The organism is Azospirillum agricola (genome assembly GCF_017876095.1).
Classification (GTDB): Bacteria; Pseudomonadota; Alphaproteobacteria; order Azospirillales; family Azospirillaceae; genus Azospirillum; species Azospirillum agricola.
In genome coordinates this window covers 1-55,228 of record NZ_JAGINM010000032.1, presented here as the reverse complement: position 1 = coordinate 55,228, position 55,228 = coordinate 1, and the positions used below count along the sequence as shown (strand labels likewise).

The 55,228-nt window shown below is 70.7% G+C and carries 55 protein-coding genes (1 of these 55 cut by a window edge); 28 read left to right on the top strand and 27 right to left on the bottom strand.

Annotation, left to right across the window (positions count from 1 at the left end):
- Positions 1–226, top strand: partial view of a CocE/NonD family hydrolase gene (locus tag J2847_RS30680; protein WP_209782519.1) — the final stretch only. 872 nt of this gene lie to the left of the window's left edge; only the last 226 of its 1,098 coding nucleotides appear in the window; its start codon lies off the left edge, out of view; it ends in the stop codon at positions 224–226.
- Between the two features lie 86 nt (positions 227–312).
- On the opposite strand, the gene thrS is transcribed toward J2847_RS30680, so the two are convergent.
- The 4 genes from thrS to J2847_RS30660 form a co-directional block, all read right to left on the bottom strand.
- The gene (gene thrS, locus J2847_RS30675; RefSeq protein ID WP_209782518.1) at positions 313–2,265 is read right to left on the bottom strand and encodes a threonine--tRNA ligase; all 1,953 of its coding nucleotides are present in this window, start codon (positions 2,263–2,265) and stop codon (positions 313–315) included.
- Positions 2,266–2,420: 155 nt separating this feature from the next.
- On the bottom strand, positions 2,421–3,650 hold the full coding sequence (locus J2847_RS30670) for an EAL domain-containing protein (RefSeq protein ID WP_209782517.1): 1,230 nt from the start codon (positions 3,648–3,650) through the stop codon (positions 2,421–2,423).
- A 145-nt stretch (positions 3,651–3,795) separates the two neighbouring features.
- A complete protein-coding gene (locus J2847_RS30665; protein ID WP_209782516.1) occupies positions 3,796–4,869 on the bottom strand; it encodes a quinone-dependent dihydroorotate dehydrogenase in 1,074 nt (357 codons plus the stop codon).
- Positions 4,866–5,240, bottom strand: a complete 375-nt coding sequence (locus tag J2847_RS30660; RefSeq protein WP_209782515.1) for a DUF952 domain-containing protein — start codon at positions 5,238–5,240, stop codon at positions 4,866–4,868. The genes J2847_RS30665 and J2847_RS30660 overlap by 4 nt, the downstream gene beginning before the upstream one ends.
- Before the next feature lie 275 nt (positions 5,241–5,515).
- Here J2847_RS30660 and J2847_RS30655 point away from each other — a divergent pair, with 275 nt between their 5' ends.
- Entirely contained in the window at positions 5,516–5,734 is a 219-nt protein-coding gene (locus tag J2847_RS30655) for a hypothetical protein (RefSeq protein WP_085555877.1), read from the top strand.
- A 20-nt stretch (positions 5,735–5,754) separates the two neighbouring features.
- Here J2847_RS30655 and J2847_RS30650 read toward each other — a convergent pair whose 3' ends face one another.
- The 11 genes from J2847_RS30650 to J2847_RS30600 form a co-directional block, all read right to left on the bottom strand.
- Positions 5,755–6,063, bottom strand: coding sequence for a hypothetical protein (locus J2847_RS30650; protein ID WP_085555876.1), 309 nt, complete (start codon positions 6,061–6,063; stop codon positions 5,755–5,757).
- A 59-nt stretch (positions 6,064–6,122) separates the two neighbouring features.
- Positions 6,123–7,655, bottom strand: coding sequence for a phage terminase large subunit (gene terL / locus J2847_RS30645; RefSeq protein WP_209782514.1), 1,533 nt, complete (start codon positions 7,653–7,655; stop codon positions 6,123–6,125).
- Entirely contained in the window at positions 7,655–9,685 is a 2,031-nt protein-coding gene (locus J2847_RS30640) for a glycosyl hydrolase family 28-related protein (RefSeq protein WP_209782513.1), read from the bottom strand. Before J2847_RS30640 ends, terL begins: the two co-directional genes overlap by 1 nt.
- Positions 9,686–9,753: 68 nt before the next feature.
- Positions 9,754–10,647, bottom strand: coding sequence for a hypothetical protein (locus tag J2847_RS30635; RefSeq protein WP_209782512.1), 894 nt, complete (start codon positions 10,645–10,647; stop codon positions 9,754–9,756).
- Positions 10,647–12,542 carry a phage tail protein gene (locus tag J2847_RS30630; RefSeq protein WP_209782511.1) on the bottom strand — a complete coding sequence of 632 codons (1,896 nt, stop codon included), beginning with the start codon at positions 12,540–12,542 and terminating at the stop codon, positions 10,647–10,649. Before J2847_RS30630 ends, J2847_RS30635 begins: the two co-directional genes overlap by 1 nt.
- Complete coding sequence (locus tag J2847_RS30625; RefSeq protein ID WP_085555871.1) at positions 12,542–13,111, bottom strand: hypothetical protein; 570 nt, start codon at positions 13,109–13,111, stop codon at positions 12,542–12,544. The genes J2847_RS30630 and J2847_RS30625 overlap by 1 nt, the downstream gene beginning before the upstream one ends.
- A 48-nt stretch (positions 13,112–13,159) precedes the next feature.
- Positions 13,160–14,266: a hypothetical protein gene (locus J2847_RS30620; RefSeq protein WP_209782510.1), complete on the bottom strand. Its 1,107-nt coding sequence runs from the start codon at positions 14,264–14,266 to the stop codon at positions 13,160–13,162.
- 11 nt (positions 14,267–14,277) lie between these two features.
- On the bottom strand, positions 14,278–14,547 hold the full coding sequence (locus J2847_RS30615; RefSeq protein WP_085555869.1) for a hypothetical protein: 270 nt from the start codon (positions 14,545–14,547) through the stop codon (positions 14,278–14,280).
- Between the two features lie 157 nt (positions 14,548–14,704).
- Entirely contained in the window at positions 14,705–15,523 is an 819-nt protein-coding gene (locus tag J2847_RS30610; RefSeq protein WP_209782509.1) for a phage capsid protein, read from the bottom strand.
- A 317-nt stretch (positions 15,524–15,840) separates the two neighbouring features.
- The gene (locus tag J2847_RS30605) at positions 15,841–16,065 is read right to left on the bottom strand and encodes a hypothetical protein (protein WP_209782508.1); all 225 of its coding nucleotides are present in this window, start codon (positions 16,063–16,065) and stop codon (positions 15,841–15,843) included.
- Positions 16,062–16,487: a Fur family transcriptional regulator gene (locus J2847_RS30600; RefSeq protein ID WP_085555866.1), complete on the bottom strand. Its 426-nt coding sequence runs from the start codon at positions 16,485–16,487 to the stop codon at positions 16,062–16,064. Before J2847_RS30600 ends, J2847_RS30605 begins: the two co-directional genes overlap by 4 nt.
- A gap of 147 nt (positions 16,488–16,634) precedes the next feature.
- Between J2847_RS30600 and J2847_RS30595 the strand changes: the two genes are divergently transcribed.
- Both J2847_RS30595 and J2847_RS30590 read left to right on the top strand, forming a co-directional pair.
- A complete protein-coding gene (locus J2847_RS30595) occupies positions 16,635–17,210 on the top strand; it encodes a superoxide dismutase family protein (protein ID WP_209782507.1) in 576 nt (191 codons plus the stop codon).
- Between the two features lie 269 nt (positions 17,211–17,479).
- On the top strand, positions 17,480–18,949 hold the full coding sequence (locus J2847_RS30590; RefSeq protein ID WP_209782506.1) for a DEAD/DEAH box helicase: 1,470 nt from the start codon (positions 17,480–17,482) through the stop codon (positions 18,947–18,949).
- An 86-nt stretch (positions 18,950–19,035) separates the two neighbouring features.
- On the opposite strand, the gene tsaD is transcribed toward J2847_RS30590, so the two are convergent.
- Entirely contained in the window at positions 19,036–20,109 is a 1,074-nt protein-coding gene (tsaD, locus tag J2847_RS30585; protein ID WP_209782505.1) for a tRNA (adenosine(37)-N6)-threonylcarbamoyltransferase complex transferase subunit TsaD, read from the bottom strand.
- A gap of 211 nt (positions 20,110–20,320) precedes the next feature.
- Between tsaD and J2847_RS30580 the strand changes: the two genes are divergently transcribed.
- The 10 genes from J2847_RS30580 (at position 20,321) to J2847_RS30535 (ending at position 31,109) form a co-directional block, all read left to right on the top strand.
- Positions 20,321–21,223 carry a class I SAM-dependent methyltransferase gene (locus J2847_RS30580; RefSeq protein ID WP_209782504.1) on the top strand — a complete coding sequence of 301 codons (903 nt, stop codon included), beginning with the start codon at positions 20,321–20,323 and terminating at the stop codon, positions 21,221–21,223.
- Positions 21,220–22,149, top strand: a complete 930-nt coding sequence (gene hemC, locus J2847_RS30575; RefSeq protein ID WP_209782503.1) for a hydroxymethylbilane synthase — start codon at positions 21,220–21,222, stop codon at positions 22,147–22,149. Before J2847_RS30580 ends, hemC begins: the two co-directional genes overlap by 4 nt.
- Positions 22,146–22,904, top strand: coding sequence for a uroporphyrinogen-III synthase (locus J2847_RS30570; protein ID WP_325169520.1), 759 nt, complete (start codon positions 22,146–22,148; stop codon positions 22,902–22,904). Before hemC ends, J2847_RS30570 begins: the two co-directional genes overlap by 4 nt.
- Positions 22,905–22,974: 70 nt before the next feature.
- On the top strand, positions 22,975–24,876 hold the full coding sequence (locus tag J2847_RS30565) for a mitofilin family membrane protein (RefSeq protein ID WP_209782502.1): 1,902 nt from the start codon (positions 22,975–22,977) through the stop codon (positions 24,874–24,876).
- Entirely contained in the window at positions 24,873–26,222 is a 1,350-nt protein-coding gene (locus tag J2847_RS30560; RefSeq protein ID WP_209782501.1) for a heme biosynthesis protein HemY, read from the top strand. Before J2847_RS30565 ends, J2847_RS30560 begins: the two co-directional genes overlap by 4 nt.
- 199 nt (positions 26,223–26,421) lie before the next feature.
- The gene (locus J2847_RS30555; RefSeq protein ID WP_209782500.1) at positions 26,422–27,174 is read left to right on the top strand and encodes an aspartate/glutamate racemase family protein; all 753 of its coding nucleotides are present in this window, start codon (positions 26,422–26,424) and stop codon (positions 27,172–27,174) included.
- Between the two features lie 126 nt (positions 27,175–27,300).
- Complete coding sequence (locus J2847_RS30550) at positions 27,301–28,722, top strand: DHA2 family efflux MFS transporter permease subunit (RefSeq protein ID WP_209782499.1); 1,422 nt, start codon at positions 27,301–27,303, stop codon at positions 28,720–28,722.
- A 252-nt stretch (positions 28,723–28,974) separates the two neighbouring features.
- Positions 28,975–29,865: a LysR family transcriptional regulator gene (locus J2847_RS30545; RefSeq protein ID WP_209782528.1), complete on the top strand. Its 891-nt coding sequence runs from the start codon at positions 28,975–28,977 to the stop codon at positions 29,863–29,865.
- A 529-nt stretch (positions 29,866–30,394) separates the two neighbouring features.
- Entirely contained in the window at positions 30,395–30,607 is a 213-nt protein-coding gene (locus tag J2847_RS30540; RefSeq protein WP_209782498.1) for a hypothetical protein, read from the top strand.
- Between the two features lie 61 nt (positions 30,608–30,668).
- Positions 30,669–31,109: a hypothetical protein gene (locus J2847_RS30535; protein ID WP_325169519.1), complete on the top strand. Its 441-nt coding sequence runs from the start codon at positions 30,669–30,671 to the stop codon at positions 31,107–31,109.
- 80 nt (positions 31,110–31,189) lie between these two features.
- On the opposite strand, the gene J2847_RS30530 is transcribed toward J2847_RS30535, so the two are convergent.
- Positions 31,190–32,416, bottom strand: a complete 1,227-nt coding sequence (locus tag J2847_RS30530) for an MFS transporter (protein ID WP_209782497.1) — start codon at positions 32,414–32,416, stop codon at positions 31,190–31,192.
- Between the two features lie 98 nt (positions 32,417–32,514).
- Between J2847_RS30530 and J2847_RS30525 the strand changes: the two genes are divergently transcribed.
- The 4 genes from J2847_RS30525 (at position 32,515) to J2847_RS30510 (ending at position 34,934) form a co-directional block, all read left to right on the top strand.
- A complete protein-coding gene (locus tag J2847_RS30525) occupies positions 32,515–33,450 on the top strand; it encodes a LysR family transcriptional regulator (RefSeq protein WP_209782496.1) in 936 nt (311 codons plus the stop codon).
- A gap of 129 nt (positions 33,451–33,579) precedes the next feature.
- A complete protein-coding gene (locus J2847_RS30520) occupies positions 33,580–33,798 on the top strand; it encodes a hypothetical protein (RefSeq protein ID WP_085555854.1) in 219 nt (72 codons plus the stop codon).
- A 204-nt stretch (positions 33,799–34,002) separates the two neighbouring features.
- Complete coding sequence (locus J2847_RS30515; RefSeq protein WP_085555853.1) at positions 34,003–34,572, top strand: hypothetical protein; 570 nt, start codon at positions 34,003–34,005, stop codon at positions 34,570–34,572.
- Between the two features lie 137 nt (positions 34,573–34,709).
- On the top strand, positions 34,710–34,934 hold the full coding sequence (locus J2847_RS30510) for a hypothetical protein (protein WP_209782495.1): 225 nt from the start codon (positions 34,710–34,712) through the stop codon (positions 34,932–34,934).
- 46 nt (positions 34,935–34,980) lie between these two features.
- Here the strand turns inward: J2847_RS30510 and J2847_RS30505 are convergent, their stop codons facing one another.
- Complete coding sequence (locus J2847_RS30505) at positions 34,981–36,633, bottom strand: NAD+ synthase (RefSeq protein ID WP_209782494.1); 1,653 nt, start codon at positions 36,631–36,633, stop codon at positions 34,981–34,983.
- A 244-nt stretch (positions 36,634–36,877) separates the two neighbouring features.
- Between J2847_RS30505 and J2847_RS30500 the strand changes: the two genes are divergently transcribed.
- Both J2847_RS30500 and J2847_RS30495 read left to right on the top strand, forming a co-directional pair.
- Positions 36,878–37,831, top strand: coding sequence for a hypothetical protein (locus J2847_RS30500; protein ID WP_233474893.1), 954 nt, complete (start codon positions 36,878–36,880; stop codon positions 37,829–37,831).
- A 127-nt stretch (positions 37,832–37,958) separates the two neighbouring features.
- The gene (locus J2847_RS30495; RefSeq protein WP_209782493.1) at positions 37,959–38,369 is read left to right on the top strand and encodes a nuclear transport factor 2 family protein; all 411 of its coding nucleotides are present in this window, start codon (positions 37,959–37,961) and stop codon (positions 38,367–38,369) included.
- A 3-nt stretch (positions 38,370–38,372) separates the two neighbouring features.
- Here the strand turns inward: J2847_RS30495 and J2847_RS30490 are convergent, their stop codons facing one another.
- The 3 genes from J2847_RS30490 to J2847_RS30480 form a co-directional block, all read right to left on the bottom strand.
- Entirely contained in the window at positions 38,373–39,572 is a 1,200-nt protein-coding gene (locus J2847_RS30490) for a serine hydrolase domain-containing protein (RefSeq protein ID WP_209782492.1), read from the bottom strand.
- 143 nt (positions 39,573–39,715) lie between these two features.
- The gene (locus tag J2847_RS30485; protein ID WP_209782491.1) at positions 39,716–41,404 is read right to left on the bottom strand and encodes a glycosyltransferase family 39 protein; all 1,689 of its coding nucleotides are present in this window, start codon (positions 41,402–41,404) and stop codon (positions 39,716–39,718) included.
- On the bottom strand, positions 41,401–42,474 hold the full coding sequence (locus J2847_RS30480; RefSeq protein ID WP_209782490.1) for a glycosyltransferase family 2 protein: 1,074 nt from the start codon (positions 42,472–42,474) through the stop codon (positions 41,401–41,403). The genes J2847_RS30485 and J2847_RS30480 overlap by 4 nt, the downstream gene beginning before the upstream one ends.
- Before the next feature lie 356 nt (positions 42,475–42,830).
- On the opposite strand from J2847_RS30480, the gene J2847_RS30475 reads away from it, so the two are divergent.
- From J2847_RS30475 to J2847_RS30465, 3 genes are all read left to right on the top strand, one after another.
- Positions 42,831–43,538 carry an elongation factor P hydroxylase gene (locus J2847_RS30475; RefSeq protein WP_233474892.1) on the top strand — a complete coding sequence of 236 codons (708 nt, stop codon included), beginning with the start codon at positions 42,831–42,833 and terminating at the stop codon, positions 43,536–43,538.
- Positions 43,539–43,628: 90 nt separating this feature from the next.
- The gene (locus tag J2847_RS30470) at positions 43,629–44,795 is read left to right on the top strand and encodes an ABC transporter substrate-binding protein (RefSeq protein WP_209782489.1); all 1,167 of its coding nucleotides are present in this window, start codon (positions 43,629–43,631) and stop codon (positions 44,793–44,795) included.
- A 25-nt stretch (positions 44,796–44,820) separates the two neighbouring features.
- Positions 44,821–45,735, top strand: coding sequence for a branched-chain amino acid ABC transporter permease (locus J2847_RS30465; protein ID WP_209782526.1), 915 nt, complete (start codon positions 44,821–44,823; stop codon positions 45,733–45,735).
- Here the strand turns inward: J2847_RS30465 and queC are convergent.
- Positions 45,675–46,415, bottom strand: coding sequence for a 7-cyano-7-deazaguanine synthase QueC (gene queC, locus J2847_RS30460; RefSeq protein ID WP_209782488.1), 741 nt, complete (start codon positions 46,413–46,415; stop codon positions 45,675–45,677). The genes J2847_RS30465 and queC overlap by 61 nt on opposite strands.
- A 113-nt stretch (positions 46,416–46,528) precedes the next feature.
- Here queC and J2847_RS30455 point away from each other — a divergent pair, with 113 nt between their 5' ends.
- The 4 genes from J2847_RS30455 (at position 46,529) to J2847_RS30440 (ending at position 49,477) form a co-directional block, all read left to right on the top strand.
- On the top strand, positions 46,529–46,915 hold the full coding sequence (locus J2847_RS30455; protein WP_209782487.1) for a GxxExxY protein: 387 nt from the start codon (positions 46,529–46,531) through the stop codon (positions 46,913–46,915).
- 92 nt (positions 46,916–47,007) lie between these two features.
- Positions 47,008–48,009 carry a branched-chain amino acid ABC transporter permease gene (locus J2847_RS30450; RefSeq protein ID WP_209782486.1) on the top strand — a complete coding sequence of 334 codons (1,002 nt, stop codon included), beginning with the start codon at positions 47,008–47,010 and terminating at the stop codon, positions 48,007–48,009.
- Positions 48,006–48,767 (top strand): ABC transporter ATP-binding protein, encoded by a 762-nt coding sequence (locus J2847_RS30445; protein ID WP_209782485.1) that lies wholly within the window; start codon positions 48,006–48,008, stop codon positions 48,765–48,767. Before J2847_RS30450 ends, J2847_RS30445 begins: the two co-directional genes overlap by 4 nt.
- On the top strand, positions 48,767–49,477 hold the full coding sequence (locus J2847_RS30440) for an ABC transporter ATP-binding protein (protein WP_411800659.1): 711 nt from the start codon (positions 48,767–48,769) through the stop codon (positions 49,475–49,477). Before J2847_RS30445 ends, J2847_RS30440 begins: the two co-directional genes overlap by 1 nt.
- Before the next feature lie 6 nt (positions 49,478–49,483).
- Here the strand turns inward: J2847_RS30440 and J2847_RS30435 are convergent, their stop codons facing one another.
- The 5 genes from J2847_RS30435 to J2847_RS30415 all read right to left on the bottom strand — a co-directional run bounded on the left by J2847_RS30435 (position 49,484) and on the right by J2847_RS30415 (position 54,460).
- The gene (locus J2847_RS30435; protein ID WP_209782484.1) at positions 49,484–50,161 is read right to left on the bottom strand and encodes a hypothetical protein; all 678 of its coding nucleotides are present in this window, start codon (positions 50,159–50,161) and stop codon (positions 49,484–49,486) included.
- Between the two features lie 162 nt (positions 50,162–50,323).
- Positions 50,324–51,265, bottom strand: coding sequence for an Hsp33 family molecular chaperone (locus tag J2847_RS30430; RefSeq protein WP_209782483.1), 942 nt, complete (start codon positions 51,263–51,265; stop codon positions 50,324–50,326).
- A gap of 166 nt (positions 51,266–51,431) precedes the next feature.
- Complete coding sequence (gene argF, locus J2847_RS30425) at positions 51,432–52,361, bottom strand: ornithine carbamoyltransferase (protein WP_209782482.1); 930 nt, start codon at positions 52,359–52,361, stop codon at positions 51,432–51,434.
- Positions 52,358–53,530, bottom strand: coding sequence for an aspartate aminotransferase family protein (locus J2847_RS30420; protein ID WP_325169518.1), 1,173 nt, complete (start codon positions 53,528–53,530; stop codon positions 52,358–52,360). Before J2847_RS30420 ends, argF begins: the two co-directional genes overlap by 4 nt.
- Positions 53,531–53,656: 126 nt before the next feature.
- Positions 53,657–54,460, bottom strand: coding sequence for an ABC transporter permease (locus tag J2847_RS30415; protein ID WP_209782481.1), 804 nt, complete (start codon positions 54,458–54,460; stop codon positions 53,657–53,659).
- Between the two features lie 86 nt (positions 54,461–54,546).
- On the opposite strand from J2847_RS30415, the gene J2847_RS30410 reads away from it, so the two are divergent.
- Positions 54,547–55,134, top strand: coding sequence for a regulatory protein RecX (locus tag J2847_RS30410; protein WP_209782480.1), 588 nt, complete (start codon positions 54,547–54,549; stop codon positions 55,132–55,134).
- Positions 55,135–55,228: the final 94 nt, after the last annotated feature.

The window sequence follows — 55,228 nt, the reverse complement described above, 5'->3', positions numbered from 1 at the left end:
CCTGGCGCCGCCGGCGGAGCTTTCGGAACGCAACCGCGCCGGCTTCCGCGACTACCTCGCCGCCGCCGGCAACAAGGCGTTCGCCGTGTCGCCCGACGGCGGCTATGGCTGGAAATCGGGACAGCGCGGCGAAGCCGACGCCCGCCAGGGCGCCCTGGAGAATTGCCAGAAGCACACGCGCAAGACCTGCCGGATCGCCGCCGTCAACGACACGCCCGTCCGTTAGGCCCTTCCGCGACCGACACGGAGGCCCGACAAAAAAGGCCCGCCGTTTCCGGCGGGCCTTTTCGTCGTCACGCGGTGTCCGGGCGATCAGAACGGCGAATCGTTGACCGCCTCGCCGGCCGGCGACCGGCTTTCGGCCACCAGCTTGCCGATGGCGGCGTCGAGGGAAAGAACCTCCTGGTCCTTGCCGCCCAGAACGCGGAGCGCCACCGTGCGTTCCTCCGCCTCGCGCTTGCCGACCACCAGCATCAGCGGCACCTTCTTCAGGCTGTGCTCGCGGACCTTCAGGTTGATCTTCTCGTTGCGGGTGTCCAGCTCGACCCGGACGCCCTGGCGCTTCAGCAGGGTCGCGACCTCCTGGGCGTAGCCGTCGGCCTCGCTGGTGATGGTGGTCACCACCGCCTGGACCGGGGCCAGCCACAGCGGGAACTTGCCGGCGTAATGCTCGATCAGCATGCCGATGAAGCGTTCCAGCGAGCCGAGGATCGCCCGGTGCAGCATGACCGGTCGGTGGCGGGCGCCATCCTCGCCGATGTAGCTGGCGTCGAGACGCTCCGGCAGGTTGGGGTCGTACTGCAAGGTGCCGCACTGCCAGGTGCGGCCGATGGCGTCGGTCAGGTGGAACTCGACCTTGGGGCCGTAGAAGGCGCCCTCGCCCGGCAGCTCCTCATACTCCAGGCCGGCCTCGCGCAGCGCCTGGGCCAAGGCACCCTCGGCGCGGTCCCACAGCTCGTCCGAGCCGGTGCGCACGTCGGGACGCAGCGCCAGCTTGACCGAGATCTTGTCGAAGCCGAGATCCCTGTAGACGCCGAGCTGGAGCTTGAAATACTCCGCCGACTCGCTCGCCACCTGGTCCTCGCGGCAGAAGATGTGCGCGTCGTCCTGGGTGAAGGCGCGCACCCGCATGATGCCGTGCAGCGCGCCCGACGGCTCGTTGCGGTGGCAGGCGCCGAACTCGGCCATGCGGATCGGCAGGTCGCGGTAGGAGCGCAGGCCGTGCCGGAAGATCTGGACGTGGCCGGGGCAGTTCATCGGCTTGACGCCGAGGATCTTCTCGCCGCCGTCGGCCTCGACCTTGAACATGTTGTCGCCGTACATGTCCCAGTGGCCCGACGCCTTGAACAGCGAGCTGTCGATGAGCTGCGGCGTCTTCACCTCGACGTAGCCGGCGGCCTGGAGCTTGGTGCGGATGTAGGTCTCCAGCGTCCGGTAGAGCGTCCAGCCCTTCGGGTGCCAGAAGACCGAGCCGACCGCCTCCTCCTGCACGTGGAACAGGTCGAGTTCCTTGCCGAGCTTGCGGTGGTCGCGCTTCTCGGCCTCCTCGATCTGGTGCAGGTAGGCCTTCAGCTCCTTCTCGTCGCGCCACGCCGTGCCGTAGATGCGCTGGAGCATCGGGTTGCGGCTGTCGCCGCGCCAGTAGGCGCCGGCCACCTTCATCAGCTTGAAGCCCTGGCCGACCTTGCCGGTGGTGGGCGCGTGCGGCCCGCGGCACAGATCCAGCCAGTCGCCCTGGCGGTAGATCGACACCGGCTCGCCCTGCGGGATCGCCTCGATCAGCTCGGCCTTGTAGTGCTCGCCGAGAGTCTTGAAGTAGGCGACCGCGTCGTCGCGGCTCCACACCTCGCGCACCAGCGGCACGTCGGCGGCGACGATCTCGCGCATCTTCGCCTCGATCTTCTCCAGATCGTCGGGCGTGAAGGGCTCGTCGCGCGCGAAGTCGTAATAGAAGCCGGTGGCGATCGACGGGCCGATGGTGACCTGCGTGCCGGGATACAGCTTCTGCACGGCGTCGGCCAGCACATGGGCGGCGTCGTGGCGGATGACCTCAAGCGCGTCCGGGTGGCTGCGCGTGACGATCTCGATCTTGGTGTTGGTGGTGACGGTGGTGGTGAGGTCCTTCACCTCGCCGTCGATCTTGACGGCAAGAGCATCTTTTGCAAGGCGCGGCCCGATGGAGGCGGCGATTTCCGCCCCCGTCACCGGCCGGTCGAACTCCCGCACGCTGCCATCGGGAAGCGTGATGGCGATGTTGGACGTCACCGAAGTCACCGTATCTTAAGTGTTGCGTTGCACCCGGCGGGAACCGGGAACGCGAAACTTCCAATGGGACACGGGCGGCTGTCAAGCATGGCGGCGGAATGCAAGCCTTTCGCAACCGTCGCGCAAGGGGATGCCGCCGCCCCGTCGGCCCGGCTTCACCCCGGCTTGCGGCTGGGGCGCGGCTCGCCGAACAGGTAGCCCTGGCCGAAGTCGAAGCCGGTGTCGAGAATCTCGACGAGCTGGCCTTCCGTCTCGATCTTCTCGACGATCAGGTCGATGCCCTCGTCGGCGAAGCGGCGGCGCAGTTCCGCCACCCGCGCCGCCCGCGCCGGGTCGAGCACCAGCGCGCGGTCCAGCTTGACGTAGCGGAACTCGTGGCGCAGCAGCGTCTCGACGTCGAAATCCAGGTTGCTCACCTGATCCATCGAGAAGCGGAAACCGAGGCGCGAGAGCTGCGACAGGATGCCGAGCGTCACCGCCCCGCCGGCCCGCAGGTCGGCCTGGCTCAGCTCGAACACCAGCTTGGGCACCAGCGCCTGGTTCCGCGTCATCAGCTCCAGGAAGCGGCGCATGAAATCGGTGTCGCTCAGCGTCGCCGCCGAGATGTTGGAGAAGAAGCCGATCGAGTGCTGGCGCCGCTCGGTCTCGCGGATGAGTTGGATGCAGCGGACCAGCAGCAGATTGTCGATGGTGGCGATCAGCCCCTCGCGCTCGGCGATCTCCAGATAGCGGTCGGGCATGATCTGCTGCCCGTCGCCCGCGCGCACGCGCGAGAAGACCTCGTAGAAGCGGTGCTTGCGCTGCGGCAGGCTGACGATGGGCTGGAGGTAGATGTCGATGCGGTCGGCCTCCAGCGCCTCGCGCACCGCCTCCAGCACCGAGGCGTCGTCCATCGGGCCGGCGGGAATGGGGGCGGGAGTGGAGGCGGGAGCCTGCACCGGGACGCCCGGCGGCGTCCCGGCGGCCGACCCGCGTCGCTCGACCGCCGGAGCGGCGGAGGCCGGCGGGCGGGGCGCCCGGCGTTCGGCCAGACGGGTGACCAGCGACTGGAGGAGCTTCACCTCCTGCATCACCGCGTCGTAGCCGGCCGGACCGGCGTGGGGACGGGCGCTCTCCTCGGCGACCGCGGCGCGCAGCCGGGCGACCTCCTCGGCCAACGCCTCGACGGTATCGTGCAGACGGTGGATGCGGCGCGACGCGATCCGCTCGCGCTCCAGCCGGGTGACGACGTCGTGGACCAGCGCGCCGGCCAGCACCACCGCCCCGCCCGCCAGCCAGCCGAGCAGCGGGTCGGCGTCCGGCCGCATCTCCGGCAGCACGGCGGCGACGGCGCCGCCGGCCACCAGATAGGCCAGCGCGTAGACGATGTGCGTCAGGGCGGACATGCGAGAACCGACATGGGCGTTCCGGGCTTTCCACGACCTTGCGGGCAAGGGGGCGCGCGACCGAGGATCGGCGGCCCCGCTTGACGATCCGTTAATTTTACGCGGGAGCAATGGCCCACCCTGCGGACCACCGCTCGTGCGCCCGTCAGCGGTGGTCCGCCCCGACCGCGTCGGCCACGGTGGCGAAACCGTCGCGGCGCAGCAGAGCCGCCAGCTCATCGCGGATGCGGTGGACCAGCGCCGGCCCGCCATAGACCATCGCCGAGTAGAACTGCACCAGCGAGGCTCCGGCCCGGATCTTGGCGTAGGCATCGGCGCCGGACGCGATGCCGCCGGCCCCGACCAGCGGAAGCTTGCCGCCGGTCAGCCCGTACATCTCCTTCAGCACCGCCGTCGACGGCCCGAACAGCGGGCGCCCCGACAGGCCGCCGGCCTCGGCGCGCAGCGGCTGCGGGATGTCGTCCGGCCGCGCGATGGTGGTGTTCGACACGATCAGCCCGTCGATGCCGCTCTCCAGCGCGACGGCGGCGATGTCGCTCTTGTCCTCGGCCGTCAGGTCAGGGGCGATCTTCAGCAGCAGCGGCGGGTCGCGGGTGAGCTTGCAGGCCGCCCGCGCGTCGAGCGCCCGGCCGAGCAGTTCCCGCAGCGGCTCGCGCCCCTGCAACGCCCGCAGGCCCGGCGTGTTGGGCGAGGAGACGTTGACCACGAGATAGTCGGCCAGCGGCGCCAGCCGGCGCACGCCGATCACGTAATCGTCGGCGGCGTCCGCCGTGTCCTTGTTCTTGCCGAGGTTGGCGCCGACCGGACCGGACGCCCGGCGCGGGTCGTCGCGGCGGCGCTCCAGCCGCGCGGCGAAGGCCTCCAGCCCCTCGTTGTTGAAACCCATGCGGTTGATGACGGCGCCCTGTCCGGCCAAGCGGAACAGGCGCGGGCGCGGGTTGCCCGGCTGCGGGCGCGGCGTGACGCTGCCCGCCTCGGCGAAGCCGAAGCCGAGCCGCAGCATGGCGTCCACCACCTCGGCGTTCTTGTCGAAACCGGCGGCGAGCCCGACCGGGTTGGCGAACTCCAGCCCCCAGACGCGGGTGCGCAGAACCGGCTCGTCGCGGCCGCGCACCGCCGGCACGAGGCCCGACTTCAGCGCCTTGATGGTCAGCCCATGCGCGGTCTCCGGGTCGAAGCGGTGCAGCAGCGGGCCGGCGATGGGGAACAGGTCGATCACGGCGCGAGATCCTCGATGGCGAAGGGGAAACCCGGCGGGAAGACATGGAGCCCGCCGGGGCCGAGCGGCAGCGGGTCGGCGCGCAGCACGGCCGTCACCGGCAGGGCGGCGTGGAGATGGGGGAAGAGCTGGCCGCCGCGCGACGGCTCCCATTTCAGGGCGTCCCCCAGCCGGCCGGCGTCCACCGTCAGCAGCACCAGACCGTCCTGGCCGGCGCGGTGCCTGGCGGCGCTTTCCCGGATCTGGGCGGCCGTCGAGAAATGGATGAAGCCGTCCTTCGCATCCTGCGACGAACCGGGATGGGAGCCGGCCGCGCGGGCGGCGTCCCACTCGTCCGCGCGGCACATGTGATGGATGATTCGGTCGTTCATGGTGCGCGGACACTAGCCGAAGCGCGCGCCACCGGCCAGCGCTTCGCCGAATGCGACTCCCCGATTGCAACGAAACGGGGCGCGTGCTTTGCATTTTGCAAAGGTGAAACGAAATTAGCTGGCATTTTGCGGTTATTTTCGTTTTTCCCCGCCGCGAAAAAGGGGCGAAAGGCCACCCATCCCACCCGCAATCGCGGGAAATCGCGGAATCGCCGCCCCTCCGCCCGTTGGCATTGCTTTTGCTGTGATGGGTTCAACGCAACGGAGGACCCGCCATGAACGCGATTTCCATGAGCACGCTGAAGAACGACCAGCCGCTGGATGGCGCGCTCAACGCGTCCGTCACCGCGATGGGCGCGCTGTGCGAGCCCGGCCACACCGTCGTGCCGCTGAAGCCGAGCGCCACCATGCTGGCGTCGGGCGCGCGGGCCGGCGGCGTGTCGGTCGAGGTCGCCTGGAAGATCTACCAGGCGATGATCCATCACGCCGATTGAGCGGCGGCGCGGCCGAAAGGTCAGCGGCGCCCTCCCTCCATGAAGGGGGAGGCGGATTCCAGCTTGTTCTCGATGCGCAGCAGATGGTCGGTCAGACGCTGCTCGACATCCTTCAGGGTCGCGAAGGACACGTAGGTCTTGGCGACCTCCAGCTTGTAGGCGGCGAGGCTCTCGCGCACCTGCGCCTGCGCCGATTCGGCGCGGGCCCGCAGAGTCTCCAGGGCGGATTCGGCGTCCCGGCGCAGCCGGGCGATCAGCCAGAACAGCCCGCCCATCACCGGCAGTTCCACCGCGGTGATCCACCAGGCGAGATCCAGGTTTTCGTGCATCGGGGTCTCCAGGGTTGAGGCAGCGGACGCGCGTCGGCGTCCGGGAAAAACACCGGCTTTCAGAACTCCCAATCGGACGGCGCCACCACGGCACCGCCGCCGCCCCGCCAGTCGGCGCGGCGTTCGGGCGCCGCCGTGGCGCGGTCGAAGCGGTGCGGCTCGGCCGACAGGCAGCCGGCGACCGCGTCCAGCCCGTCGTCGGGGCCGGTGTAGCGGCCGTCCGGGCGCCACTCGCGCATCTCGCGGATCAGCGGCGTGTCCCAGACCAGCCGGTGGGCCGACAGCCGCCGGTCGGCCAGCAGCGCGTCGAAGGCCTCGCGGATCCGCGTCGCCTTGGCGGTGCGGCTCGACTGTTCGATCACCGTGGCGGCCAGCCTCTCCTTGCGCAGCCGCTCGCGCAGAAGGCCGGGCAGGAAACGGCCGATGCCGTTGATCTCGACATGGATCGCCGGCAGATGGTGGTCGGCGAGGAAGCGCGCGACCTGCCCGCACTGCTGGTCGGCCTCGGTCCCGCCGGCACCGGGGTCGACGCGCAGATAGAGCACCCGGTGCAGGTAGAAGCGCCCGTCCTCGCCGCCGAACAGCGCGGCGACCACGCTGCCGTCGCCGGGCGGCGCGCCCTCCGCCCTGGGCCGGGCGAAGGCCGGATCCCACCAGCAGCTCGCCGACGCCATCCGCACCCCGTCCAGGGTCAGGACGGCGCGGCCCAGCGCCTCGCGGTACTCCAGCTCGGCGTCGTAGCGGCCGAGCCGTTCGACGTCGAGGAAGCCGTCGGCGGTGTTGACCGGGCGCAGCAGCATCTGGCTGGTGAACTTGTTCGGGCCGGTGGTCTTGCGGATGCGGTTGACGTGGGCCTCGCCGAACCGCTCCTTCCAGGCGTAGCGCCGCCGGCCGCCGGGCTCCTCCGTGTAGACCGGCAGCAGCAGCCGGGCGAAGCCGTCGAGGAAGGGCTGGGTCTCCCCGGCCTCCGGCCGCGCCTCGTCGGCGTAGATGGTGTAGTAGCTGTGCGGCGTGCCGACATAGAGCTGCGCGCCGCCCGGCACCAGCACATACTCCAGCTCCGACAGGCGGTTGCGCAGGTCGGCCCGCTTGTTGGCGCTGTCGGAGTTGCGCGGCACCTCGACGTCGTCGCAGATCACCACGTCGGCGCGGCTGCCGGTGATGTTGCCGCCGATGCCGGCGGCGGCCATCGACGGGTCGCGCAGCTCCATCGGGCGCACCACCGTGAACTGGTCGGCGGCCCATTGGTCGCGGTCCTTGGCCGGCGGCTTCAGGTGGCGGGTGGCGGGGTGGCGCTCCAGCACCCGCTTGACGTTGCGCACCATCTTCTTGGCCAGCTTCAGGTCGGCGGCGAGCACCAGCAGCCGCCGGTTGGGATCGCGGTGGAGCAGCCACGCGGCGAACAGCCCGACCAGCGTCGACTTGCCCGAGCCGCGGAAGGCCATCAGCAGCATGCGGCGGTTGCCGCCGCCGCTCTCGCGTTCGAGCCAGCCGGCCATCTCGCGGTGATGGGCGGGGGTCTTCAGGTCGGACAGGCTGTTCCAGTCATGGACGAACTCGGCGAAGGCTTTGTCGGCGACCGGCTCCTCCATCACGGGTTCCGCCCCAGGATGTGCCAGCCGGCGCCGTTCGACATCGCGGTCACCGCATGGCCCTGGCCGGTCAGCGCGATCGCCTCGCTGTCGGGACCGCCGACGCCCTGCGCGGTGACGGTGACGCGGTGGCCGCCGGTGTCCGACTTCTTGACGGTCACCGTGCGGCCGACCGCGTGCGGCGCGCCGGGGGCCGGCAGGCGGACCTCGACGGCGCCGCTCCAGGCGCTGACCAGATAGAGCGACTGGTTGAGGTCCGGCTCGAACAGGGGGGTGCCCTCGTGGAAGCCGACATTCTCGCGATGGCGGTTGCCGGCGACGATCCACCAGTTCGCCCCGTTCGACACCAGCGTCACGAAGTCGTAGCGGTTGCCGAGCGCCAAGCTCCGCCCGTCCGGCCCCGGCCCGCCGCTCTCGGTGATGGTGAGGATGTTGGCGGAGGCGTCGGTCTTCTTGATCGTCACCGAATGCCCGTTGGCCGCGCCGGCGTGGGGAAGCCGTGCCTCCACCGGCCCGCCATAGGCGCTGACCAGACAGACCGAGCTGGTCAGGTCCAGCTCGACCAGCCCGCCCCGCTCCGGCTCGATGTAGTCGGTGTCGTAGCGCAGCGCCTCGACGGTCAGCTGCGTCACCCGGCTGTGCTGCAGGCGGTTCTTCTCCGGATAGCCGGCGTTCAGCGCGGTGTAGCGCCCGCCCGAGCGGTCGAGGATCGCCGGCCCGGCCGAGGCGGAGAACAGGTTGAGGATCGCCGTCTCCACCGACCCGGCGTCGAGCTGGATGTTGGGCACGCCGCCCAGCGATTCGCCGTAGAAGTTCAGGATCAGCGTCTTGTCGGTGACCGGGCCGACGCGGAAGCAGGCCTCGGCCATCGTCGACAGGTTGGCCTCGCAATCGACGAAGGCGTTGTTGTAGCGCCCCTCCTCGACGAAGAAGCCGCAGCCGGTGATCGGCGCCGACAGCGAATAGACCCGGACGTTCTGGAAGCGGTTGGCGTTGGGCGTGTCGCCCGCCCCCGTCCGCGTCAGCCAGACGCCGTGCAGCGACGGCCGCGCCACCAGCACGCGCGACACGCTGTTCCAGTAGCAGGGAAGGTTCGGGTCGTTGTAGCCGTCGAGGACCAGCCCGACCTGCGGATCCCACAGGGTCAGGTCGGCCAGCGTGTTCTGCACGCAGGCGCCGTCGCGCCCGAACAGCCGCACCCCGGCCTTGCCCTTCTCCAGCCGCAGGCCGGACAGGGTGGCGTAGCCGTCCGGGATGTGGATCAGGTCGAAGGCGTTCGACGCCCCCTCGATGACCGAGCTCTGCCCGGCCCCGCTCAGCGTCCGGCCATGGGCGAGCGTCAGCGTGTTGGTGATCCGGTAGGTGCCGGGCGGCACCGTCACCGCCTTGGCCGATGTCAGCGCCGCCTGGATCGCCACGGTGTCGTCCACCATGCCGTCGCCGACCGCGCCGAAATCCTTGACCGACACGGCGTCCGACAGCTTGTCGCGCACCGGACGGCTGACGGCGCCCGCCCCCGGCGGCACGTAGGTGGACAGCGCCTCCTCGTCGACCGGCGGGCGGACGGTCGGGTTGCCGGCGCTGTCGAAGCACAGCAGCTTGCCCTGGCGGGCGTCGCGCCCCGGCAGCAGCGGCGAGGCCGGCAGGTCGGTGTCGGCGTAGCGCAGCATCAGATCCTGGTCGCCGGCCACCTGCTGGAGCGAGGCGGTCAGCCGGTCGAACTCGCCGTTCAGGGCGGAGGCCGGCAGCGGTCCGCTGTCGAGGAAGTCGCTGGTCCGCTCGATCGGCAGCCGGCGGCGCAGCAGCACCGCCAGACCGGCCTCGGGCGCCGCCGCGAAGGTGACGGATCCGCCCGCCGTGCTCCCGGCCCCCGCCACCGCGTAGCCGGTGCTCTGCAAGGCGGCGCCGAGGAACACCTGGAGGTCGGCGGCGGCGAAGATCGGGAACGGGTAGGTGAAGACCCGCTGCGCCCCGTCGGCGACATACTGCACGCGCGGCACGCCGCGCGGGATGTGAAGGGAACTGCTCATCGGTGGCTCCGCGTTGCCGGCGCCGTCAAGGCGGTCTGGTTTTCCTCTCCCGCCCCGGGGAGAGGGCATCAGAAGAACTTGCTCATGAACTCCAGCTTCTGCCGGTCGGCGAGCTGCGCCTGCTCCAGCAGGTTGCGCCGCTTCACCGCGTCGAGGTTCTGCTGGATCGCCTGCTGCTTGAGCTGGTCGACGGCCTGGGCGTCCTTGCGCTCGCCGTCGGTCTCCTTGGTCAGGCCCAGCAGGATCGCCTCGCCCGAGCCGTCGCCGGCCTTGACGCCGCGCGCGCCCAGACTGGCCCGCGACTTGGCGACCGACTGGCGCAGCGCCTCGACCCGCCGCTTCTCCGCCGCGTCGGCCGCCGCCGTGAGCTGCGCGAGCTGCGTCCGGGCGTCCGTCTCCTGCGTCTGATAGGCGGCGTCCTGGCTCGCCCGCAGCTGCGCCAGGGTCTGCTCCTGGCTGGCGCGGTAGGCGTCCATCTCGCGGGCGCGGGCCTGCTCGGCGGCGATGCGGGCGGCCTCGTCCTTCTGGCGCTGAAGCTCCTGCTCCTGCTGGCGCAGCAGATCCTGGCGCGCCCACTCGCGGGCCTCGGCCTCGGCCGCGATCTGCGCCTGCTGCTGGCGCGCCGCCTCGGCCGCCGCCGCGGCGCGCTGGGCCGCGCCGGCCTCCTCCTGGTACTTGCGGTCGAGCGCCGCCTGCGCGGCGGCGGCGGCGGCGGCGTCCTGCTGGCGCCTGTACTCCAGCGCCACGGCCTCCTGCTGCTTCTGGTACTCCAGCGCCGCGGCCTCCTGCTGGGCCTTCAGGGCGTCCTGCTGGCGCTTGTACTCCAGTTCGGCGGCGGCCTGGGCTGCCGCCTGCTGCTGCGCCGCCGCGCTGTCGGAGCCCGTCTGGGCACTGCGCACGGTGCTGACGACCGACCCCGCCAGCGGCAGGGCCGTCGTCACCAGGGGCGTGATTCCACCCATCAGTCGTTCACCTTCATGTCCATGGTCACGGAAAGCAGCGTGAAGGGCAGCGGCGCGTCCTGCTCGATGCGCCACAGCGGCACGTCGATGTCGCGCCGCCAGCCGAGCGCCCGCAGCCGCCGGTCGCCCGACACGCGCGGCGGCACCCCGTCCGCCGGTCGCGGCCCCAGCCGGTGCAGCGGCAGATCCTGGAGCCCGCGCCCGAGATCGACGCGCAGCGCCGCCGTCTCCTCCAGCCGGAAGGTCACGGCGACCAGCCGCACCAGATCGGCGCCGGCCGCCTGGCCGATCAGGTTGGCAGGCAGCGGCACGATGCGGTGGCTGTAGGGCAGCCCGGCCTCGACGCGGCGGGCCGGCGGCGACAGGACGATGCGGCCGGCCTGCACGATGGCGGCCGGCCGCACCACCCCGTCGGCGAGCACGGCGAGGGGGCGCCCCTCCAGATGGTCGAAGCCCGTCCACACGGCGGCCGCCTCGTCCCGCTCGCCGACCACCGCCGAATCCAGGTTCAGCGCGTCGTCGAAACGCTCGATGCACCAGATCCCGGCGCGGTCGACCAGCAGGCAGACCTCGTCGCCGACCACCGCGACCGAGCGCACCGCCCCGTCGGTCTCCAGCCGGGTCCAGGCGGTGACGTCCTCGGTGCGGTAGACGGTCAGGGTGCAGAGCGAGCCGTCCTCCATCGCCACGAACAGCAGGCGGCGTGTCTGGTCGTAATCCTGGTCGCGCGGGTTCACCACCAGATGGCGGGCGAGCAGCGCCAGATCGTTGGCCTGATAGGCGGCCTCGGTGTCGGTGTAGAGGAACTCGCGGATTTCCCGCCGGTTGCGCGGCACGAACAGCGTGGCGCCGTCGACGTCGCGCGGCGGGATGTTGCGGTCGACCGGCGAGCCGATGCGGGTCTGGCGGTTGACCTGGATGTTCTGCGGCGTCAGCGGGTCGCCCGTCACCGTGTATTCGGCGCCCGAGGTGAAGACCTGGAGATGCCGGCCGGAGAACACCGCGCGCACGGCGTTGACCTGATCGGACAGGATGCCGAACTCGATGGCCTCGTCGTCGAGCCCGGTGCCGAGGTCGAAGTTCCAGAGGTCGGCGGAGCGCGACAGCCACAGCCGGTTGGGCAGGTCGCGCGAGCCGCCGATGACCAGCCGGTCCTGGTGGAAGGCCGCCGACACCGGCCAGCCGCGCACCGGCGAGAAGGCCTGCTCCTCCCAGTCGGTGGTCGCCGCCGTGTCGGCCAGAGCCTCCATCGCCGTGGCATTCACCTGCGTGGCGGAGACGACACCGGTGATCCGCAGCTGCTTGTCCTTGATGCGGATGCGGGTGCCGTCATGGCGCTGGTCGAACACCGGGGCGGACGCGGTGACGGTCACGGCGCCGCCGGTGCCCGACGGCGTGAGCGTCACCGCCGGATCGCCGAAGCGGTAGAAGGGCAGCCGCACCAGCCCGTCCTGCACGGCGTAGGCCCATTCCGACAGCGCCCAGGCGCCGCCGGCGCCGCGCGTCAGGGCGCGCGGCGGCACGTCCGGGTGGCAGACCAGCAGCGTGTCGGCGCTCTGCGTCCAGGTGATCTGGAGAAGCTGCGCCGCGCTCCAGGGCGCCGCCACGCTGGCGAGCAGCGACCCGCCCCGGTGGATGTCGATCATGCCGTCGGAGAAGGCCAGCAGATAGGTCTGCTCGGTGTTGAACTCGAAGGCGACCAGCCGCCCGTCGCCGCGCGCCAGCCCGGCGAAGGCGAGGCCGGAGCGCCGCGTCACCCCGCCGGTCGGGTCGATGAACAGGTTGCGCAGCGCCAGCGCCCCGTTGTCGTAGGCCCGGAGGTCGCCGCGCCCGAGCAGGCGGCGCGAGATCTCGCCGGCCGTGAAGTTGGTCTTGACCTGTTGCAGGCGTCCCATCACGCCCTCGCGTCGATCAGGGTGAAGTCCTCGAAGCCCGGCTGGTTGTCCTGCTGGGCGTCGATCTGGCGGGCGCGGCGGAACTCGGCCTCGGCCAGCGAGGCGAGCAGTTCGGCCCGGCTGCTGCTTTCGGTCAGCGGGATGCAGAACTCGGCGGCCAGCCGGGCGATCAGCGCCTGGTCGAAGAAGGCGGGAAACTCCTCCTCCGCCGGGCGGCCGATGTAGGTCAGGGTGACGCGGTCGGAGTCGCAATGCAGCGTCCGCCCGGCGATGCGATAGCCGACGCCGCGCCCCCGCCCGCCGCCGCCGGCCCCCAGCGCCCGCAGGAAATCGGCGGGCAGCTGGAAGCTGTTGGCGTAGTCGGCGACCGGCTCCGCCGCGAGGCGCGGCAGCGTCGCCTGCACGGTGGCGAAGCTCCAGGCGTTGGCCGACAGCAGGGCGTCGCGCGTCGGGGCGTAGAGCGCCGCGGCGACCTCCGCCTCGGCCGAGCCGTCGTCGAAGGTGGCGATGGCCGTCGCGCCGATCTTGATGAGCGCGCGGCCGCACAGACCGATGGCGGTGAGGGCCATGGCGGGATCTCCGGGGATGTGGGGGATGCCCTCCGACGGGAGGGGAAGTCAGACGAACTCGGCCTGCGCCCAGGTGCCGCCCGACGCCAGCAGCGTGAAGGCGACGCTGGAGGTCTGGTCGAGATGCACGTCGAACCAGTCGCCCGCCGACACCGGCAGCCAGGGCGTGACCGCGTTGGGCGGGACGTTCCAGTCGCCGCCGTTGCCATGGCCGCGCATGACCGTGCGGCCCGGATAGTCGGGGCTGCCGTTGCGGCGGATGGTCAGCGTGCGGTGGCTGTTCATCGCCGGATCGACCTCCAGCTGCACCGACAGCCGGACGAAGCGCGCCCAGCCGGGGGTGACGACCCGAGTCGGCGTCGCCGGCACGAAGCAGCCGTCGCTGTCCCACACCACCGTGCTCCAGATCACCCGGCCGCCGACGCCGGGGCCGAACAGCTGCGGCTCGGCCAGCGTCAGCAGGCAGCCGCGCAGCGGTCCCGCCGCGCCGAAGCGGTCGAGCTTGGCCTTGTCGGCGGCGCTCATGAAACCGGCGGCCTCGGCGGTCGCCACCGCGTGGGCCGCACCGCCCGTCCCGGCATGGGCCAGCGGCACCGCGTCGAGGATGCCGAAACCGGCCAGCGTGCGCGGCGTGTTGCGGATCTCCGCCCATTCCACGAAGCCGCTGTCGAAGGTCGGCGAGGCCAGCGAGACCAGCGCGACGTTGCCGTTGGCGTCGAAGGCCAGCGCCTTGCCGGCGCGCTCCGGGCTGCTCGGCAGCCGCGCCGACAGCGACGGGCTGTCGCCCTCGGGAAAGCGCACCGACCGGCTGGCGGCGTCCTGTGCCTGCTGGGCCAGCAGCGCCAGCCGGTCGAAGGCCTGGTCGGCCGTCACGCCCGGATAGCCATGGTCGCCCGCCGGCATGGTTCGGGCGACGACCACGGTCCAGCCCGCCGGCGGCGGGGCCGGAAAGACGATGGTGCCGCCGCCCGGCGCGCCCACCCCGGTGACGGTGTAGTGGGTGTTGAGGACCTGGGCCACCTCCGCCCCGGTCACCGCCGAGCGCAGCGTCACCGTCAGGTGGGCGGCGTCGAGGATGCGGAAGCCGTAGGCGAAGGCGGCCCGCGCCCCGTCGGCGGCGTGGCTGTCCCGGCATCCGCTGGTGAGCACGCTCATGGGCCGGCTCCTCAGTCGCTGTTGGCGGCGCCGAACGGGGTCAGGTTGGTGACGTCCACCACCCCCGCCGCGTTGGTGGCGACGACCAGCACGCCGCCCGACGGGCCGCCGCCGGCCGCGCAGTTGGCCAGCACCATGTCGCCGACCCGCAGCAGGTCGGCGGCGCCGTTGAAATAGCCGGTGGTGTCGACATCGGCCGCGAGGTCGGCCGTGGTGTAGTGCCAGAGCGTGAAGCCGTTGGCGTAGGCGAGCACGCTCAAATCCTTGGACGCGTAGGCCATGGATGAAGTCTCCGGATGAAGGGGGTCGGGTCCTGTCGGGGGCGCTCCCGGCCGCGGTCCGGGCCGGAGGGATGGAACGGCCCGTACCGTCCGGGCCGGAAGCGCCCCGCCGTCGGTCACGCCGCGGAACGGCGCCGGACGAGAAGCCGCGGACGGCTCAGCTCTCCAGGCAGCGCAGCGTGACGACCCCGGTCGCGTCGATGAGCGCGGCGCCCTGGCTCATCATGTTGTTGACGAAATGGGCGGCGCGGTCGCCGTGCCAGCTGATGTCGGTCTTCACGTCGGCGCCCGCCGCGTGGCCGACCGCCGTCTTGTGGTACCAGTGGCACAGGCGCACGTTGCCGGTCGCCTTCAGGCCGGAATGCGGGATCCACAGGGTGCCGAGCCAGCGCTTGGCCTGGGTGCCGCGCCAGGGCAGCTCGTCCGGCCCGACATAGTCGGTGCTGGCGAACTCCTCGATGCCGAGAAGCTGGCTCCACTGCTTCCAGCCGACCACCGCGAAGCGCTGGCCGTCGTCGGGCACGTCCGAGGTGCCCAGCATCTCGAAGGCTTCCAGCACCTTGGCCTTGGTCAGCCCGTCGGTGTCGCCGCCGGCGTAGTTGACCGACGTGTTCAGCTCGGCCAGCAGCAGCTCGTCGGTCTTGCGGCCCAGCGCGTAGGCGCCGGCGTTGGCGATGATCTGGCGTTCGTCGATGTTGGTCTTCAGCTCGTCGAGCCGGTCGACCCAGTCGCCGGCGTAGAAATCGTAGAGCGGGCATTCGACCGGCGTGTGGTCCAGGTTCATCACCGGGACGGCGCCGTGGCGCGACTTGGTGGAGGCGACGCCCTTGCCGACCTTCTGGAAGACGGTGGAGGCGCCCTGCACGTTGCCCTTGGTGCGCACGGTGTTGCGCAGCTTGGAGCCCATGCGCTGGTAGGCGTCGTGGACCTCGCGCTCGAACTGCTTGACGAACGCCTCGGCGATCGTGGTGGACATGGGAGGATGTTCCTTTCGCGTTCCTGCGGATCCCGTCCGGGGAAAGGTCGTTCCGCCACCCGGTTGTCGGCGGCGCGCACGGGCGCGGGGCGCAGGCGCGCTGCGGGGCCGGCCGCGGGCGGAACGCGAAAAAGAAAAGGGCTGGCCGGGCCTTTCGGTTGTCCGGCCAGCCCTTTCCAGGACAGGCGTTGGGGAGTTTGGAAGCGTCGCGGCGACCGGCCCGGAGGGGGGCGGACCCGTCGCCTTGACAGGAACTGTTTTAGGACATCATTCCCGAACGATCAAGGACTATCTTCATATTTCGACCCATCCGGCCGTCAGTGCCGGACCGGACCCGCGACCCAGTGGCTGACGATGGTCTCGGCCTGGACCGGCGAGATTTCCGGATGGTGGTAGCGGTAGACGGTGACCGCCGCCTCCAGCGCGTAGCGTTCCGGCTGGCCGCAGCGGCACAGGCCGCTGTAGCAGCGCTGGACGGCGTCGCGGCAGGCCGGCGCGTCGGATGGCGGCGTCTCGTCGCCGAGGTAACGGGGATCGGTCATTGACGCTCATCCTCCTCGTCCAGGGGCACGCCGTAGATTTCCAGCCGGTGTCCGACGATCTTGTAGCCCAGCTCGCGGGCGATGCGCTCCTTCATCGCCTCCAGCTCCGGGCTGGCGAACTCGATGATGCGGCCGGTCCGGGTGTCGATCAGGTGGTGGTGGTGGTCGGCCGACGCCTCCTCGTAGCGGGCGCGCCCGTCGCCGAGGTCGACGCGCTCGATCACCTGCGCGTCCTCCAGCAGCCGCATGGTCCGGTAGACCGTGGCGATGGAAATGCGCGGGTCGATCCGCACGGCGCGGCGATGGACCTCCTCCACGTCGGGATGGTCGTCGGCCTCCGACAGAACCTGCGAGATGACCCGGCGCTGCCCGGTCATCTTCAACCCCTTCTCCAGACACAACGCTTCCAGCCGTGACGTCATCGGAACGATACCTTGGTCTTTGAGCTCGTAGCCCCCATCATACTGAAAACCGTTCGCGATCCCAGCGCGGTGTTATCGCGGCGCGAAGTCGCGGGACCGGCACAGCGAAACCGACACGGCGAAACCAAGCATGGAGGATTCACGATCATGACGCGCAGGCTCACCCCCGCGGCCCTCGCTGCCCTCGCCGCCCTGGCGGCCCTGGCGGCCCTGCCCGCCGCCGCCCAGCAGCCGGCCGCGCCCGCGGCGGCACCCGCCGCCGCCGCCCCGGCCCCGGCGCCCGCCGCGCAGGCCGCCATCGCCGATCCGCAGGGCAAGCCGCTCGGCACCGTGACCTTCACCAAATTTCCGCACGGAATCGTCGTCCATGGAATGCTCGAAGGGCTGACTCCGGGCTGGCACGGCATCCACATCCATGAGAACGGCGCCTGCACCCCCAATTTCGCGGCGGCGGGTGGCCATTTCGGCGCGGCGGGCTCCAAGCACGGGCTCGAAGCCGAGAAGATCCATTTCGGCGAGCTGCCCAACATCTGGGCCAACGAGGCCGGCAAGGCCGGGTTCGAGGCGATCACCCACATGGTCACGCTGTCCGACGGCGCCGACGGGCTGTTCAAGCCGGGCGGCACCGCCTTCGTCGTCCACGCCAAGCCCGACGATTATCTGAGCCAGCCCGCCGGCAACTCCGGCGACCGCATCGGCTGCGGCGTCATCGGCAAAAACTGAGGCTTTGAAGGGGTGCGGCAAATCGGCGCGGCGCCCCGGCGGCGCCCGGACGCCGCCGCCGCACCCCTGCCATACCCCGCCCATCGCCGAGTTTTCTTGCCAAATCAAGCCACCCGCCCTATGTGTGCGGGGTTGGACGGCACCATGGCCGCGCAGAGCTTGCGCGTTCCCGCCGCCGACGGCTCCGCGCCATCCCGCCGCGGAGCGCGCAAGCCCGGCCGCTCCCCCATGGCGCGGCCCCCATTTCGGTGACCAGGACCATCCGTTCCATGACTGAATTTTCCGGCCTCGGCCTGATCGAGCCTCTTCAGCGCGCCGTCGCGGAGGAGGGTTACTCCACGGCCACGCCGATCCAGGCCGGCGCCATTCCCGTTCTGTTGCAGGGACGCGACGTGCTCGGCCTCGCCCAGACCGGCACCGGCAAGACCGCCGCCTTCACCCTGCCGATCCTCCAGCGTCTGTTCGAGAGCAAGAAGCGCGTCGCCGCCAAGTCGCCGCGCACCCTGATCCTGACCCCGACGCGCGAACTGGCGCTCCAGATCGGCGACAGCTTCACCACCTACGGCCGCCACCTGCCGATCCGCCGCACGGTGATCCACGGCGGCGTCGGCCAGAGCCCGCAGATCGCGGCGCTCGCCCGCGGCGTCGAGGTGCTGATCGCCACGCCGGGCCGCCTGCTCGACCTGATGGCGCAGAATCACTGCAAGCTCGACGCGGTCGAGGTCTTCGTCCTCGACGAGGCCGACCGGATGCTCGACATGGGCTTCATCCGCGACGTCCGCAAGGTGGTCGCGGTTCTGCCCAAGCAGCGCCAGACCCTGCTCTTCTCGGCGACCATGCCCGACGCGGTGACGGAGCTGGCCAACAGCATCCTGACCGACGCCCAGCGCATCGAGGTCACGCCGCAATCGACGACGGTGGAGCGCATCAACCAGCGCGTCCTGTTCGTCGACCGCGCCGACAAGCGCCGGCTTCTGGCCGATCTGCTGCTCGACAGCACGGTGGAGCGGACCATCGTCTTCGCCCGCACCAAGCACGGCGCCGACCGCGTCGCCGAGCATCTGAAGAAGGCCGGCATCGCCGCCGACGCGATCCACGGCGACAAGTCGCAGTCGGCCCGCGTCCGCGCGCTGGAATCCTTCCGCAGCGGCGACCTGCGGGCGCTGGTGGCGACCGACATCGCGGCGCGCGGCATCGACGTCGACGGCATCAGCCACGTCATCAACTTCGACCTGCCGAACGAGCCGGAAAGCTACGTCCACCGCATCGGCCGCACCGCCCGCGCCGGCACCAACGGCAGCGCGGTGTCCTTCTGCGACCATGAAGAGGTCGGCTATCTGAAGGACATCGAGAAGACGATCCGCCAGCCGATCCCGGCCGACCACGACCATCCCTACCACGCGGTCGAGGTGGCGCAGATCCACGCCTCCTCCAAGCCGCCGCCCCGCCCGAAGGCTCCCGGCAGCAACCGCAACCAGGGCGGCGGGCGCAACCAGCAGCAGGCCGCCAAGCCGGTTCAGGCACAGGCGAAGCCCGCCCAGGCCAAGCCGGCCCAGCCGAAGCCCGCCCAGTCCCGGCCCCCGCAGGGCGGCAAGCCGGCCGCCCATCCGCAGGCCAGCAAGACGCCGAAGCCCGGCGCCCAGCAGAACCGCCACGACCGCCGCCCGCAGCCGCACGCCGCGGCAACCCGGCCGGCCGGCGGCGAGGCCCCGCTGAAGAAGAAGACCAGCGCCGCCTGACGGCCCCAACTCCGTCATCCTTCGTCATGCCCGTGCTTGGCACGGGCATGACGGTTCTCCTGCTCAAAAACCGGGGTTGGAGGCTCTCACGCCTTCACGCCCGATCCGACACCGGCCCGCCCGATGGCGGGGGCGGCGGTCGGATCCAGCGGCCAGCGCGGGCGCGGGGCGAAGCTCAGCGGATCGCTCTCGCCCAGCCGGAAACGCTCGATCCCGGCCCAGGCGATCATCGCGGCGTTGTCGGTGCACAGCCGCAGCGGCGGCGCCACGAAGGGCATGCCCTCCGCCACCGCCAGCGTCGACAGGCGGGCGCGCAGCGTCCTGTTCGCCGCCACCCCGCCGGCCACCACCAGGGCACCGCCCTGCGGGTGCTCCTGCTTGAAGCGGCGGATGGCGCGGGCGCAGCGGTCGGCCATCACCTCGGCCACCGTCGTCTGGAAGGCCGCCGCCAGATCGTCGCGGTCGGCGTCGGACAGCGGCGAGCCCAACTCCTCGGCGTGGCGGCGCACCGCCGTCTTCAAACCCGAGAAGGAAAAATCGCAGCCGGGGCGCCCGACCAGCGGGCGCGGCAGCTCGAAGCGTCCGGGATTCGTCGCACGCGCCGCCGCCTTCTCGACCAGCGGCCCGCCGGGATAGCCGAGCCCGAGCAGCTTGGCCGTCTTGTCGAACGCCTCGCCCACCGCGTCGTCGATGGTGGTGCCGAGCCGGCGGTAGCGCCCCACCCCCTCGACCACCAGCAATTGGCAATGGCCGCCCGACACCAGCAGCAGCAGGTAGGGAAAGGCGACGTCGTCGGTCAGCCGCGCGGTCAGCGCGTGCCCCTCCAGATGGTTGACCGCGACGAAGGGCAGGTCGCGCGCCGCCGCGATGGCCTTGGCGGTCATCACCCCGACGATCACGCCGCCGATCAGCCCCGGCCCGCCGGTGGCCGCCACCGCGTCGAGGTCGCCGAAGCCGATCCCGGCCTCGGCCATGGCGCGGCGGATCAGCCCGTCGAGATGCTCCAGATGGGCACGGGCGGCGATTTCCGGAACCACCCCGCCATAGGGCGTGTGGTCGTCCAGTTGCGACAGGACCACGTCGGCGCGGATCTCGCGCGCGTCGGTGACCACGGCGGCGGCCGTCTCGTCGCAGCTTGTCTCGATTCCAAGAACGATCATGCCCGCCAAACTAGCCGCCCCGGCCGCGCGGGTATAGGGTTTTGGGGATGGAGGCGCGCCGTCCCCCGAGCACGCGGATCTTGAACACGGATGAACACGGATGCGGGCTTCGCCCGCCCACGGATGGAGCCTGGCCGATTGCATCCGTGTTCATCCGATGAAATCCGTGTTCATCCGTGTCTCCCGTTTCCTCAAACACCCCGCGGCATCCATGAATCCCGACACGCCCGGCGACGACGCCAGCATCCTCTATTACGACGCCGACTACCCGTCGCTGGAGATCGGGCCGGCACGCGGCGAGGATGTGGCGGCGCTCGCCCGCATCGGGCTGCTGGGCGACGTCGCCTTCTACACCGAACAGGCCGTGGCGAGTGGCGGTCCGGTGCTGGAGATCGGCTGCGGCACCGGGCGCCTGACCATCCCGCTGGCCCGCGCCGGAGTCGAGGTCCGGGCGGTCGACGTCTCCGAGGCCATGCTCGCCCGGCTGCGCGACCGGCTGGCGCGCGAAGCCCCGGAGGTCCGGGCGCGTGTCCATGTGGTGCGGCAAAACGCCTCGACGCTCGACCTGCCGGGCTGCGCGGCAAAGCTGGCGATCCTGCCCTTCAACGTGCTGATGCTGATCCCCGACGCGGAGGAGACGCGCCATGCCCTGCGCGCCGCCGCCCGCCATCTCGCCCCCGGCGGGCTCTTCGCGCTGGACGTCATGAACCCGGCCACCCTGCCCTGGCAGGCCGATCCCGCCCCCGTCCCCTCCAGGCCACGGCGCAACCCCTTGACCGGCAACCCCTATGTCCGCCACGCCCAGGCGTCGGCGGTGGACGCGCGCGGGGTCCAGCGCATCGCCGGCTGGTACGACGAGCTGCTGCCGGACGGTGCCATCCGTTCGGCCCGCTTCGCCTTCGACTGGCGGATGATCGACCGCGCGGCACTCGCCGCCCTGCTCGACGGCGCCGGCCTCGCCATCGAGCGGCTGGCCGGCGATTTCGACGGCGCCCCCTGGAGCGAGGACAGCCGACGCATCGTCGTCACCGGCCGGCGCAAGCCCGACGCCCCGGCGGCGGTCCCCGGCGACGCTTTGCAAAGCGGCCCGGATGGCCTAGAACTCGGGGCATGACGACCCTTCCGCTCCGCATCGGCACGCGCGGCAGCCCGTTGGCGCTGGCGCAGGCCCATGAGACGCGCGATCGCCTGATCGCCGCCCATCCCCATCTCGCCGCCCCCGGCGCCATCGAGATCGTCGTCCTCAAGACCACCGGCGACCGCATCCTCGACCGCACGCTGGCCGAGGCCGGCGGCAAGGGCCTGTTCACCAAGGAGCTGGAGGAGGCGCTGTTCGACGGCCGCGCCGACCTCGCCGTCCATTCGATGAAGGACGTGCCGACCCAGCTCCCCGACGGGCTGGAGATCGCCAGCTTCCTGCCGCGCGAGGATCCGCGCGACGCCTTCTTCTCGCGCTCGGGAGGCGGTCTGGCCGACCTGCCCGCCGGCGCGGTCGTCGGCACCGCCGGGCTGCGCCGCCAGGCCCAGGTCCTGGAACTGCGCCCCGACCTGACGATCTTCCCGCTGCGCGGCAACGTGCAGACCCGCCTGTCGAAGCTCGACGCCGGGGAGGTGGACGCCACCCTGCTGGCGCTGGCCGGCCTGCGCCGCCTCGGCCTGACCGGGCGGATCACCGCCGTGCTGGAGCCGGAAACCATGCTGCCGGCGGTCGCCCAGGGCGCCATCGGCATCGAGATCCGCTCGGCCGACGACGCCACCCGCGCCCTGATCGCCCCGCTGAACTGCCCGGAGACGGCGACCCGCGTCACCGCCGAGCGCTCCCTGCTGGCGGCGCTGGACGGCTCCTGCCGCACGCCGATCGCGGCGCTGGCCCTGCTCGACGGCGATGCCCTGCACCTGCGGGTCAAGGTGCTGTCGAACGACGGCCAGCGCGTCTTCCGCGCCGAGCGCCGGGGCAGCGCGGCCGAGGCCGCGGCGCTCGGCGCCGACGCCGGGGCCGAGATCAAGGCCCAGCTTCCGCCGGACTTTTTCACCCCGTGAAAAACGCCCCCGAAATCCGGCGGCCGCGCCTTCTCGTGACCCGCCCGATGGAGGATGCTGAGCCGCTCGTCCGCCGGCTCGACGGGCTGGGCTTCGCCTGCTCGGTGGAGCCCATGCTGTCGCTCGTCTGGCTCGACGGGCCGGATCCCGACCTCGCGGACGTACAAGCGCTGCTGTTCACCAGCGCGAACGGCGTACGCGCCTACACCAGACGTACGACGCGACGCGACCGTCCGGTCTACGCCGTCGGCGACGCGACCGCCGCCGCCGCCCGCGCCGCCGGATTCGCCACCGTAGAAAGCGCCTCGGGCGATGTGTACGCGCTGGCCGGGCTGGTGCGCGCGCGGCTCGATCCGAAGCACGGCACGCTGCTGCACGTCGCGGGCAGCAAGGTCGCCGGCGACCTCGCCGGGCTGCTTGGCGGGGCCGGTTTCACGCTGCACCGCAGCGTGCTGTACGACGCCGTGCCGGCCGATCGGCTGTCGGAGGGGACTGCGGCGATTTTCCGTACGTCCGACCTGGACGGCGTGCTGTTTTTCTCTCCCCGTACCGCGCTGTCCTTTGTTAGGTTGCTGGCCGAGGCCGGACTGGTCGACCAGTGTCGTACGGTCGATGCGTTCTGCCTCAGCCCCGCGGTCGCGGAGGCTGCCCGTGCGTACGGCGACCAGGGAGTGACGCCGTGGCGAAGCGTACGGGTGGCGTCGCGGCCGGAGCAGGACGCCTTGCTGGACCTGTTGCCGCCCGCGCGCGGCTGAGGGAGGCCGGGGGAGCCGCTTTGGGGGTTGTGGCGTTAAGACGAACAACAGCGAACCGAAGGTACACCCCATGACCTCTCGTCCAGGCTCGGACCGTCCGACCCCCGAACAGGACGGCGACGCGAACGCCGCGTCATCCGGAACCCCGACCAGCGCCGCCCCCAACGCCGGCCCCTCCAACGCCGGCTCCAGCGCGGTCGACCGCATCGTCGAGCGTTTCGGCGGCATCCGCCCGATGGCCCACAAGGTGGACATCCCCGTCACCACGGTTCAGGGCTGGAAGAAGCGCGGCGCGATCCCGCTGGCCCGCCACGCCGATCTGCGCGCCGCCGCCGCCAAGCACCGGATCAAGCTGAGCGACGCCGACCTGGACGCCGCCACCCCCAGCGAGGACCGCACGGCCGCCGAGGGCGCCATCCCGGCCACGGGTCCGACCGCATCCCCGGCGGACGCGATCATCGTGCCGCCCGCTCCCACCGCGACAGGCGACGACACGCTGCCCGGCGCGACCACCGCGCCGGAGACCGCCCCCGACGTCGCCGTCCCCCCGGCCCAGCCGGCCGACACCATTCCGGCGGCCGGCGTCGACACCCCGATCGCGGGCGAGGCGGCCACCGACAGCCTGAAGGCGGACGAGGCGAAGGCAGACACCCCGGCCGACCCGGCCGTCGCCCCGGCCATCGGCCCGATCGTCGAGCCGATCACCCCGACGCTGGACCCGGATGCCCCCAAGCTGGACGGCGCCAAGCTGGACGGCGCCAAGACGGATGAGGCGAAGCCGGACATCCCGAAGGCCACCAGCTACACGAAGCCCGAAGACGTCGGGCCGCCGCGCATCGCGACGGCAACCCCGGCCCCCTCCGCCTACCTGGACGAGCCGCGCTCCGGCGGCGGATTCGCGACCGCGCTGTCCATCGTCGCCCTGCTGGTCGGCGCCGCCGCGCTGGCCGAGCCCTGGTGGGGTCCGCGCCTGCCCGGCTGGCCGGCCACCACCGCCGCCCCGGCCACCCCGGCGGCCGTCGCTCCTCCCGCCGACCCCGCCCTGCGCGCCCAGGTCCAGCAGCTCGCCGACCGCCTCGGCAAGCTGGAGCAGCGCCCGGCCGCCCCGGCCGGCGACGGGGCCGCCACGGCGGCCCCCGCCGACACTTCCGGGTTGGAGGCGACGCTCCGCCAGCTCGCCGAGCGCATCGACGGGCTTGAGAAGCGCCCCGCCGCCGCTCCGGCCGAGCCGGCCCAGCCCGACCCGCGTGTCGGCCAGCTCACCGAGCGGTTCGGCGCCATCGAGCAGCGCCTCACCGCCGTCGCCGGCAGCACCCAGGCCGCCCAGGACCTGCGCCGCGACCTCGACGCCGTGAAGCAGCAGATCGCCACCGTCAACCAGACGGTCGAGTCCCGCCGCGACGCCGCCACCGCCGCCCAGGCGCTGGTGCTCGCCGCCGGGCAGCTCCGCTCCTCGCTCGCCGCCGGCCAGCCCTTCCAGCAGGATCTCCAGGGCGTCCGCGCGCTGGGCATCGCCGACGCCGGGGTGACGCAGCCGCTCGACACGGTGGCCCCCTTCGCCGCCAAGGGCATCCCGACCCAGGCGCAGCTCACCGACCGCTTCCGTCCGCTGGCCAGCGAGATCGTCCGCGCCGCCGAGCGCGGCGACGGCGCGACCTGGATCGATCAGGTCACCGGCAAGCTGGCGACGCTGGTCACCGTCCGCCGCCAGGGCGGCGGCGTGGTCGGCACCAGCCCCGACGCCATCGTCGCCCGCGCCGAGGCCGCGGTGAACGAGAACAACCTCGCCAAGGCGGTCGAGGAGCTGTCGACGCTCCAGGGCGCCGGGGCCGCCACCGCCGCGCCCTGGCTGGCCGACGCCAAGGCCCGCCTCGCCGCCGACCAGGCCGGGCGCCAGCTCACCGAGCGCGCCATCGCCCTGCTCAACACGGCAGCGGGTGGTGCGGCCGGCGGGAAGGGAGCGGCCCAATGATCCGCGCCCTCTGGTTCATCCTCAAGCTGGCGGTCGTCATCGCGATCGCCATCTGGCTGATCGAACGGCCCGGCACCGTCAGCGTCAACTGGCTGGGCTACGCCATCGAGACCTCCTTCACCGTCGCCCTGCTGATCGGGCTGGCGGCGCTGGGGATCGCGGCCCTCGGCTACCGGCTGATCCGCGCCATCCTGCGCACGCCGGGCCGCGTCCGCCGCCACAGCCGCGCCCGCAAGCGGGAACGCGGCTACCGCGCCCTGACCCAGGGCATGGTGGCGGTGGCGGCCGGCGACGCGCCGACCGCGCGCAAGATGGCGCGCAAGGCCGACGGGCTGCTGAACGAGCCGCCGCTGACCATGCTGCTGTCGGCCCAGGCCGCCCAGCTCCAGGGCGACGAGCGCGCCGCCAAGGAGTATTTCACGGCGATGCTCGACCGGCCGGAGACGGCCTTCCTCGGCCTGCGCGGCCTGCTGACCCAGGCGATCAAGGCGGGCGACCGGGTCGAGGCGCTGCAACTGGCCCGCAAGGCCCGCGCCTTGCAGCCCAACACCCCCTGGCTGCTCGGCACGCTCTACGACCTTGAGGCCCGCTCGGGCGACTGGGCGGCGGCGGAAGGCACGTTGCAGCAGGCGATCCAGGCCGGCGCCATCCCGACCGAGGACGGCCGCCGCCACCGCACCGTCCTGCTGCTGGAGCGCAGCTTCGAGTCGGAGCGGCGCGGCCGCAGCGACTCCGCCCTGTCGCACGCGCAGTCGGCGCACGACCTGATGCCCGGCTTCGTCCCGGCCGCCGCCCGTCTGGCCCGCCTCCAGGTTGCCGCCGGCAAGCCGAAGGCCGCCGCCAAGGTGGTGGAGCGGACGTGGCGCCTGTCGCCGCACCCCGATCTGGCCGACGCCTACCGCGAGGTGCTGAACGGCTACGACCCGCTGACCCGCGTCAAGCTGTTCGAGAAGCTGCTGAACCAGGCGCCCAAGCACGTCGAGTCGCACATCGCGCTCGCCCGCATCGCGCTGGAGGCCCAGCTCTGGGGCGAGGCGCGCGACCATCTGAACCGCGCGCTGGCGATCGAGCCGTCGCGCCGGCTCTACCGCCTGTTCGCCGAGCTGGAGCGCAGCGAGCGACAGGACGAGGCGGCCGCCCGCGACTGGATGGCCAAGGCCGCCGCCGCCCCCGCCGACCCGGCCTGGACCTGCGATCCCTGCAACGCCGTCAGCCACGCCTGGGGCGGGCTGTGCGGCCATTGCGGGGCGTTCGACAGCCTGGACTGGAAGGCCCCGACCCTGGCGCCCTCGCTGATGGAGCCGGGCGACGCGCCGGTGGCCCTGGCGAAGCCGTCGGCGGCGTGAAGCCTACCCCCCTCCCCCGCACGGCGGGGGAGGGTTTGGGAGTGGGGGCCCGAGTTGCCCGAGCCCGACTTGCCGGAGTTGGTGCCCGTGGTCAGCGGATGCCGCCCCGAGCGCCGCCATTCCGGCACGAGGGGGTTCCGCGCGGGCTGCCCCTGCCTTCCTGGAAAAAGCGCAAACCCGACCCCGAGAGCCACCGACCATGACGACGCCCCCCCAATCCCGGCCGCGCCCCCTGCCCCAGAAGATCATCGGCATCCTCGGCGGCATGAGCGACCAGGCGACCGCCGAATATTACCGCCTGCTGAACGAGGGGCTGAACGCCCGCTACGGCGGCTGGGACAACGGCGAGATCGTCATCGTCAGCGTCAATTTCGGCAACATCCAGCATTTCGTCCGCCAGGGCGAGTGGGAGAGCGCGGAGCGCTACCTCTCCGGCAAGGTCGACGCGCTGGAGCGCGCCGGCGCCGACGTGATCCTGTGCATGTCGAACACCATGCACCGCGTGGTCGAGCCGATCATGGCGGCGCGCTCCACCCCCTTCATCCACATCGCCGACCCGACCGGCGAGGCGATCCGCGCCGCCGGCCTGACCCAGGTCGCCCTGCTCGGCACGCTGGCGACCATGCGGTCGGAGACGCTGCGCCGGCGCTTCCAGGACCGCTTCGGCATCACCCTGCTGACCCCGGACGAGGCGGACCAGACCACCGTCGACCGCATCATCTTCGACGAGCTGGTCCGCCGCGACCTGCGCCCGGAGTCGAAGGCGGAGTATCTGCGGATCGTCGACGGCCTGCGCGGACAGGGCGCCCAGGGCGTCATCCTCGGCTGCACCGAGATCTTCCTGCTGATCGGCCAGGACGACCGGCCGGATTTCCCGGTCTTCGACACCACCGGCCTGCACGTCGCCGCCGCCGTGGCCTTCGCCACCGAGGAGACGGGCGCCGAGGCCTGACCGGCCCCCCGCCTTCCGCCACGCTTCTGCATGACAGGGTTATCGGATCGGCGGTGGTCAACGCGGCGGACGGCCTCACATTCGGTTGATTCCCGTCGCCACCGCCGGTCGCCCATGTCCCGCGCCATGCCCCGCGTCGTTCCGCTCATCATCGCCTGCGCCCTGTTCATGGAGAATCTGGACGCGACGGTGGTCGCCACCGCCCTGCCGAGCATCGCCCGCTCGCTGGGCGAGGATCCGCTGCGGCTCAGCCTCGCCATGACCTCCTACATGCTGGCGCTGGCGGTGTTCCTGCCGGTCAGCGGATGGATGGCGGACCGTTTCGGCGCGCGCACGGTCTTCGCCTCGGCCATCGCGGTCTTCACCGCCGGGTCGCTGTTCTGCGGCATGGCCAACGGCCTGGCCGAGCTGGTCGCCGCCCGCATCGTCCAGGGCATCGGCGGTTCGATGATGGTGCCGGTCGGCCGGCTGATCCTGCTGCGCACCGTGCCCAAGGACCAGCTCGTCACCGCGATGGCGCGGATGACCCTGCCGGCGCTGATCGGCCCGGCGCTGGGGCCGCTGGTCGGCGGGGCGATCACCACCTACGTGTCCTGGCGCTGGATCTTCGTCATCAATTTGCCGATCGGTCTGATCGGCATCGCGCTGGTGCTGAAGCTGATCCCCAACCTGAAGGACGAGCAGCGCGACCCCTTCGACGGCACCGGCTTCCTGCTGAGCGCCCTGGCGCTCGCCGCCTTCATGTTCGGCTTCGAGAATGTCGGGCGCGACCTGCTGCCGCCCGTGGCCGTCGCCGCGCTGCTGGCGGCGGCGCTGGTGATGAGCCTGCTGTATCTGCGCCACGCCCGGCGGGTGGCGCGTCCGGTGCTCGACCCGTCCCTGTTCCGGCTGCCGACCTACCGGGCCTCGGTCGCCGGCGGCACGCTGTTCCGCATCGGCATCGGCGCCGTGCCCTTCCTGATGCCGGTGATGCTCCAGATCGGTTTCGGGCTGTCCGCCTTCGAATCCGGCGCCCTGACCTTCGCCGGGGCCGCCGGGGCCCTGACCATGAAGGCGCTGGCCGGTCCCATCCTGCGCCGCGCCGGCTTCCGCCGCGTGCTGCTGGTCAACGCGCTGGTCAGCGGCGCGGTGCTGGCCGGCTACGGCGCCTTCCGGCCCGACACGCCGCACGCGCTGATCCTGGGGGCTCTGCTGCTCGGCGGCTTCTTCCGCTCGCTGCAATTCACCGGGCTGAACAGCCTCGCCTACGCCGAGGTGCCGCAGGCGATGACCAGCCGCGCCAACACGCTGGCCAACGTCATGCAGCAGCTCTCGCTGAGCCTGGGCGTCGCGGTCGGGGCCACCGCCCTCCACCTGACCACGCAATGGACCGGCGCCGCGCTGACCGCGTCCGATTTCGCGCCCGCCTTTCTGACGGTCGGGCTGATGGCCTGCGCGTCGGGCCTGTTCTTCCTGCGGCTGCCGGCCGATGCGGGCGCCGAGATCAGCGGCCACCGCCTCCGCCAGGACGGCGCCGCCCGCGCGCCGCTGAGCGACGCGGCGGATTGAAGCGGTGTTTCCGGGCGGAGGCAGCGGCGACGCGCAGTCGGCGGCGGCGATCCAACCCCTGGGCAATCCACCGGCCGCTGATCGTTCGGATGAGAATAACTCCGGCGATCATGATTAATTTTCGTGCGAACCGCCTGCGACAGAGCGTGCGTTCGGGGCGCGTTCCCGTTATAAAGATGCATGGCGGCTATGCGCCGCCTTCAAGAATGATGGGAGGCTCTCCGCCACCGCGCGCGAGGGCGGGACAGTATGATGGATTGGGACAAGCTTCGGGTTTTCCACGCGGTGGCCGAAGCCGGCAGCTTCACGCACGCCGGCGAAACCCTGAACCTCAGCCAGTCGGCCGTCAGCCGGCAGATCAGCGCCCTTGAGGAAAGTCTGGGCGTTCCTCTGTTCCACCGGCATGCCCGCGGCCTGATCCTCACCGAGCAGGGCGAGCTGCTTCACCGCACCGCCCGCGACGTCTTCGCCAAGCTGTCGATGACCGAGGCGATGCTGACCGAAAGCCGGGAGCATCCCAAGGGGCCGTTGCGCGTCACGACGACGGTCGCCTTCGGTTCGACCTGGCTGACGCCGCGCATCAACGAGTTCATGTCGATCTACCCCGACATCCAGCTGACCCTGCTGATCGACGACGACGAGCTGGATCTGGCGATGCGCGAGGCGGACATCGCCATCCGCATGAACACGCCGCGCCAGCCGGACCTGATCCAGCGCCACCTGATGTCGATCCGCTTCCACCTCTACGCCAGCCAGGGCTACGTGAAGAAGCGGGGAGCGCCGAAGACGGCGAACGACCTCGACAGCCACGACCTCATCACCTACCCGCCCGACGTGCGGGCACCGATTCCCAACGTGAACTGGATCATGGACGTGGGCGAGCCCTCGCCCAACCGCCGCGCGATCCTCCAGGTGAACAGCGTCTACGCCATCTACCGCGCGGTGGAGAGCGGTCTCGGCGTCGCCGCCCTGCCCGATTTCCTGGTGGACGGCCACGCCAAGGATCTGGTCCGGGTTCTGCCCGACATCGACGGTCCGAAGGTGGACGCCTATTTCGTCTACGCCGAGGAACTGCGCCATTCCAAGCGCATCGCGGTGTTCCGTGACTTCCTGGTCAAAAAAGTGGCAGAGACCCCCTTCTAAGGCGCCCGCCCGCTTTTTGATCGTTTGATCCTCTTTGCAACAGCATTGCCGAAATCGTCCAGGTTTCTTTCCTTTCAAAGGGAGCCTGGACGATTTCGGCATTTTTATTAGCGATTCCAGCGCGGTCGAAGCCATGCAAGACACGCATGGTAGATTTATTTTATTGTGCCTGGAAACTTGGCACCAGAATGGTCAAATTTTGACCGTTGGATGTTGCGACGCAGCATTCGATGTTTCGTCCCGGGGGCATTCCCTCCGGGGTTGGGTCTCCGGACCCAGCGTCTCCCAGACGTGAAGCCTCCCTGTTCAACTCGCCGCTAATCCAACGGGTTAGCGGCGGTTTTTTTTGGGCAGGCGATGGGCTCAGCCTCCCCGCGCAGGGTCTTGGACAATGGGCGGCGCATCGGCCCGCGCCATCGGCCCACGCGATCGGCTTCGACCGGCCGCTTTGACCGGCCCCTTCCTGTCGGCTACGCTCGGACAACGGGACGAAGAGGCGGGGAACCGGGTGGCAATCCGGGTGGGAAGCATGGCCGATCTGATCGAGGCTTTGTGGGATCTGCTGATCGAGAACCGCTTCATCCGCTGGTTCTTCATCGGCCTGCTGACCGGGTTGGTGCTGGTCGGCTGGATGGTCTGGTCCGGCAGCGAGATGGACGCCGCGGACGCGTTGTCGGGGATCCTCGCCAGTGGCGTCCTCGTGCTCGGACTGCGCGTTCTTCTGTGGATCGCTTACGGATAGCGGCGGGAAACAAAACCGTCTCCGTGCCGTTGACCAAAGCGATTGCCGAAGAGGCCGCCCCGTGCGCAGAAACACAAAACCCGACCACCGCACCGCCGGCGGGCTTGGCGCCCTCCTGGCGGCCGTCCTGTTGACCGGTTCCTGCGCCAACCCGCAGGCGGAACTGGCGCTGCGCGCGCCCACCGCCATGATCGGCATGAGCAAAGGCGATCTTCTGGCCTGCGCCGGCGTGCCGGACCGCTCGATCGCGAACGGAGACACCGAGCAGCTGACCTATCTGCGGCAGCAGACGCTGGTCGACCGCGATGTCGACTGGGAGCCCGATCCCTGGCTCGGGTCGGCCGGGGTGGGGCTCTGGCGCCCCGACGTGACCAGCTTCGTCCGCACCTACCGCTGCGAGGCCAGCATCACGCTTCGCCAGGGGCGGATCGCCGAGATGCGCTACAACCAGGACCGCGATCCCACGCTCTGCTACCCGATCGTCGGCAACTGCGTCCGTTAGCCCGCCCTGTCCCAAAACGGCCGCCGCCGCGCGTCCCGGCAGGAGGACGCGCGGCGGCTTGGTGCTTCGGCCGCTGGTGCTCAGCGCGACCGCGCGATCCCCGGCCACAGGCGCAGCAGCAGCGCCGCCAGCGCCGCCACGGTGGCCACCGCGACCACGCCGCCCCAGCCCCAGGCCGCCAGCGCCTGGCTGCCCAGCGTCGCGCCGGCCGCCATGCCGATGAACATGCCCACCATCAGCACGGCGTTCAGGCGGCTGCGCGCGGCCGGGTCGATGCCATAGACGATCGTCTGGTGCGCGATCAGCGAGGCCTGGATGCCGAGGTCGAAGCCGATGGCGCTGCCGACGATCAGCCACAGCTGGCCCGAGGCCGGCATCCAGGGCGCCAGCGCCATCGCCGCGAAGGACAGGGCGGCCAGCCCGGCGCCCAGGCGGGTGATCAGCTCCGGCCCCCGGCGGTCGGCGATGCGGCCGGCGACCGGCGCCGCCAGGGCGCCCGCCGCCCCCGCCAGACCGAAGGCGCCGGCCGCCGCCGCCCCGAGATGGAAGGGCTCGCCATGCAGCATGACCGCCAGGGTCGACCAGAAGGCGCTGAAACCCAGCGACAGCAGCCCCTGGGCGATCGCGGCGCGGCGCAGGGCGGGATGACGCCCCCACAGCGTGACCAGCGACCCCAGCAGAGCTCCGTAGCTCAGCGCCGTCGTCGGCCGGAAGCGCGGCAGCCCGCGCCACAGCGCCGCCATCAGCAGGGCGATGCTCGCCGCCGCCGCCACGAACACGGCGCGCCAGCCGAAATTCTCGGCCACGAACCCGCTCGCCACCCGCGACAGCAGGATGCCGAGCAGCAGGCCGGTCATCACCGTGCCCACCACCTTGCCGCGATGCTCGGCCGGCGCCAGCGTCGCGGCGGCGGGAACGATGTCCTGCGCCAGCGTCGCGGAAAGCCCGAGCGCGAGGCTCGCGGCCAGCAGCACGCCGATCGACGGCGCCACCCCGGCCAGCAGCAGGGCGGCGCACAGCACCCCGGCCTTCGCCAGGATGATGCGGCGCCGGTCGTAGCGGTCGCCCAGCGGCGCCAGCAGCAGGATGCCGATCGCGTAGCCGAGCTGGGTCAGGGTCGGCACCCAGCCGACGCTGCGGTCGTCGGCCTGGATGCTGGCGCCCAGCACGCCGAGCATGGGCTGGCTGTAATAGAGCGACGCCACGGCGAGGCCGGCGCCGGCCGCCAGCAGCAGGACCAGAGGCTGGCCCAGGGACTGGTTCTGGCCGGCCTTCGCCTCTGCATGCGCCAAAGGAATGGAGGTCATGATGGAGAGCCCCGGAAGATGTGGACGAACCGGACTATGATCGCCGGCCGCCGCCATCGGTAGCCGCAAGGCGCGTAGATTTGCTATACGTCCAGCGTATGAAGATCGATCTCCTGACCACCGGCACCGACCGGCTCGCGCTGCTTGAGACCTTCGTGCGCATCGTCGAGGCCGGCAGCCTGTCGGCCGCCGCCGCGCAGATGGGCAGCACCCAGCCGACGGTGAGCCGGCGGTTGCAGATTCTGGAACGCTCGCTGGGCGTCCGCCTGCTGCAACGCTCCACCCACGCGATGAAGCTGACCGAGGACGGCGCCCGCTGCTACGAGCGCGGCAAGGAGCTGATCGCCGGCTGGCAGATCCTGGAAAGCGACGTGCGCGGCGCCAGCGACGAGCCGACCGGCCTGCTTCGGGTGGTGGCGCCGCACGCCTTCGGCCAGCAGCAGCTGGTCGGTCCGCTGGCGGAGTATCTGCGGCGCTATCCGGGGATGGCGGTGGAATGGCTGCTGCACGACCGCATGCCCGACTTCGTCGCCGAGGGGGTCGATTGCGCCATCCGGGTGGGCGACGTCCACGACCCGTCGGTCGTGGCGCTGCGGCTGGGCGAGGTGCCGCGCATCGTGGTCGCCGCCCCGTCGCTGCTGGGCGGAGCCCCGCTGCCGGAGCGGCCGGCCGAGCTGGCCGGATTGCCGTGGCTGGCGCTGAACATCTTCTACCGCGACACGGTGGAGCTGACCCACGCGGCGACCGGCGAGACCGAAAGCTTTCCCATCCGGCCGCGCCTGTCCACCGACAGCCTCCACGCGCTGCGCGGCGCCGCCGTGATGGGGCTCGGCGTCGGGATCGCGTCGGGCTGGGCGCTCGTCGAGGATCTGGCCGAGGGCCGGCTGCTGCATCTGGCGCCGCGGTGGCAGGCCCCTCCGGTGCCGGTCCATCTGGTCTACCCGCCGACCCGCTTCCAGCCGGCGCGGTTGCGACGCTTCATCGAGATCATGCGCGCCACGGTCCCGCAAGCCGTGGGCCGGATGCCGGTCTGAAACGGAGGGCTCCGTCCCCCTCCGTCCGGGCGGATTCATCCGGACAGCTCATCTGGACAGCTCATCTGGACAGGGGATTGTTGCCCGGATTTAGTTCCGGACGGCATCACGCCCACCATGGGGAAGACGATGAACCAGAGCCTGGAACATGTTCTCGACAAGGCGCATGAGAAGAAGTCGTTGAAGGAACTGGCCGAACTGTCGCCGGCCGCCTTGCAGGGAGTGTCCGACAAGGACGCCGAGGCGCTGAAGGCCGCCTTCGGCATCAAGACGATCCGCGACCTCGCGACCAACAAGTTCGTCCTGTGGGCACAGGCGATCAACACCCTGGCCACGGCCGAGAAGTGATCGGGCGGGCTGCCGCGGCGCCCGCTGCGGCAGCTTCCCGACGACGGGCTCACCCTCCGCCCGCCCATCCGCCCGTGACCATTGCGTGTCCGCGCCGAAAGGGGCATCCCTACCCCGTCTTGCACAAGGTCTCGGCAAGAGTTCGTTAACCACAATCGCCCACCCTGACCCCAGTTTCCGGTCTTTCTTGCGACGAGGGTGGCGATGACCTGCATTGTGGGCTTGGTGGACGGCGATCGGGTGTGGATGGGCGGCGACAGCGCCGGGGTGAACGGGCTGGACATCACGGTCCGCGCCGACACCAAGGTCTTCCGCAACGGCGATTGCCTGATCGGCTTCACCAGTTCCTTCCGCATGGGCCAGCTCCTGCATTACCGGCTGGAGCCGCCGCCGCGCGAGCCCGACGCCGACCTGTTCCGCTACATGGTGGTGGATTTCGTCGACGCCGTGCGCGGCTGCCTGAAGGACGGCGGCTACGCCCACCGCTCCAACGAGGTCGAGACCGGCGGCACCTTCATGGTCGGCTGCGAGGGCCGGCTGTTCACCGTGCAGTCCGACTATCAGGTCGGCGAGGCGGTGCGCGGCTATCACGCCATCGGCTGCGGCTCCGACTACGCGCTGGGCTCGCTCGCCTCGACGGCCGGGCTGGCGCCCGAGGAGCGACTGCTGAAGGCGCTGGAATGCGCCGAGCTGTTCAACGGCGGCGTCCGCGCCCCCTTCACCATCCAATCGGCGGTCCGGCGTCCACATCTGGCCCTGACCGAAGCGGCATAATCCACGCCGCATCCGCCGAAGGTCGCAAGGACCGGCGGCGGGCATGGACTGGCCTTTCAAGGAAATGTGGGGTATGCAACCCGCATCCCGCCGCAGAGCGGGAACAGGGAATAACCACAATTTCTTTGGGTGTAGAGATGACGGACCAAGCTGTCTGTGCCGATGCTTATCTTGGTGAGGACGAGAACCCCGCCGACTTGCTGAACAACTGGGGGAATTCCCCGTATTTCGTGTTTCCGGCGATGATCCTCGTCCTGATCATGCCGCTGGCGATTCTCTTCCACCCGACTTGGATCGTGCTGCCGGCCGTGCTCGGGGCCTTCACCATGCTGGGGATCATCATCCGCCTGACGCGGGGATGAACCCGCCGCCGTGCGAAGGGGCGCGCCCCCTTCGCACCGACGCGGATCAGGCGAGGTCGGTGAAGCCGCTGGTGATCGGATGGCGCCGCTCGCGGTTCAGAGGGCGGCGCGCGATCCTCGGACCCGGCGGGCCCTGGCGGCGCTTGCGCTCCGCCGCGTGCAGCATCCGCCACACCCGCGCCACCAGTTCCGCGTCGTGGCCGCGTCCGGCCAAATCCGCCAGCCCCAGATCCCGCTCGACCAGCCCTTCCAGCAGATCGTCCAACAACTCGTAGGGCGGCAGCGCGTCCCGGTCGGTCTGGCCGGGCCCGAGCTCCCCCGCCGACGCCTTGGCCAGCACCCGTTCCGGCACCACCCGTCCGGCGGGGCCGCGCGCACCGGCCGGAACGTGGGCGTTGCGCCAGCGCGCCAGCGCGCCCGCCGTCGTCCGGTAGACGTCCTTCAGCACCGCGTAGCCGCCGCAAGGCGTCGCGCGGCCGAGCAACATCTCCGACTTGCTGCCGGTGGCCAGCACCAGCGCGCCGAACTGGTCGGACAGCGCCATCAGCGTCACGTCGCGCGCGCGGGCTTGCAGGGTCTCGGCGGCGACGCCCGGCTCGCGCCCGGCCAAGGCCGGGGCCAGCATCGAATCGAACGCCTTGACGGCCGGCGCGATGGGAATGCGGTCGAGCCGGCAACCCAGCAGTTCCGCCGTCTCGGCGGCGTCCTCCAGGCTGCCCTTCGCGGTGTGCGGCGAGGGCATCGTCACCGCATGGACCCGCTCGGCGCCCAGCGCGTCGACCGCGACGGCGGCGGTCAGCGCCGAATCCAGCCCGCCCGACAGGCCGATCAGCACGCCGGGGACATGGTTCTTGTTCACGTGATCGCGGACACCCAGCACCAGCGCCGCGTAGACGGCCTCCAGCCCCTCGGCCGGCGCGATGGTCTCGGCCTCGCGGCACGCCCAGGATTCGTCGGCCCCGCGCTCCCAGCGGGTCACCAGCAGATGCTCGGCGAAGGAAGGGGCCTGCGCCACCAGCGCGCCGTCGGCGGCCAGCGCGAAGCTGCCGCCGTCGAAGATCAGCTCGTCCTGCCCGCCCACCTGGTTGACGTAGAGCAGCGGCAGGCCGGATTCGATGACGCGATGGACGGCGATCTGGATGCGCTCGTCCTGCTTGCCGGTCTCGAAGGAACTGCCATTCGGGACGACGATCAGCTCCGCGCCGCTCTCGGCCAGCGTCTCGACCACGTCGGGCGTCCGGATGTCCTCGCACACGGGAATGCCCAGCCGCACGCCGCGCAGATTCACCGGGCCGGGCGGCGGGCCGGCCGCGAACAGGCGCGTCTCGTCGAAGACGCCGGAGCCGGACAGATCGACCTTGAAGCGGGTCGCCGCGATCACGCCCCGGTCCAGCAGCAGGACCGCGTTGTACAACCGCCCCTCCTCGCGCCACGGCGCCCCGACCAGCAGGGCCGGACCGCCGTCCACCGTCTCCCCGGCCAGCGCGCGGACCGCCGCCTCGACCCGGTCGAGGAAGAAGGGTTTCAGCACCAGATCCTCCGGCGGGTAGCCGGAAACCGACAATTCGGGAAACACCACGAGATCGGCCCCACGGGCGGCGGCCTCGGCGCGCGCGGCGCGGATGCGGTCGGTGTTGGCGTCGATGTTGCCGACGGTCGGGTTCGTCTGGGCGAGCGCGATGGACAGGCGGTCGGTCATGAGGCGAAGGTCCGGCGGATGCGTTGCGGGCGGCGGCTTTTTCCGACACCCTAACAGCCGGGAAAAGGCGGCGGAAGCCGCGCCGCGCTGCGGCGGCATCCCCCGGAGGAAGGATTGGGAACGGAGGCTCAGCGTTTCCATTCGTATGGAAACGAACTTCCACCGGGGATTGCGAGAAATTTTCCCGAATTAACGTCTGGTAAAGGCTGTCGGCGCCACTCTGACGGGCGCGGGATATTTTCTCATGCGGGGGCTTGCCATGTATTACGCGGAACTCACCGGCCCGAGCGGCACACCATCGTTGCTGTCCACCACCACGAGCGGAACCGGCGCGGCCAAGAAGACCAACGAGCCGAAGGGCGACGCGAAGGCCGCCGACGCCAAGAGCGGCGGCGCGTCCGGATCGCCGGCCTACACGATCAGCGAATCGATGGAATCGCTGCTCGACAGCATTTCGGGCCAAGGGGCGAAGGACGCGGCGAAAAGCGCCGGCGCCGACACCAGCTCCAAGAGCCTCGACCGCGCCAAGCAGGCGCAGGGGCTGATGCAGAGCGCGCTGGACCACGGCAAGGGCCTGGCCGGCACGTTCGACAAGGCCATCGACACGATGAAGCAGGGGCTGGGCGACATCCTGGGCGCTCTCGGCATGTCGTCGGATGGCGTCGCCGACGCCACCGCCGGTTTCGGCGACGCGATGAAATCCAAGCTGGCCGACCTGGATTTCAGCAAGATGGCGGTGGACATGCAGGCCGCCCGCTCGCAATGGTCGATCGAATCGCACGGGATGGAGCTGAGCATCCAGGACGGCGACCGCAAGGTGCAGATCTCCTTCGCCAAGTCGACGCTGGACTTCCGCAAGGACGAGGCGCGGCTCCAGGCGTCGGGCGGCAGCCTGTCGGGCGGTGTCAGCACCACCACGGCGACCGGCAAGTCGACCGGCATCATCGTCCGCGGCGAGGGCTTCAGCGAGGACGAGATCAAGAACATCCTCGGCAAGCTGAACGACATGGCCTCCAAGGCCGGCGGCGACGGGATGAAGGGTCTGGCGGTGCTGAAGCCGACCACCGGCAAGGACGGCATCACCCATCTGAAGCTCGACCTGTCGGTTCCGGTCGAGGGGCTGAGCAGCGGCACCCCCGCCAAGACCACGGCCGGCGCCGCCGACGCCAAGCCGCAAAGCGTGAACATCACCGCCTGATTTTTGTCGCGGGGGCCGGCCGGCGGGGGGCCGGACCGGCGCTTGCGGCGACCGGCGGTCTTGTCTAAAAGCGGAAGGCGACGCTCCGGCGGGCGCGCGAAGGGCCACCCGCTCCACGAGACACGTCATGACCGACCGCGACACCCTGCTGGCCTTGAACCAAGCCTTCTACCGCGCCTTCTCCAACCACGACATGCCCGCCATGGAGGCGCTGTGGGCGGAGCGGCTGCCGGTCTCCTGCATCCACCCCGGCTGGACCGCCCTGTTCGGCCGCGACGCCGTGCTGGCGAGCTGGCGCGACGTGCTGCGGGCGCCCAGCGGCGTCACGGTCCATGCCCGCAACGAGCGGGTGACGCTGCACGGCGACACGGCGCTGGTGGTGTGCGAGGAGATGCTGGGCGGCGCCGTGCTGGCGGCGACCAACCTGTTCGCGCGCGAGGATGGCGTCTGGCGCCTCGCCCATCACCAGTCCGGCCCCATCGCCCAGACCCGCGCCGACGTCGAGCGCCCCGCCCCGCCGCCGCGCCGCCTGCACTGATCCTCACTGGACCACCGCCGCGACCTCCGGCCGCGCCTCGAAACGGCGGACGATGTCGGCGACGACGCTGTCGGCGGTGACGCGGTCGGGATCGCTGTTGGTCAGCGCCACGACCGCCCAGCGATGGGCCCGCGAGAAGGCGATGTAGGCGTTGAAGCCGCCGGTCGATCCCGAGTGCCAGAGGATCGGCGTGCCGTCGGCGGCCCAGGCGACGAACCAGCCCAGCGCCATCGCCCCCGCCCCCAGCGCGCCCGGATCGGCCAGACGGCGGCCGTCCACCTGCACCGACTGGGCGAGCGCCAGCGTCGCCGCCGTTCCGGCTTCGCAACCACCCTTTCCTGTATTGGTTTCCCCCACGTTCGGGCAATCGCCGAGGTTGGCGTGCAGCCAGCGCAGCAGATCGTCGGCCGTCGAATAGAGCCCGAAGGAGGATTGCATCGCCGGCGCCTCCCAGTCGGGAACCGCCCGCCCGCGCGCGTGGCCGACCGCCTTGCGGGCGCGCTGCTCGGCGGTCAGGCGAAGCGAGGTGTCCCTCATCCCGAAACGATCCGTCACCACCCGCTTCAGCAGCGTTTCATAGGACACGCCGGACGCCGCCGTCAGCGCCTCCCCCAGCACCGCCATGCCGACGTTGGAGTAGCGGAAGCGGCTGCCCGGTGGCACCGGAAGGCTGTAGCCGGACAGCCAGGTCGCCACCTCGTCGCGGGTCAGCGGCTTGTAGGGGTTGCGCGGATCGTCCAGCCGGCTCCAGGAGAAGCGGGGCGTCTCCGGCACGTTGGGCAGGCCTGCGGTGTGGGTCGCCAGATCGCGCAGGCGGATCGGCCGTCCCTCGTAATCGGGAACATGCGGCACCCGCGTCAGGTGGCGTTCCAGCGGATCGGAGGCGTCGAGGCGGCCGCTGCGCATCAGCTCGGCCATGATGGTGCCGGTGAAGGGCTTGGTCAGCGAGGCGATCTGGAAGACGGTGCGCCCGTCCGGCGGGCCGCCGTCCGGCCGGCCGCTGTCGCCGCGTCCGACGACGAGGCTGCGGCCGTCATGGATCACCCCGACCACCAGACTGCCCGGACCGGCCAGCGCCAGCCGGTCGTCGACCAGACGGGTCACCGTCTCGCGCAGCGTGTCGTAGCCGACCGCCTCGGTCGGCGCCAGCGGAATGCTCCACAGCGCCAGAACCCACGGGATCCCGATCCACAACCGCCGCATCCCCGCCTCCGTCCCGGAAGACCGAGTTCGGAGAGTGGGAAGGCGGCGGCGGTCCCGGTATCCCCGCGTACGGGGATCAGGCTAAGGCGCCGCCGCGGCGCGCCGGGGTAGCCCGATGCCGCGCGCGGACACCGTAGGGGTGGCTATTCCGTCGGAATCTCCGCCGGGGGCGGGCGGCGGTCCTTGACGATCGACAGCGGCACGTCGTCGGCGGCGATCTCGAAGATCGGATGGCCGTCGAGCAGAGACGGGCAGCGCTTGGCCTGGGTGAAGGCCAGGAAGAAGTCGGCCTTGCGCCAGTCCGGCTCGATGCCGTTGACCAGCCGCAGCCAGGGCGGCAGCTCGAAGCGCACCGCCAGCGTGTTGCCGCAGACGGTCAGCGTGTATTGGCGCGGCGGCGGGTGGCCGTCGTTCTCGCGCTCGACATACTCGATGAGTTCCTGGAGCGCCTCGTGCAGGGAGTTGCCCCAATAGTCCAGTTCGTACTGCCCGTCGGCGCCGCGCACGCCGCCAACGAGCTGGTTGTAGTAGACGTACTGGTTGGGGTGCATCGTGCCGAGCTGCCACGCGTACACCACAGCCACCACCGTCAGGGCCGACGCGAAGCCCTGCCCCAGCGCCCGGCCGCCGCGCTCCGCCAGCGTCCACAGCCGGTCGGCGGCGATGGCCGCCATCACCACCATCGGCGGCACCAGGAACAGGAAATGGCGGATGCCGTTGTAGACCGACGGCCGCATCAGGATGAACAGCAGGATCGGCAGGAAGCCGGCCAGCACCAGCGGCGTGTAGCGCACCGCCGTGAAGGCCCCCGTCCGCCGCAGGCCGCCGCGCGCCAGCCAGACCGCCGCCATGACGATCGCGGCGGCGACGCCGACCAGCACCGCCTCCGGCACCTTCACCGCCAGATAGACCGGCAGATACAGGGCGGGCGGGTCGTTCGAATGGACCATCTGGCCCATGAACAGGGTCTGGATGTCGATCGGGAAATGCGAGACGACGCGCAGCGCCTCCAGCGGGTTGAGCGGCTTCTGCACCGCCCAGGGCCAGAAGAAGGCCATGATGGCGTAGGCGACGGGGATCGCCGGCAACAGCTTGACGAAGGCGAGCCTGGCGTCGTTCAGCACCCAGCGCAGCCCCTCGTGGCGGGCGACCAGCGCGAAATGCAGCAGCATCGCGACCGCGAGGTAGAAGCCGGCCAGCACCCCGCCGATGCGGATCGACAGGGTCAGCCCGAGCACCAGCCCGAACTTCAGCACCGCGCTCAGGCTCGGCCTGGGAAGCTGGTTGAGGATGCGGGTGGCGAAATAGAGCGTCCACACCATGCCGGCGGCGAAGGGCACATCCTTGGTGTTGTTGAACATCGCGCCGTAATAGACGCCGCTCAGCGCCAGCAGCGCCGCCGCGACGAAGCCGGCGCGCGGGCCGGCCAGCAGCCGGGTGTAGCGCCACGTCCCGGCGATGCCGAGCACGCCGACCAGCGCGCAGAGCAGATGCCGCGTCTCGTACTCCTCGAAGGGGGAGATCGGGACGAGCACCGCCGTCACCAGGTCGAACAGCCCGCCGTAGAGGTAGAGGTCCTTGAAATGGAAGGCCGACCGGTCCTGGAAGCCGCTCATGTAGTAGGAGAGCAGCTTCTTGCCGTAGATGTGCTGGACCTCCTCGTCGGTGCTGATGCCGTAGCTGAGGAAGGTCAGCGATGCCAGGATCAGCAGGCCCAGCAGCAGCGCGCGGGTCAGGTCGTCCCACAGCGCGCCCTCGCGGCGCGGCCGCGGCTCCGCCGGGCTCGCCATGGCGACGCCCGCCGTCGGGGAGCGCTTCGACTGGTGGTTCATCGCCGCCGGTTCCCGCCAAAATCCCTGTTGAAGCCGCCCGGATGATCGTCCCGATCATCCTCGTCCTCGAAACCGTGGGCGGAGCGGACGATGAACAGCGGCCGTCCCTTCACCTCGGCGAAGACGCGGCCCAGATAGTCGCCGATGATCCCCAGCGTGATGAGCTGGATGCCGCCCAGGAACAGCACCGCGACCAGCAGCGATTCATAGCCGGGCACGTCGATGCCGTGGAACAGCGTGCGCACCAGACGGATCAGGATGTAGACGAAGGCAACGCCCGACAGCGCCATGCCGACCAGGCTCCACACCCGCAGCGGAAAGGTGGAGAAGGCGGTCAGCCCGTCGAGCGACAGGCGCAGCAGCTTCAGGAAGCCCCATTTGGTGTCGCCGCCGGCGCGCTCCCCCTGCTCGTAGGGGATGGCGGCCTGGCGGAAGCCGACCCAGGCGAAGATGCCCTTCATGAAGCGCGTGCGCTCCGGCATCCGGTTGATGACCTCCACCACCTTGCGGTCCATCAGGCGGAAGTCGCCGACCTCGCGCGGCAGCTTGATCTCCGACAGATGGTCGAAGATCCAGTAGAACATCCGGGCGAACAGGCGGTGCTTCAGGCTCTGCCCGACCCGCGCGTGGCGCACGGCGACGACCACGTCGTAGCCCTCGCGCCATTTCTCCAGGAAGGCGGGCAGCAGTTCGGGCGGGTGCTGGAGGTCGGCGTCCATCGGCACCACGGCGTCGCCGGTGGTCCGCGCCAGCCCGGCCGACAGCGCCAGCTCCTTGCCGAAGTTGCGCGACAGGTCGACCACCTTGATCCGGCTGTCGCGGTCGTGCGCGTCGAGCAGCCGGTCGAGCGTGTCGTCGCGGCTGCCGTCGTTGACGCAGACCACCTCCCAATCGACGTTCAACCCGTCCAGCGCCGGGGTCAGGCGGTCGAACAGGGCGGCGATGTTGGCGCCTTCGTTGAAGAAGGGGATCACCACCGAGAGGCGGGTGCGGTGCGGCCGGTTCACCCGTTGGGCGGCGTCGCCGCGAGCGGCCGGTGCGGCCGGGGTGGGCGCGTCGGAAAGGGACATGGCCAGCCGTCAGGGTCCGTGCGTCGGAAGCCGGGAATGCGGGACGTCGGCGACGGCCCCGGCCGGCCGCTTCGCCCTTCGGCGTATATCATGATCCATGGGAATGTTCAAAACGCCTCTCTTGTGACCGGAAACGGCACAAAAAACGGCCCGGCGCCCCCCTTGGGGCCGGCACCGGCGCCGCCCCGATCCGGCTCCGCAGCGATCAACATCCAGCATCGCCCTTTATTCCGCTCCGCGAAAGCCGGGGGGAACCAGGATGCGGCCCCCCCGGGGGCCCTTTCGCAACCGCAGCGACGCCCGGACCGCCCATATTCCGCTTGCGTGCGGTTCCGCCCTTCGCGCACATAGTCGTCATGATCCTCACCCCCATCGCCATCGACGACATGCCGAAGGCCATCGCCGCCTTCGAAGCCCATCTGGACGGCCACGCGCAGGCGCTGGCCGCCTTCCGGCGGATCGCCGGAACCTGGCCGGTCCGTCCGGCCGGAGAGCCGGGCGGCGGCGTCGACACGCCGGAGCATCGAGCCGAGGCGGTGCGGCTGGCCCACGCCCACGGCATCGACACGCTGGACGAACCGCCGAGCCGCTCCTTCATGTGGGACGGCAAGGTGATCCGCACCGACGTCGAGGCGACCGTCATCGTGCACGAGGTGACGCACTGGCTGTGCGCGGCGCCGGAGCGGCGCACGCTGATCGACTACGGCCTCGGCCCCGGCCCGGAGACCACCGCCCGCAAGGAGGCGCGCGCCGACAAGCGCCTGTGCTTCGAGGACTGCATGCACGAGGAGCAGCAGACCTCGCTGCTCGGCGTGCTGTGGGAGGTCGAGCTGGGCCAGCCCGGCATCCTGGCCTTCCTGGAGCAGAACTGGATGGAGCATTGGGAGCGGCCGAGCACCGCCGCCTTCTTCATCCGCCACGCCGAGGAGCTGTTCGCGCGCGGCCTGATCGATGCCGACGGCCGCCCGACCACCGCGCGCCCCTGGGCCGACGCGCGGCGGTCCGGCTCGCCGGAGGCCCGCCGCCTGGAGACCGGGCGCGAGACCGGACGCCGCGCCGCATGACCCGCCTTTCCTGACCGCCCTTTCCGACCGCCGGGGCGGCGGGTCCCGCCGCTCCTCCCCCTGACGACCCCCGTGGAGGCTGGACCGCCGATGACCCGCTCGCTTCTCGCCCTGACCTCTGTCGCCCTGCTGGCCGCCTCGCCCGTGCTCGCCGACCCGCTGAAGGTCGGCATGATCACCACCCTGTCGGGGCCGGGCGCCGGGCTGGGCATCGACATCCGCGACGGCTTCGCGCTGGCGACCGAGCATCTCGGCGGCAAGCTGGGCGGGCAGGACACGCAGATCGTCGAGGCCGACGACCAGCAGAAGCCGGACGTCGCCGTTGGCTTGGCCAACCGCATGGTCGAGCGCGACCGGGTCAACGTCGTCACCGGCATCGTCTGGTCCAACCTCGCGCTCGCCATGATGCCGACGCTGGCCGCTGGAAAGACCCTGTTCGTCAGCCCCAACGCCGGCCCGTCGCAGCTCGCCGGCAGCCAGTGCAACCCGTATTTCTTCAACGTCGCCTACCAGAACGACACGATCCACGAGGCGATGGGCAAGCATGTCCAGGACGCCGGTTTCAAGAAGGTCTATCTGCTGGCGCCGAACTACCCGGCGGGCAAGGATTCGCTGGCCGGCTTCAAGCGCTACTACAAGGGCACGGTGGCGGGCGAGGTCTACACCCAGGTCGGCCAGCTCGACTACGCCGCCGAACTGGCGCAGTTGAAGGCGGCGGCCCCCGACGCGGTCTTCGCCTTCTACCCCGGCGGCATGGGCATCAACTTCATCAAGCAGTTCGAGCAGGCCGGGCTGAAGGGCGCCACGCCGCTGTTCGGCCCCGGCTTCTCCTTCGACCAGGACATCCTGGCGGCGGTCGGCGAGGCGGCGCTCGGCGCCAAGAACTCGGCGCAGTGGAGCCCCGACCTCGACACCCCGGCCAACGCCAGCTTCGTCAAGGACTTCAAGGCCAAGTTCAACCGCATCCCCTCGATGTACGCGGCCCAGGGCTACGACGCGGCGCTGCTGATCGACGCGGCGGTCAAGGGCGTCGGCGGCGACCTGAAGGACAAGGACAAGCTGCGCGCCGCGATGAAGGCCGCCAAGTTCGACGGCCTGCGCGGATCGTTCCGGCTGAACAACAACCAGTTCCCGATCCAGAACGTCTATCTGCGCGAGGTGGTGAAGGGGGCCGACGGCACCATCACCAACAAGCTGGCCGGCACCGTCTTCACCGACCACGCCGATTCCTACGCCAAGGACTGCGCGATGAAGTGAGGACGGCGCCGTCATGCCCATGTCGATGGATCTCCTGCTTCTCGCCGAACAGGGGCTGAACGGGCTGCAACTGGGGGTGATGCTGTTCCTGATGGCGGCCGGGCTGACGCTCGTGTTCGGCATCATGGATCTGATCAACCTCGCCCACGGCTCCTTCTACATGGTCGGCGCCTATCTGACGGCGGCGCTGGTGCCGGTGCTCGGCGGCTTCCTGCCGGCGCTGGCGGTCGCCGTCCTGCTGACAGCACTGCTCGGGCTGGCGGTGGAGGCGGTGGCGCTGCGCACGCTCTACCGCCGCGACCATCTCGACCAGGTGCTGGCGACCTTCGGGCTGATCCTGTTCTTCAACGAGCTGATCCGCATCCTGTTCGGCCCGGTGCCGATCTTCCTGAACCCGCCGGCGGCGCTGGCCGGCACGGTCGATCTGTGGGGGCTGACATACCCGGCCTTCCGGCTGGCGATCCTCGGCACCGGGCTGGCGGTGGCGCTGGGTCTTTGGCTGCTGATATCGAAGACTCGGGTCGGCATGCTGATCCGCGCCGGCGCCACCAACCGCGAGATGGTGATGGCGCTGGGCGTCGACGTGCGGCTGCTGTTCGGGCTGGTCTTCGCGCTCGGCTGCGGGCTGGCCGGGTTGGCCGGCGCCATGGCCGGGCCGGTGCTGGCGGTGCAGGTCGGCATGGGCGAGCAGATCCTGATCCTGACCTTCGTCGTGATCGTGATCGGCGGCATCGGCTCGATCCGCGGCGCCTTCGCCGGGGCGCTGCTGGTGGGCGTGGTCGACACGCTGGGCCGCGCCCTGCTGCCCGCCACCTTCCGGCTGGTGATGGACGCCGCCAGCGCCAACGCGGCGGGGGCGGCGGCGGCGTCGATGGCGATCTACGTGTTGATGGCGCTGGTGCTGGCCGTCCGGCCCAAGGGATTGTTTCCGGCGGCGTAACGGATCGGGTCGGTCATTCCGGCCTCGGAAAAGCCCTTCAGCCGCAGCAGGCAGCTGTCGCAGGTGCCGCAGGAGGTCCCGTCCGGCGCCGGATCGTAGCAGGAGTGGGTCAGGCTGTAATCGACCCCCAGCTCCAGCCCGCGCCGGACGATCGCCGCCTTGTCGAGCGTCATCAGCGGCGCGTGGATCTTGAAGCGGCTGGTGCCCTCCACCCCGGCCTTGGTGGCGAGGTTGGCGAGAGTCTCGAAGGCGGCGATGTATTCGGGCCGGCAGTCGGGATAGCCGGAATAATCCAGCGCGTTGACGCCGATGAAGAGGTCCTGCGCGCCGAGCGTCTCCGCCCAGGCCAGCGCGAAGGACAGGAACACCGTGTTGCGCGCCGGCACGTAGGTGACGGGGATGCCGGCGCCGAGGTCGGCGGCGGTCTCGTGCTTGGGCACGTCGATGGAGTCGGTCAGGGCCGAACCGCCGAAGGCGCGCAGGTCGATGTCGGCGACGACGTGCCGCTCGACGCCCATGGCGGCGACCACCCGGCGGGCGGCGTCGAGTTCCACCGAATGGCGCTGGCCGTAGCGGAAGCTCAGCGCGTTGACCCGATAGCCCTCATGCTTGGCGATGGCGAGCACCGTCGTCGAATCGAGCCCGCCACTGACCAGAACCACCGCATCCTTGGCCGTCATCGCGCATGTCCTTTCGTCAAACCTGGAGAGCCGGCATACTTGCCCTTGCCGTCCCGAACGTTCCATCTGCGGAGGGCAGGGGTTTTGACACAGATGAACACAGATGGACACAGATGAACACGGATGCGGAAAGCCCCGCCGACAAGGATCCGCTGACACAAGCGATCATCGGCGCCGCGTTCGAGGTCGCGAATATCCTGGGCCGTGGCTTTCTGGAGGCGGTCTATCGCAAGGCGTTGACGCACGAACTCCGATCCCGTGGGCTTCCGGTGCGCGAAGAGATCGAATTCAAGATCGATTACAAGGGTGTCCATGTCGGGCGCTATGTTGCCGATATGATCGTCGCCGACAGCATCGTCGTCGAAATCAAAGCGGTGGACGCCATCATCCCCACCCATGTCGGCCAGACGTTGAATTATCTGCGTGCCAGCGGCCTGCGGAAGGGACTCGTCCTGAATTTCGGTTCTTCCCGACTGGGCTTCAAACGGGTGGCGCTGTAGCGGAAAACCGACCACGCATCCCCGTTCATCTGTGTTTATCTGTGTTCATCTGTGTCAAGAAATAGCCCTCCCGCTGCCCGCCCCAAGCCGACATGCCCGCCCTGACCCGCTCCCGCATCGCCCTGGCCGTTCTGCTGATCGCCGCCCTCGCCCTGCCGAGCGTCGCGGCCTGGATGGACGAGCCCTTCTATCTGCGGCTCGGCGCCCGCATCCTCGTCTTCGCGCTGGCCGCCGTCAGCCTCGACCTGATCCTCGGCTTCGGCGGGATGGTCAGCTTCGGGCATGCCGCCTTCGTCGGGATCGGCGGTTACGCCGTCGGCATCCTCTTCGCCCACCAGGCCGAGGGCTCCACCCTGTTCGGCTGGCCGGGCACGACCAACGGCTTCATCGTCTGGCCGCTCGCCATGCTGGCCGGGGCGCTGGCGGCGCTGCCCATCGGGGCGATCTCGCTGCGCACGACCGGCGTGCCCTTCATCATGATCACGCTCGCCTTCGCGCAGATGCTGTTCTACCTGATGACCGGGCTGAAGGCGTATGGCGGCGACGACGGGGTGGCGCTGTGGAGCCGCTCGACCTTCCCCGGCGGCCCCGACATCGCCGACCACGCCACCTTCTACTACGTGGCGCTCGGCCTGCTGCTGGCGGCGCTGCTGCTCGGCTGGCGTCTGGTGAACTCCCGCTTCGGCCGCGTCATCCGCGGCGCCAAGGACAACGAGCGGCGGATGCGGGCGCTGGGATATCCGGTCACCCGCTACAAGCTGGCCGCCTTCGTCATCGCCGGCGCGCTCGCCGGTCTGGCGGGCGCCCTGCTCGCCAACGCCACGCTGTTCGTCGGCCCGCAATATCTGCACTGGAGCCGATCCGGCGACCTGATCGTGATGGTCGTGCTCGGCGGCATCGGCACGCTGGTCGGCCCGGTGCTGGGCGCCGCCGCCCTGCTGCTGCTGGAGGAATACGTCCCCGAGCTGATGAACCTCGCCCACGCCGGGCTCGGCGAGCATTGGAAGATCGTGCTCGGCCCCATCCTTCTCGGTCTGGTGCTGTTCGCCCGCAAGGGCCTGTGGGGCGTCATCGCCGGGAACCGCGCTCCATGACCGCCGCCCCCCTGCTGGAAGCCCGCGAACTGGTGAAGCGCTTCGGCGGCCTGAACGCCACCGACCGCCTGTCGCTGAGCGTCGCCAAGGGCGAACTCCACGCCCTGATCGGCCCCAACGGCGCCGGCAAGACCACCCTGATCGGCCAGCTCTCCGGCGAGCTGAAACCCGACGGGGGCCGCATCCTGTTCGACGGCCGCGACGTCACCACCCTGCCCGTCCATCGGCGCGCCCAGCGCGGCCTCGCCCGCAGCTTCCAGATCACCTCGGTGTTCCCCAGCTTCACGGCGCTCGACAACGTGGCGCTGGCGGTGCAGGCCCACGCCGGCCACAGCTTCCGCTTCTGGCGCGACGCCGCCCGCGATCCCGCCTTGAGCGACCCGGCCCGTGCTGTGCTGGAGCGGGTCGGGCTCGGCCCGCGCGCGAACACCCCGGCCTCGGCGCTGGCCCATGGCGAGAAGCGGCAGCTGGAGCTGGCGATGGCGCTCGCCACCGGCCCGAAGCTGCTGCTGCTCGACGAGCCGATGGCCGGCATGGGACCCGAGGAGTCCACCCGCATGGTGCGCCTGCTGGCCGAGCTGAAGGGCGGCGTCACCATCCTGCTGGTCGAGCACGACATGGACGCGGTGTTCGCGCTCGCAGACCGCATCACCGTGCTGGTGCGCGGGGCGGCGCTGGCGACCGGCGCTCCCGCCGCGATCCGCGCCGACGCGGCCGTGCGCGAGGCCTATCTCGGCGACGAGCGGGAGGCGGTGTGATGGAGCCCCTGCTGCACATCGATGGGCTGACCGCCGCCTACGGTCAGAGCCAGGTCCTGTTCGGCATGTCCCTGTCGGTGGGGGCCGGCGAGGTCGCCACCCTGATGGGCCGTAACGGCATGGGCAAGACGACGACGATCCGCTCGATCCTCGGCCTGATGCGCCCGACCGGCGGCAGCCTGCGTTTCGAGGGGATGGAACTGTCGGGCCAGCCGCCGCACCGAATCGCGCGCGCCGGCATCGCGCTGGTGCCGGAAGGCCGGCAGGTCTTCCCCACCCTGACCGTGCATGAGAACCTGATCGCCACCGCCGCCAACCGGCACGGCAGCCGCACTCCCTGGACGGTCGAGCGCGTCCACGCCCTGTTCCCGCGTCTGGCCGAGCGCGCCGGCAACCTCGCCCGCAACCTGTCGGGCGGCGAACAGCAGATGCTCGCCATCGGCCGCGCCCTGATGACCAACCCGAAGCTGCTGATCCTCGACGAGGCGACCGAGGGCCTGGCCCCGCTGGTGCGCGCCGAGATCTGGATCTGCCTCGCCCAGTTGAAGGCGGAGGGGCAGGCGATCCTGGTCGTGGACAAGACGGTGGCGGCGCTGGCCCGCCTCGCCGACCGGCACCACGTCATCGAGAAGGGCCGTCTGGCCTGGAGCGGCGACTCGGCGGCCCTGCTGGCCGACCCCGGCCTGAAGGAGCGCTACCTCGGCGTCTGAACGCCCCTACCCCGGTGGAACCCCCTCAGACGGCGCCTGCACCCAGGCGGCGTATTGCGCGCGCAGCAGCTCGAACGCCGCGACCAGCCCGACCGCCCCGGCGTAGGCGGTCAGCAGCAGTTGCTCCGGCGGCAGCCCGGCCTGGACGCTGGCGAGCAGGGACCCGAGGAACGGCCCGCCGATCAACACCGCCCCAAGCCACAGCGGCTCGCCCGACAGCCAGCCGCCCAGCACCCGCCGCGTCGCCCGCGACAGGCGCAGGGCCCGCCCGGCCTTGCGCTCCAGCGCCTCCAGGCTGCCCGCCCGCAGTTCGGCGACCCGTCCGCCGGCGCGGTCGAGAAACACGACGCCCACCTTCAGCCCGTGCCGCCGCACCGACGCCCGCACCGCGCCGACCGGCGCTCCGTCGCTCCGCAGGGTGTCGAGCAGGATGGCGTTGCCGCCGAGGCTCGGCAGGGCATCGCGCACGGCGTCCGGAGTCTCGCCCCAGGCGGCGAGCGCGCTCAGCAGCCGGTCGGCGTCGTCGCAGGGCAGGTTGTCCTCATGAAGAAGCCGACCGCCGGGGCCGCTGACGCGCAGCGCCAGCACCCCCTCGGCCGGGTCGTGCTGGCCGTGAACACGGCGGCCGTCTTCGGCCGCGTAGGAAAAACGCAGCGCACCGTCGTGGCGATCCAGCGTGTTCATGGCGGCGGCATCCCCCGGCGGTGCTTGGTTCGGTCGAACGTCCAACAAACAGGACGCGCGAACGGCCACCGAAGGGGCGGTGCGCAAAGGTGGAACGCCGAAAAGGCCGCCCGCCCAAAGGAAGATCGGGGCGGCGGCCTTCGTCGGCCGGACGTCCGGAGCTTACGCCCCGGCGCCGTACACGCGGTCGAGATCCGCGTCGGTGAAGTGGTAGTCGGTCGAGCAGAACTGGCAGGTCACCTCGACCCGGCCGTCGTCGATCTTCAACTCCTGCACCTCCTCGCGCGGCAGGCTCTGCAACATCGTCTCCACCCGCTCGCGCGAGCAGCGGCAGCCGAAACGCAGGCCATGCTCGGCATAGGTGCGCACGCCGTCCTCATGGAACAGGCGGTAGAGCAGGTCGGCCGCCGGCAGGTCGCGGTCGAGCAGTTCGTCGCCGGTCACGCTGGCCATCAGCGCCATGGCGCGGCGCCAATCGTCCTCGTTGTCCGAGGCGAGGACGTTCTGCTCCTGCGGCAGGCGCTGCACCATGATGCCGCCGGCCCGCCAGCCGCCCGGCGTGCCGTCCGGGTTGGTCGCCCGGTCCACCGCCACCGACAGGCCGGTGTCGATCTGCTCCGACTGGCGGAAGTAGTGCTGGACGCAGTCGGTCAGCGTCTTGCCGTACAGCTCGACGATTCCCTGGTAGCGGTCGGTGTCGGGGCCCTGGTCGACCGTGAAGGCGATGTAGCCCTTGCCGAGCAGGGCCGCCGCCGGGGCGATGTCGACGTCCCGCTCGGCCTTGGCGAGTTCCGCCGCGTCGAACTGGGCGTAGGCGCGCACGTCGCCGACCGAGGTCACGTCGGCCACCATCATCTTGACGGCGCCCTCGCCCTTGGTCTGGAGCGTGAAGATCCCCTCGTACTTCAGCATGCTGGCGAGCAGGACCGCGAGCGCCGCCGTCTCCGCCAGGAAGCGGGCGATGGTCGGGGGATAGTCGTGGCGCGTCAGAATCTCGTCGATGGCCGGGCCGAGCTTGACCATGCGGCCGCGCAGCCGGGACGCCTCGATCTGAAAGGGCAGCACCAGATCGTCGGCGAGAGGACGGACGGAAGGATCGTCCATGAACGGATTCCTTGGCAAAAGACCGGAACGAAGGGCGAAAGGACCAAGATCGGCGCGGCCATGGGCCGAATCAAGGTGGGGTGGAGTCGGGTTGGGCAGGGCACCCATGCAAAACCCCTCTTCCACAGGGGAAGAGGGGTCATGAAGCCGGAAGAGAAAGCGGTCGTTACGCCTTGGCGCCCATGCACCAGGCCAGGATCGCCTTCTGGGCGTGCAGGCGGTTCTCCGCCTCGTCCCAGACCACCGAATGGCGACCGTCGATCACGCCGTCCGTCACCTCCTCCCCGCGATGGGCGGGCAGGCAGTGCATGAACAGCGCGTCGGGGTGGGCAAGGTCCATCAGCGCCTCGTTCACCTGATAGGGGGTGAGGATCGCCGCGCGCTCGTCCACGTCGGTGTTGTGCATCGAGGCCCAGGCGTCGGTGATGACGCATTCGGCGCCGCGCACCGCCTCCTCCGGCGAGTCGGTGACGACCAGACGGCCGGTGCCCTCCGCCTTCGCCCAGTCCAGCAAAGCCTGCGGGACGCCGTACTGCGCCGGGCAGGCCAGACGGAACTCGAAGTCGAAGCGCACGGCGGCGTGCGCCCAGCTCACCGCCACGTTGTTGCAGTCGCCGGTCCAGGCCACCACCCGCCCGCCGATCGGGCCGCGATGCTCCTCGAAGGTCATCACGTCGGCCATGATCTGGCAGGGGTGGGTCTGGTCGGTCAGGCCGTTGATGATCGGGATGCTGGCGTGGGCGGCCAGCTCGTGCACCCGCTCCTCGCCGGTCGTCCGCACCATCACCGCGTCGACGAAGCGCGACAGCACGCGCGCGGTGTCGCCGATGGTCTCGCCACGGCCGAGCTGCATGTCGTCGGGCTTCAGCACGACGACGTTGCCGCCGAGCTGGCGCATGCCGACCTCGAACGACACACGGGTGCGGGTCGAGGGCTTCTCGAAGATCAGCGCCAGCGTCTGGCCGGCCAGCAGGTCGGCGTGGGCGTTGCGGTCCTTCCTGAACGCGGCCTTGATGGCGACGGCGCGGTCGAGGATGCGGCGGAGCGTCTGCGAATCGAGCCGGTCGACGTCGAGGAAATGCCGGACGTTGCTCATGCCGTCCACTCCCGCGCGGTCTGGTCGAGGATGGCGACGGCCTCCTCCACCTGCTGTTCGGTGATGATCAGCGGCGGCAGCAGGCGCACGACGTTGTCGCCGGCGGGGACCGACAGCATTCCGTTGGCGCGCAGCTTCGCCACCACGTCGCCGACCGGCTGGGCCAGCTTCAGCCCGAGCAGCAGGCCCTGGCCGCGCAGCTCCAGGAAGAAGGCCGGGTGCCTGGCGATCAGATCCGTCAGCCGGCCCTGGAGGACGTCCGCGATGCGCTGCACGCCGTCGAGGAAGCCCGGTTCCAGCACGACATCGAGCACGGCGTTGCCGACGGCGGTCGCCAGCGGGTTGCCGCCGTAGGTCGAGCCGTGGGTGCCGGCGGTCATGCCGGACGCCGCGCGCTCGGTGGCGAGGCAGGCGCCGAGCGGGAAGCCGCCGCCGATGCCCTTGGCGATGGCCATGACGTCCGGCGTGATGCCGGCCCATTCATGGGCGAACAGCTTGCCGGTGCGCCCGACGCCGGTCTGGATCTCGTCGAAGAACAGCAGCAGGCCGAACTCGTCGCAGACCTCGCGCAGGCCGCGCAGGAACTCGACCGAGCCGGTGCGGATGCCGCCCTCGCCCTGGATCGGCTCGACGCAGATGCCGCCGGTCTCGGGCGTGATGGCGTTGCGCAGCTCGTTCAGATTGCCGAAGGCGACCTGGTCGAAGCCGTCGAGCAGCGGGCCGAAGCCCTTCACCAGCTTCTCCTGCTTGGCGGCGGAGATCGACGCCAGCGTGCGGCCGTGGAAGGCCTGCTCGAAGGTGATGATGCGGGTCTTCTGCGGGTTGCCGTTCTCGTAATGATACTTGCGGATCGTCTTGGCGCCGCACTCCCACGCCTCGGCGCCCGAGTTCGTGAAGAACACGGTGTCGGCGAAGGTCACCTCGGTCAGACGCTTGGCGAGGCTCTCCTGCCCGGCGACGCGGAACAGGTTGGAGGTGTGCCAGACCTTGTTCGCCTGCTCGGTCAGCGCCTTGATCAAGTAAGGATGCGCGTGCCCCAGGGCGTTCACCGCCACGCCGGCGGCGAAGTCGAGGAATCGTCGCCCGTCGGTCGCGTAGAGGTACGGACCTTCGCCACGCTCGAAGACGACATCGGCGCGGGCGTATGTGGGCATAACGACGGGGATCACGGCTTGGGCCTCCCAAAACGGAAAAGCCCGGCGGACATCCCTGTCCGCCGGGAAGCGGCAAATATCCGGAGATCGATAGGTTCTGTCAACGGATTGCGGCCGGAATCCTCGCGGATTCCAGTGGTTTCACGCCTTAAGCTTGTAACCGGTCTTGAACATGCGCCACGCCAGCCACCACAGCCCGGCGTTCACCCCCAGCATCACCGCGACCCCCAGCCACAGCGACCCGTCCGAGTGGCCGATGAAGCCGTAGCGGAAGCCGTCGATCATGTAGAAGAACGGGTCGAAATGGGCGATCCACCAGAAGACCGTCGGCAGCGTGTCGAGCGAATAGAAGGTGCCCGACAGGAAGGACAGCGGCGTCACCACGAAGTTGGTGACGGCGGCGATGTTGTCGAACTTCTCCGACCAGACGCCGCCGATCAGCCCGACCAGCGACAGCAGCATCGAGGCCATCACCGCGTGGAACAGGACGAAGCCGGGGTGCGGCATGTGCAGCGGCACGAAGGCCCAGATCGTCAGCCCGGTGACCAGCCCGACCACCACGCCGCGCGTGACACCGCCCAGCACGAAGCCGCTGACCAGCTCCATCGGCGACAGCGGCGGCATCAGGATGTCGACGATGTTGCCCTGGACCTTGGCGATCACCACGGAGGAGGATGTGTTGGCGAAGGCGTTCTGCACCATCGCCATCATCATCAGGCCGGGGGCCAGGAACTCCAGGTAGGGCGTCGGCCCGATCATCCGCACGGCCGAGCCCAGCGACAGGGCGAAGACCGCGTAATATAGCATCGTCGTCACCACCGGCGCCCAGACGGTCTGCTGGTGGACCTTGACGAAGCGACGCACCTCGCGGGCGTAGAGCGTCCAAAGGCCGATCCAGTTGACGGACCCGATGGCGCGCGGCATGGGAGGAAGGGGATGGGTCATCGCGTCACGATTTCACACAAGGGAAAGGCGACGGACTGTACGGTCCACCGACCGACCCGGCAACCACCGCCGCCACGAGGACAGCCATGACACGCGACACCCCGCCCTCCCCGCGCGATGCCCGGCCGGCGGCCAAACCCGTCAAGCGCGTGACCCCGCAGTATCTGGAGAACGCGGCGCTGCATTACCTGGAGCGCTTCGCCAGCTCCACCGCCAACCTGCGCGGCGTCCTGCTGCGCAAGGTCCGGCGCTCCGCCCAGGCCCACGGCACCGACCCGGAGGAAGGCGCCCGCTGGATCGAGGAGCTGCTGGCCCGCTACGTGCGCAGCGGCCTGCTGAACGACGAGACCTACGCGCGGATGCGCACGGAGAGCCTGCACCGGCGCGGCGCCTCGACCCGCGCCATCGCCCAGAAGCTGGCGGTCAAGGGGATCGGCCGCGACGAGGCGGACAAGGCATTGGAGACTCTGCGCGAGGATGTCGGACCGGACTTGGACCTGACGGCGGCGCTGGCTCTGGCCAGGCGGCGGCGACTCGGGGTCTACCGGCTGCCGGAGGCGCGGGCCGCGCACCGGGAGAAGGACATGGCGGCGCTGGGCCGCGCCGGATTCGGCTATGAGATCGCCCGCCGGGTTGTGGACGCCGAATCGCCGGAGGCTCTGCTGGAGGAGTGATACCGGCTCACGCCTGAGCTGACTCTCGGGCCGCATGGGATTCCCAAATTATAGCGAGCATGATTCACTGAAGCTCCACCGGGAGTGGGAGTAA

Coding starts and splice junctions, on each gene's coding strand:
- J2847_RS30455 (WP_209782487.1), top strand. CDS start 46,529: ATGAACACGGATGCGGAAAGCCCCGCCGACAAGGATCCGCTGACACAA.
- J2847_RS30640 (WP_209782513.1), bottom strand. CDS start 9,685: ATGAGCAGTTCCCTTCACATCCCGCGCGGCGTGCCGCGCGTGCAGTAT.
- J2847_RS30620 (WP_209782510.1), bottom strand. CDS start 14,266: ATGAGCGTGCTCACCAGCGGATGCCGGGACAGCCACGCCGCCGACGGG.
- J2847_RS30525 (WP_209782496.1), top strand. CDS start 32,515: ATGAAGATCGATCTCCTGACCACCGGCACCGACCGGCTCGCGCTGCTT.
- J2847_RS30560 (WP_209782501.1), top strand. CDS start 24,873: ATGATCCGCGCCCTCTGGTTCATCCTCAAGCTGGCGGTCGTCATCGCG.
- J2847_RS30565 (WP_209782502.1), top strand. CDS start 22,975: ATGACCTCTCGTCCAGGCTCGGACCGTCCGACCCCCGAACAGGACGGC.
- terL (WP_209782514.1), bottom strand. CDS start 7,655: ATGGAGGAGCCGGTCGCCGACAAAGCCTTCGCCGAGTTCGTCCATGAC.
- J2847_RS30580 (WP_209782504.1), top strand. CDS start 20,321: ATGAATCCCGACACGCCCGGCGACGACGCCAGCATCCTCTATTACGAC.
- J2847_RS30610 (WP_209782509.1), bottom strand. CDS start 15,523: ATGTCCACCACGATCGCCGAGGCGTTCGTCAAGCAGTTCGAGCGCGAG.
- J2847_RS30660 (WP_209782515.1), bottom strand. CDS start 5,240: ATGAACGACCGAATCATCCATCACATGTGCCGCGCGGACGAGTGGGAC.
- J2847_RS30670 (WP_209782517.1), bottom strand. CDS start 3,650: ATGTCCGCCCTGACGCACATCGTCTACGCGCTGGCCTATCTGGTGGCC.
- J2847_RS30475 (WP_233474892.1), top strand. CDS start 42,831: ATGATCCTCACCCCCATCGCCATCGACGACATGCCGAAGGCCATCGCC.
- J2847_RS30490 (WP_209782492.1), bottom strand. CDS start 39,572: ATGCGGCGGTTGTGGATCGGGATCCCGTGGGTTCTGGCGCTGTGGAGC.
- J2847_RS30650 (WP_085555876.1), bottom strand. CDS start 6,063: ATGCACGAAAACCTGGATCTCGCCTGGTGGATCACCGCGGTGGAACTG.
- J2847_RS30600 (WP_085555866.1), bottom strand. CDS start 16,487: ATGACGTCACGGCTGGAAGCGTTGTGTCTGGAGAAGGGGTTGAAGATG.
- J2847_RS30635 (WP_209782512.1), bottom strand. CDS start 10,647: ATGGGTGGAATCACGCCCCTGGTGACGACGGCCCTGCCGCTGGCGGGG.
- J2847_RS30615 (WP_085555869.1), bottom strand. CDS start 14,547: ATGGCCTACGCGTCCAAGGATTTGAGCGTGCTCGCCTACGCCAACGGC.
- J2847_RS30430 (WP_209782483.1), bottom strand. CDS start 51,265: ATGGACGATCCTTCCGTCCGTCCTCTCGCCGACGATCTGGTGCTGCCC.
- J2847_RS30445 (WP_209782485.1), top strand. CDS start 48,006: ATGACCGCCGCCCCCCTGCTGGAAGCCCGCGAACTGGTGAAGCGCTTC.
- J2847_RS30515 (WP_085555853.1), top strand. CDS start 34,003: ATGACCTGCATTGTGGGCTTGGTGGACGGCGATCGGGTGTGGATGGGC.
- J2847_RS30625 (WP_085555871.1), bottom strand. CDS start 13,111: ATGGCCCTCACCGCCATCGGTCTGTGCGGCCGCGCGCTCATCAAGATC.
- J2847_RS30505 (WP_209782494.1), bottom strand. CDS start 36,633: ATGACCGACCGCCTGTCCATCGCGCTCGCCCAGACGAACCCGACCGTC.
- J2847_RS30605 (WP_209782508.1), bottom strand. CDS start 16,065: ATGACCGATCCCCGTTACCTCGGCGACGAGACGCCGCCATCCGACGCG.
- J2847_RS30470 (WP_209782489.1), top strand. CDS start 43,629: ATGACCCGCTCGCTTCTCGCCCTGACCTCTGTCGCCCTGCTGGCCGCC.
- J2847_RS30510 (WP_209782495.1), top strand. CDS start 34,710: ATGACGGACCAAGCTGTCTGTGCCGATGCTTATCTTGGTGAGGACGAG.
- J2847_RS30540 (WP_209782498.1), top strand. CDS start 30,395: ATGGCCGATCTGATCGAGGCTTTGTGGGATCTGCTGATCGAGAACCGC.
- J2847_RS30440 (WP_411800659.1), top strand. CDS start 48,767: ATGGAGCCCCTGCTGCACATCGATGGGCTGACCGCCGCCTACGGTCAG.
- argF (WP_209782482.1), bottom strand. CDS start 52,361: ATGAGCAACGTCCGGCATTTCCTCGACGTCGACCGGCTCGATTCGCAG.
- J2847_RS30435 (WP_209782484.1), bottom strand. CDS start 50,161: ATGAACACGCTGGATCGCCACGACGGTGCGCTGCGTTTTTCCTACGCG.
- J2847_RS30450 (WP_209782486.1), top strand. CDS start 47,008: ATGCCCGCCCTGACCCGCTCCCGCATCGCCCTGGCCGTTCTGCTGATC.
- J2847_RS30415 (WP_209782481.1), bottom strand. CDS start 54,460: ATGACCCATCCCCTTCCTCCCATGCCGCGCGCCATCGGGTCCGTCAAC.
- J2847_RS30630 (WP_209782511.1), bottom strand. CDS start 12,542: ATGGGACGCCTGCAACAGGTCAAGACCAACTTCACGGCCGGCGAGATC.
- J2847_RS30500 (WP_233474893.1), top strand. CDS start 36,878: ATGCGGGGGCTTGCCATGTATTACGCGGAACTCACCGGCCCGAGCGGC.
- J2847_RS30545 (WP_209782528.1), top strand. CDS start 28,975: ATGGATTGGGACAAGCTTCGGGTTTTCCACGCGGTGGCCGAAGCCGGC.
- J2847_RS30590 (WP_209782506.1), top strand. CDS start 17,480: ATGACTGAATTTTCCGGCCTCGGCCTGATCGAGCCTCTTCAGCGCGCC.
- J2847_RS30530 (WP_209782497.1), bottom strand. CDS start 32,416: ATGACCTCCATTCCTTTGGCGCATGCAGAGGCGAAGGCCGGCCAGAAC.
- J2847_RS30410 (WP_209782480.1), top strand. CDS start 54,547: ATGACACGCGACACCCCGCCCTCCCCGCGCGATGCCCGGCCGGCGGCC.
- J2847_RS30550 (WP_209782499.1), top strand. CDS start 27,301: ATGCCCCGCGTCGTTCCGCTCATCATCGCCTGCGCCCTGTTCATGGAG.
- J2847_RS30485 (WP_209782491.1), bottom strand. CDS start 41,404: ATGAACCACCAGTCGAAGCGCTCCCCGACGGCGGGCGTCGCCATGGCG.
- J2847_RS30555 (WP_209782500.1), top strand. CDS start 26,422: ATGACGACGCCCCCCCAATCCCGGCCGCGCCCCCTGCCCCAGAAGATC.
- J2847_RS30495 (WP_209782493.1), top strand. CDS start 37,959: ATGACCGACCGCGACACCCTGCTGGCCTTGAACCAAGCCTTCTACCGC.
- J2847_RS30465 (WP_209782526.1), top strand. CDS start 44,821: ATGGATCTCCTGCTTCTCGCCGAACAGGGGCTGAACGGGCTGCAACTG.
- hemC (WP_209782503.1), top strand. CDS start 21,220: ATGACGACCCTTCCGCTCCGCATCGGCACGCGCGGCAGCCCGTTGGCG.
- J2847_RS30655 (WP_085555877.1), top strand. CDS start 5,516: ATGAACGCGATTTCCATGAGCACGCTGAAGAACGACCAGCCGCTGGAT.
- J2847_RS30480 (WP_209782490.1), bottom strand. CDS start 42,474: ATGTCCCTTTCCGACGCGCCCACCCCGGCCGCACCGGCCGCTCGCGGC.
- J2847_RS30595 (WP_209782507.1), top strand. CDS start 16,635: ATGACGCGCAGGCTCACCCCCGCGGCCCTCGCTGCCCTCGCCGCCCTG.
- tsaD (WP_209782505.1), bottom strand. CDS start 20,109: ATGATCGTTCTTGGAATCGAGACAAGCTGCGACGAGACGGCCGCCGCC.
- queC (WP_209782488.1), bottom strand. CDS start 46,415: ATGACGGCCAAGGATGCGGTGGTTCTGGTCAGTGGCGGGCTCGATTCG.
- J2847_RS30520 (WP_085555854.1), top strand. CDS start 33,580: ATGAACCAGAGCCTGGAACATGTTCTCGACAAGGCGCATGAGAAGAAG.